Annotated in this window: 37 protein-coding genes and 2 pseudogenes; 11 read left to right on the top strand and 28 right to left on the bottom strand. The window is 40.8% G+C overall.

Annotation, left to right across the window (positions count from 1 at the left end):
* The first annotated feature begins 440 nt into the window (after positions 1–440).
* On the top strand, positions 441–1,313 hold the full coding sequence (locus tag QX565_RS03070; protein ID WP_002562212.1) for a DUF8429 coiled-coil domain-containing protein: 873 nt from the start codon (positions 441–443) through the stop codon (positions 1,311–1,313).
* Positions 1,314–1,646: 333 nt separating this feature from the next.
* On the opposite strand, the gene QX565_RS03065 is transcribed toward QX565_RS03070, so the two are convergent.
* From QX565_RS03065 to QX565_RS03045, 5 genes are all read right to left on the bottom strand, one after another.
* Complete coding sequence (locus QX565_RS03065; protein WP_122202224.1) at positions 1,647–2,072, bottom strand: hypothetical protein; 426 nt, start codon at positions 2,070–2,072, stop codon at positions 1,647–1,649.
* A 267-nt stretch (positions 2,073–2,339) separates the two neighbouring features.
* Positions 2,340–6,080 carry a LamG-like jellyroll fold domain-containing protein gene (locus tag QX565_RS03060; RefSeq protein ID WP_122202225.1) on the bottom strand — a complete coding sequence of 1,247 codons (3,741 nt, stop codon included), beginning with the start codon at positions 6,078–6,080 and terminating at the stop codon, positions 2,340–2,342.
* 120 nt (positions 6,081–6,200) lie between these two features.
* Entirely contained in the window at positions 6,201–8,129 is a 1,929-nt protein-coding gene (locus tag QX565_RS03055) for a hypothetical protein (RefSeq protein WP_122202226.1), read from the bottom strand.
* A gap of 12 nt (positions 8,130–8,141) precedes the next feature.
* Positions 8,142–9,893 carry a SusD/RagB family nutrient-binding outer membrane lipoprotein gene (locus tag QX565_RS03050; protein ID WP_122202227.1) on the bottom strand — a complete coding sequence of 584 codons (1,752 nt, stop codon included), beginning with the start codon at positions 9,891–9,893 and terminating at the stop codon, positions 8,142–8,144.
* A gap of 33 nt (positions 9,894–9,926) precedes the next feature.
* Positions 9,927–13,397 (bottom strand): SusC/RagA family TonB-linked outer membrane protein, encoded by a 3,471-nt coding sequence (locus QX565_RS03045; protein ID WP_122202228.1) that lies wholly within the window; start codon positions 13,395–13,397, stop codon positions 9,927–9,929.
* Between the two features lie 550 nt (positions 13,398–13,947).
* Between QX565_RS03045 and QX565_RS03040 the strand changes: the two genes are divergently transcribed.
* From QX565_RS03040 to QX565_RS03025, 4 genes are all read left to right on the top strand, one after another.
* Complete coding sequence (locus QX565_RS03040; protein ID WP_002562222.1) at positions 13,948–15,417, top strand: TolC family protein; 1,470 nt, start codon at positions 13,948–13,950, stop codon at positions 15,415–15,417.
* Positions 15,418–15,614: 197 nt separating this feature from the next.
* Positions 15,615–16,607 (top strand): HlyD family secretion protein, encoded by a 993-nt coding sequence (locus QX565_RS03035; protein WP_007487285.1) that lies wholly within the window; start codon positions 15,615–15,617, stop codon positions 16,605–16,607.
* A gap of 353 nt (positions 16,608–16,960) precedes the next feature.
* Complete coding sequence (locus QX565_RS03030) at positions 16,961–18,142, top strand: ABC transporter permease (RefSeq protein ID WP_002562224.1); 1,182 nt, start codon at positions 16,961–16,963, stop codon at positions 18,140–18,142.
* Positions 18,142–19,401 (top strand): ABC transporter permease, encoded by a 1,260-nt coding sequence (locus tag QX565_RS03025; protein WP_289291200.1) that lies wholly within the window; start codon positions 18,142–18,144, stop codon positions 19,399–19,401. The genes QX565_RS03030 and QX565_RS03025 overlap by 1 nt, the downstream gene beginning before the upstream one ends.
* A 187-nt stretch (positions 19,402–19,588) precedes the next feature.
* On the opposite strand, the gene QX565_RS03020 is transcribed toward QX565_RS03025, so the two are convergent.
* The 4 genes and pseudogenes from QX565_RS03020 to istA form a co-directional block, all read right to left on the bottom strand.
* Entirely contained in the window at positions 19,589–20,656 is a 1,068-nt protein-coding gene (locus QX565_RS03020) for an SGNH/GDSL hydrolase family protein (RefSeq protein WP_195351157.1), read from the bottom strand.
* A gap of 302 nt (positions 20,657–20,958) precedes the next feature.
* Positions 20,959–21,384, bottom strand: coding sequence for an alpha-L-rhamnosidase C-terminal domain-containing protein (locus QX565_RS03015; protein ID WP_025867474.1), 426 nt, complete (start codon positions 21,382–21,384; stop codon positions 20,959–20,961).
* A 154-nt stretch (positions 21,385–21,538) separates the two neighbouring features.
* A pseudogene (istB, locus tag QX565_RS03010) lies at positions 21,539–22,323 on the bottom strand (IS21-like element helper ATPase IstB).
* Positions 22,310–23,893, bottom strand: a complete 1,584-nt coding sequence (gene istA / locus QX565_RS03005; RefSeq protein ID WP_289291197.1) for an IS21 family transposase — start codon at positions 23,891–23,893, stop codon at positions 22,310–22,312. The pseudogene istB and the gene istA overlap by 14 nt, the downstream one beginning before the upstream one ends.
* 176 nt (positions 23,894–24,069) lie before the next feature.
* On the opposite strand from istA, the pseudogene QX565_RS03000 reads away from it, so the two are divergent.
* The 4 genes and pseudogenes from QX565_RS03000 to QX565_RS02985 form a co-directional block, all read left to right on the top strand.
* A pseudogene (locus QX565_RS03000) lies at positions 24,070–25,659 on the top strand (hybrid sensor histidine kinase/response regulator transcription factor); the annotation flags it as partial.
* Positions 25,660–26,039: 380 nt separating this feature from the next.
* Positions 26,040–26,405: a BlaI/MecI/CopY family transcriptional regulator gene (locus tag QX565_RS02995; RefSeq protein WP_122202257.1), complete on the top strand. Its 366-nt coding sequence runs from the start codon at positions 26,040–26,042 to the stop codon at positions 26,403–26,405.
* 18 nt (positions 26,406–26,423) lie between these two features.
* Positions 26,424–28,235, top strand: coding sequence for a M56 family metallopeptidase (locus tag QX565_RS02990; protein WP_122202258.1), 1,812 nt, complete (start codon positions 26,424–26,426; stop codon positions 28,233–28,235).
* A gap of 140 nt (positions 28,236–28,375) precedes the next feature.
* Complete coding sequence (locus tag QX565_RS02985) at positions 28,376–30,262, top strand: TlpA family protein disulfide reductase (protein ID WP_289291193.1); 1,887 nt, start codon at positions 28,376–28,378, stop codon at positions 30,260–30,262.
* Between the two features lie 198 nt (positions 30,263–30,460).
* On the opposite strand, the gene QX565_RS02980 is transcribed toward QX565_RS02985, so the two are convergent.
* From QX565_RS02980 to QX565_RS02940, 9 genes are all read right to left on the bottom strand, one after another.
* On the bottom strand, positions 30,461–31,567 hold the full coding sequence (locus QX565_RS02980) for an Mrp/NBP35 family ATP-binding protein (RefSeq protein WP_025867469.1): 1,107 nt from the start codon (positions 31,565–31,567) through the stop codon (positions 30,461–30,463).
* 137 nt (positions 31,568–31,704) lie between these two features.
* Entirely contained in the window at positions 31,705–32,463 is a 759-nt protein-coding gene (gene trmB, locus QX565_RS02975; protein WP_288508079.1) for a tRNA (guanosine(46)-N7)-methyltransferase TrmB, read from the bottom strand.
* A gap of 671 nt (positions 32,464–33,134) precedes the next feature.
* Positions 33,135–33,737 (bottom strand): DUF975 family protein, encoded by a 603-nt coding sequence (locus tag QX565_RS02970; RefSeq protein WP_002562264.1) that lies wholly within the window; start codon positions 33,735–33,737, stop codon positions 33,135–33,137.
* A 27-nt stretch (positions 33,738–33,764) separates the two neighbouring features.
* A complete protein-coding gene (locus QX565_RS02965; RefSeq protein ID WP_288508093.1) occupies positions 33,765–34,796 on the bottom strand; it encodes a branched-chain amino acid aminotransferase in 1,032 nt (343 codons plus the stop codon).
* 38 nt (positions 34,797–34,834) lie between these two features.
* Entirely contained in the window at positions 34,835–35,044 is a 210-nt protein-coding gene (gene xseB / locus QX565_RS02960) for an exodeoxyribonuclease VII small subunit (RefSeq protein ID WP_002562266.1), read from the bottom strand.
* A 4-nt stretch (positions 35,045–35,048) separates the two neighbouring features.
* Entirely contained in the window at positions 35,049–36,329 is a 1,281-nt protein-coding gene (gene xseA, locus QX565_RS02955; RefSeq protein ID WP_289291189.1) for an exodeoxyribonuclease VII large subunit, read from the bottom strand.
* Complete coding sequence (locus QX565_RS02950) at positions 36,326–37,678, bottom strand: S8 family peptidase (RefSeq protein ID WP_002562268.1); 1,353 nt, start codon at positions 37,676–37,678, stop codon at positions 36,326–36,328. The genes xseA and QX565_RS02950 overlap by 4 nt, the downstream gene beginning before the upstream one ends.
* 19 nt (positions 37,679–37,697) lie before the next feature.
* Positions 37,698–38,783 carry a tRNA 2-thiouridine(34) synthase MnmA gene (gene mnmA / locus QX565_RS02945; protein WP_002562269.1) on the bottom strand — a complete coding sequence of 362 codons (1,086 nt, stop codon included), beginning with the start codon at positions 38,781–38,783 and terminating at the stop codon, positions 37,698–37,700.
* A gap of 111 nt (positions 38,784–38,894) precedes the next feature.
* Positions 38,895–39,677 carry a class I SAM-dependent methyltransferase gene (locus QX565_RS02940; RefSeq protein ID WP_288508085.1) on the bottom strand — a complete coding sequence of 261 codons (783 nt, stop codon included), beginning with the start codon at positions 39,675–39,677 and terminating at the stop codon, positions 38,895–38,897.
* Between the two features lie 127 nt (positions 39,678–39,804).
* Between QX565_RS02940 and QX565_RS02935 the strand changes: the two genes are divergently transcribed.
* Complete coding sequence (locus QX565_RS02935; RefSeq protein WP_195571678.1) at positions 39,805–40,683, top strand: exodeoxyribonuclease X C-terminal domain-containing protein; 879 nt, start codon at positions 39,805–39,807, stop codon at positions 40,681–40,683.
* On the opposite strand, the gene QX565_RS02930 is transcribed toward QX565_RS02935, so the two are convergent.
* The 7 genes from QX565_RS02930 to QX565_RS02900 form a co-directional block, all read right to left on the bottom strand.
* Positions 40,658–41,662 (bottom strand): metallophosphoesterase family protein, encoded by a 1,005-nt coding sequence (locus QX565_RS02930; protein ID WP_195350438.1) that lies wholly within the window; start codon positions 41,660–41,662, stop codon positions 40,658–40,660. The genes QX565_RS02935 and QX565_RS02930 overlap by 26 nt on opposite strands.
* A 41-nt stretch (positions 41,663–41,703) precedes the next feature.
* Positions 41,704–42,192: a 2-C-methyl-D-erythritol 2,4-cyclodiphosphate synthase gene (gene ispF / locus QX565_RS02925; protein ID WP_002562273.1), complete on the bottom strand. Its 489-nt coding sequence runs from the start codon at positions 42,190–42,192 to the stop codon at positions 41,704–41,706.
* A gap of 199 nt (positions 42,193–42,391) precedes the next feature.
* Entirely contained in the window at positions 42,392–43,585 is a 1,194-nt protein-coding gene (gene porV, locus QX565_RS02920) for a type IX secretion system outer membrane channel protein PorV (protein WP_221649743.1), read from the bottom strand.
* Between the two features lie 45 nt (positions 43,586–43,630).
* Entirely contained in the window at positions 43,631–47,377 is a 3,747-nt protein-coding gene (gene porU / locus QX565_RS02915; protein WP_289291184.1) for a type IX secretion system sortase PorU, read from the bottom strand.
* Between the two features lie 84 nt (positions 47,378–47,461).
* A complete protein-coding gene (locus tag QX565_RS02910) occupies positions 47,462–48,076 on the bottom strand; it encodes a fumarylacetoacetate hydrolase family protein (protein WP_002562276.1) in 615 nt (204 codons plus the stop codon).
* Entirely contained in the window at positions 48,076–48,738 is a 663-nt protein-coding gene (locus QX565_RS02905; protein WP_025867468.1) for a redox-sensing transcriptional repressor Rex, read from the bottom strand. The genes QX565_RS02910 and QX565_RS02905 overlap by 1 nt, the downstream gene beginning before the upstream one ends.
* A 101-nt stretch (positions 48,739–48,839) precedes the next feature.
* Positions 48,840–51,452 carry a DUF5686 and carboxypeptidase regulatory-like domain-containing protein gene (locus QX565_RS02900; RefSeq protein ID WP_289291181.1) on the bottom strand — a complete coding sequence of 871 codons (2,613 nt, stop codon included), beginning with the start codon at positions 51,450–51,452 and terminating at the stop codon, positions 48,840–48,842.
* A gap of 339 nt (positions 51,453–51,791) precedes the next feature.
* On the opposite strand from QX565_RS02900, the gene QX565_RS02895 reads away from it, so the two are divergent.
* Complete coding sequence (locus tag QX565_RS02895; protein WP_002562279.1) at positions 51,792–52,139, top strand: translation initiation factor; 348 nt, start codon at positions 51,792–51,794, stop codon at positions 52,137–52,139.
* 117 nt (positions 52,140–52,256) lie between these two features.
* On the opposite strand, the gene tsf is transcribed toward QX565_RS02895, so the two are convergent.
* The 3 genes from tsf to rpsI form a co-directional block, all read right to left on the bottom strand.
* A complete protein-coding gene (gene tsf / locus QX565_RS02890) occupies positions 52,257–53,081 on the bottom strand; it encodes a translation elongation factor Ts (protein WP_195350428.1) in 825 nt (274 codons plus the stop codon).
* A gap of 142 nt (positions 53,082–53,223) precedes the next feature.
* The gene (gene rpsB / locus QX565_RS02885) at positions 53,224–54,060 is read right to left on the bottom strand and encodes a 30S ribosomal protein S2 (protein WP_002562281.1); all 837 of its coding nucleotides are present in this window, start codon (positions 54,058–54,060) and stop codon (positions 53,224–53,226) included.
* Between the two features lie 121 nt (positions 54,061–54,181).
* Positions 54,182–54,352: 30S ribosomal protein S9 (gene rpsI / locus QX565_RS02880; RefSeq protein WP_289291209.1), on the bottom strand; the 171-nt coding region annotated here is incomplete at its 5' end.

Genomic DNA, 54,352 nt, shown 5'->3' with positions numbered 1-54,352 from the left:
TACTTCGTCTGCTACTTCATTGAAAGCAAGTACATTTGCACATGTAGCACCTACGTTACCTGCGCCTACTACGGTTACTTTTGACATAATACTTATATTTTAAAAAGTTGATAATTAGTTCTATCTTTTTGCGACGGCAAAAGTACAACGATAATCGTTATTAAAGAAATATTTCCGTAATAATTTTAGTTAAAGAGACAACTCCTGCCAATATGTAGTTGTACTAATACTTCTCTTCTATTAAATCGGCAGTTGTACTTCATCCGAGTGCCAATCGTACTCCGTCCGAATAACAGCTACATTTCATCCGATTATTAACTTACGTGTTCAGGAAAAGAAAACTTAAACAAGCTCTTAAAAGAAAAAACTACGTGAAACGCTGTGTTACTATGTAGTGAAATGATTAAATTTGCAGCGAATTATCATCTAACTAAAGAAACATGAATAAAAAGACCCTGCTCATTATCGCCGTATCGGTATTGGTGATTGCTCTTGTCGGCATCACGTATCTACTGTTCACCGAAAAGCAGAATAATCGCGAACTGGTTGAAGAATTTGCTCTTGAGAAAGAAGATCTGGAAAACGAATATACCCGTTTTGCCCAGCAATATGATGAACTGAAACTTACAGTATCCAATGATTCACTGTCCGTCTTATTAGAGCAGGAGCAAATCAAGACCCAACGTCTTCTTGAAGAATTGCGTACAGTTAAAAGTAGTAATGCCACTGAAATTCGCCGTCTGAAAAAAGAATTGAGTTCATTGCGTAAAATTATGATCGGTTATATCAATCAGATTGACTCTCTCAATAAACTAACTAATCAACAAAAGCAAGTGATCGCTGAAGTAACACAGAAATATAACGCTGCTTCACGCCAGATAAACAATCTATCAGAAGAGAAGAAGAATCTGAATAAGAAAGTAACTCTGGCTGCTCAACTGGATGCTACCAATATTTGGGTAGAACCCAAAAACAAACGTGACAAGAAAGTGAAAAAGGTAAAAGATGTAGTAAAGTTTACTATCGGTTTTACCATTGTCAAGAACATTACTGCAGAAACAGGTGAACGTACATTGTATATCAATATCTACAAACCCAATAATGAAGTGCTGACAAAGAACGCTGCCAATACGTTTGAATATGAAAATCGTTCACTCCCCTACTCTATCAAAAAGTATATTGAATATAATGGAGAAGAACAACCCATCACCGTTTTTTGGAATGTAGAAGAGTATCTCTCTGCTGGCACATACCGCGTAGATATTTTTGCAGATGGTACTATGATTGGTTCACAACGGTTCACCCTCGAATAAGTGCTTTTCCATACGTCAAAGGTATGACAAACAATTGAAGTATTTATTCAAAAAGTGGTTTTGTAAAGAAAATACCAATATATTTGACGTCCCATTACAATATATGTTACTGCAAATAACAATATATGTAATGGGATGTTGTATATAATGACAAATGTGATCCGTATATTTATATGCCCGGCTGGCCCAGATATATTTAAAAAATCTCTCATATCAGTGGATAAAAGATCTTTTTCCAAGAAAAGTTTTTTTAGTCAGCTCCAAGATAATTCCGTAATTAATTACCAAAACTTTCCGAACAGCCCGTTTATTCAAATAAGTATCTTACAATAATCAGTATTTGCCGAAATATGCTTTTAGAGGAAGATGAGTACTAGGGGTACATTCTACGATTAATATTGGATCTATTTCATCTTCTGGAATTATCAATGAAATTACATTGGTATTTCCTATACCGTCTCTGTAAGCTCGAATTGAAAGTATACCACCTGAATATACATCGACTTCTGCTGTGCGTTCAATTAAATTCTGACCAGTCAACAGCAATATTCCTTGACCATAATCCGTACACAATGGTTTTCCATCTAATTCTATAATCAACATCCCATTCCAGTTGGGATTAGATACATAGATTTTCATGTTTTTTATGACTCTATTTTCCGTAATAAGGTTTTGAGGCCAATCTTTATTCAATTGGCCCCATAGGTTGGATGTACATAAAAAGACAAAAAGTAATAATATAACTTTTGTGATTTTCATAAACGTAAGTTTTAAAGGATGATACAATCGTGTTTATATAAAACATTTGAAGAGGTAATGTTACCAATCAATAGTCCTATTGAATTTAAATCGACCAATAAAAAAATAAGGAAACTACTATATTATCAAAATAGTAATATGTAAAAAAAGGAAAGAGCCTGGTATAACACCAGGCTCTTATACTCGTTAGAAATATTAATTCGTCCAACTCAACAGAGATGTTTTCAGTCTCTATTTATTACAAATAATATTTAATCTTATAGCAAATCAATTCTTAAGAACTTTGATTGTACGAACCTCTTTACCTTCTTTCATTACTTTAATTAAGTAAATTCCATTAGTTCCAAGAGTAATACGCATGTTTTGACCTGCATAAATAGCCTCTGCCTTCTGGGTAACAAGCATTCCGGAAACATTATACACAGCAACCTGATAGTTACCATCTTCAGCAAATTCTACAAAGAGAACATCATCTACGGTATAAGTATGCAGCTCACCCGCTTCTTTTTCTTCAATTCCCGTAGGATCAATAACGGAGAATACCGGATAATCCTTAGAATCTAATCCAAGTGTGTTTTCAAGTGTCAAAGTTACAGTATAATCACCTTTCTCTGCATAAGTAAGCTTAGCAGAACCAACAATATCATTACCGGTAGCGTCACTGATTATAGCACGTTTAGTTTTCCACGTAGGCAAAGTTTCAATCTTATATGCAGATCCGGGAATAAACGGAGTACCGGAAATATAAAGAGGATTCTGAGGAGTTTGAGTTCCTGAGCCTTCCAATTCTCCTGCAACAATTTTAAATACACAAGCCTTCGCTTCAGGTTTAGTACCCTTCGCTACAAAGAAGTTACTTTCATCTGTATCTGTATCAAAATCCCAATAAGCCAATACATTTTCCGGAAGATTATCAGCATTAAGCCCAGCTTTAGAAGCCTGAATGTCTTCTTCACTCATAACTCCGTTCCAAACCTGCAATTCGTCCACTATACCGTTATTGAAAGTAGGATTCGATCCACGACCGCCACCTAAGCCCATCCAATAGGTGGAAGGAAGAGCAAAACGTATAGAGCACCAATCTTCGGTTGTTCCTTTTGCATTAGCAAACTCCCATGTGGACTCCTGCAAAATACCGTTAAGATAGAATTTAGAACGGAATTTACTATCCTCGTTGTATTCAAATGTCAATACAATGTGATTCCATCCATTAGGTGTAACTATAGTTTCAGGGAATACATATTTAAGTTCAGCAGAACCACCGGCAGTTGAACTACGGAAAGTATATGAATCCAATTTACCTTCAGAGTTAATATTAGACCAGAACCACCCCCAGTTATTAACAGGCCAAGTAGCTGTACGGTCTTCAATACTAAAGAATGCCGTACTACCTGGTAAAGAAGTAAATCTTACCCATGCAGAAACAGAGAATGACTGGTAAGAACCTATTCCTAAGGGTTGAACCGGGCCACCTACCCAACCTTCATCAATTTCTACACCACGTGATGCAGCACCATTCGCTTTTCTACCTGTATAGCCAAGAGTCAATTTATCACCGACTTCGATTTTAACAGATGATTCTCCTGCTTCCTCACTACCAACTGTCAAGCTTTGGATTTGAGGCAAAGCACCTACATCCCAACCTGTAATCTGTACGTAATAATTAAAACGACGGGTACCGTTTGACTCGATTACCTCAAGATCATATCCGCCAAGTTCTTCAATACCATTTGCTACAGAAAATTTAACAGTTTCACTTGCTTGGGCCACAACATTACCATCACTATTATAAAGTTTCCAGTCAGCAGCCGCATGACGAGGATCTACATAAGAGATTTCAAAATCTTCACCTGGTTTAATTGTAGTTTTATTAATCTGGATATCATCCATAGTAGTATAGTCACCCATATCCATATAGTCACTCCATGCTATCTCAGAGTCAGTTTTAGTATCAACCGATACAGCCGACACACCAAGACGTATACGTTGTACTCCCTGCATGTCAGTAGGAATAGAATAATACATACCTGCCCAAGAAGTAGTAATACCCATAAATACAGGTTCACCACCTTCTTGTTGTGCATACAACTTAAACATAGAAGCGTTTACATCGATATTATAAACAGGAGAACCGGTTTCTTTATTGTTAGCCATATTGAAAATCACTTTAGCATCAACCCCTTTATAGTGATTACCAAGTACTTTCGCTACAGTAATTTCAGGTTTGGAAGGAACAGTAACTGCACCACGGGTAATGGAAAACTCTCCAAGATAAAGTTCCAGATTTTCAGCATTCGTAAAATGAAGACCAATCATCGCGATCTCTTTATTATTAAGTGCTATAAGAGTACCGCTAACTTTAAATGTCTTTTCAACCCAAACCTCATCATCGGCTTTGTCAGAAACAGAAATTACTTTAAGATTACTTTCTCGCAAAATTTCTGTTTCATTACCTTTAGCAGATAAAATCAAGTTAACATCAGTCTGTCCATTCACAAGTTTGTAACGAACAGTAATTACATCATTAGTTTTCAACCCAAACTCTGTTTTGAAAAGATGCAGATATTCATTAGCACTCGATCCGAAGATACGAAGACAAGAACCACCTACATAAGCATCATCCCACGTAAACTGGGCATCTAATCCATTGGCCACAGTCTCTTTACCCATGAATGAAGAAGCAAACCAATAACGCCACGTAGGAAGATAATCTTGTACACCTATATTATACCATTCATTGTTATTCTGACGTTCGCCTTTCCAATTGAAAAAACGACCATTACCAAGATTAAAGAATGTTACAAACGGTTCTTCAGAAAGATCCCATTTCAAAGAGCTGCGTGCAGACATAAATGCTGACATACCAAACCACTTTTCATCGGGGAAGTGACTACGTGAATTATAAACCTCGATTTCTTTCACCGGATTACGATTACCGTTAGTAAAAAACATATCAAGAATCTCTTGGTATGTAGCCTGTTTAGCCATGTCCGAACTACCTTTTTTAGAACGTCCAGCCCAAAGCATATTGTAATCGTGAGCTCCCCACAGACCAATAGACATCGGATACTGGGTAAGAGTAGTCCAAGTAGAAGGATCTCCTCCCTGCATATTGAATCCGGCATAAATATCCAACGGATTACGACCGGGAGCAACAGTTTCAATATTGGAAAGAGAATTTAATACTCTTGAACTCCACCAATTGTAATTAAAGAAAAGAGATGTACGTATATGTTCACCATCTCCAAATGTTTCTTTATTATGATTACCAATACCTGTATCGAAACTTATACCACCATTATCATTGGTTCCGTCATACCAGAAGTTTTCTGCCAATTGATTACCATGCTCAACAAGATATTTATGAATAAATTCATGTTGGGTACGAAGAAGGGGTAAAGCACTGGCCATACCATAGAACTCTGAATTATAGCCAAGCCCATCCACTCCATGATAATAAAGAAATTTAGCCAATTTTTCATTATCAAGAGCAACTTGATTATTTAAAGCTTGTCCCCAAGCACCGTCATTTGCACTAATACCTGCATTAGGAATACTTGCAACACCAGATACACCTACACCATTTTTATGGGCAACATCCGCAAAACCACCAGGTACCCAACCATGAGGTGAAGTCCAGTTACCATAATGAGTTACATAAGACCATGTACTAAATACTTCTGAATCAAATACACCGTTTGGACGTGCATTCACATTCCCTCCGGTAGCAGTACCTACAGGAACCCAAAAAACAAGTTTTTTGTCATTAGCCTCAGTTAAAGATTCATTAATCTGAGTTGCAGAATTACGAAAACGCTCTTTAGGTTTCACACGAGAAATGTAGAAGTTTTCATCTTCAAATAAAGGAGTACCGGGAGTCCAATCATTCACATAGCCAGCTAAACCTGCGCTATTAGGCCAAAACATGTACTCTTCTTTCAGTTGCTGCGCATTGGCAGAAAAAGAAAGTGCCACAATTCCGGAAATTAAAAGTAAATTTCTTTTCATGGGAATAGTTTTTAAGTTAAAAAATAATTAATTTAAACAAATTGGAAGTAATTTCAAATATTTGTTCATATTGAAGCAGGAGGCTCAAAATATCTAAGTTTCAAACCTCCTACCAATGTGTTATCGAACTCCTAATACATTTTCTGCTTTAAGCGTAAATGTTTTATTATCAACTTCAAATGAAAGATCAAACGAAATCAATGCATCTGTATCGCGAGAAGCAATAGTCACACTTCCTGAAGTCGCACTTACTTTTGCCCCATCAATTTCAATATCTGTTTGGTGATCACTGACAGAATAAGTTCCATCATAGTTATCATCTTTACCCACACCGGCCAATGTAATCATAATAAGTTCATAGCCGGATTCAGGAGTAATCAATATCACAAGATCATCTTTGTCAGAATACACAACGGTATTTTCATAATCTGTATTAGAAGAAGTATACAACATATTCTCCTGTAAACCAATCACTTTAACAGAAGCTGCATCAGATCTAACACCATTTACTTCCACCCTTACCGTAGTTGTACCTTCAGCAATAGCAGTAATTATACCTCTACTTCCTTCTACTGGGGTCGCAGTAAGTATGGATGGATCAAATGATTTCCAAATCACATCATAAGGATTAGTCCCACCTGAAACTGTAGTAACATTAACACCCCACTCAACAGACTGACCGACAAACAGAGTACGATTATTAGTAGATTCCCACAATACACTCTTGATGGATTCAGTAATAGTAACAGGTATTTCGAGTGTCTTGTCACTGGATGTCAATACAAGCTTTGTTGCACCCACCTTAAGTCCTTTCAGAGTTATCATATTTCCATCATATTTGCCTACTTCTACAACCGTAGGATCTTCCGCTATCACTTTTGGTTTATGGTAAGCATAAGAAGTAGAAGGAACAACTCCTGTAGTCAACATAAGTACATCACCCATAGACATAGAAACCGAAGAACGATCTACTGTAATTTCATCTACAGGATAACGGGTTTTATAATTCTGAACTGTAAAAGTTGCCACCAGTACCGTATCCGGAGTAATACAATGAAATTCCGCTTCCCCTTCATCAATCCCCGAACGTACAGTCAACACGGCATCAAATCCTTGGTTCTCAACAAATTCTTCCTCCATTCTTGTAACTACTACTGAACTACCTGATATAACTTCCCAACGATATGCCTTATAAGCAGCTTCAATATCCTCCTTAGCCCCGCTTTCAATATTCATGGCCACACGTATCGTAGCTTCCGAATTTATATCCATATTCGTTTCATTAGTATAAGCAAACCATTGTGGCAGTACACTTTTATCTGGTCTTGTATCAAGATAAGGCATATCAGCATATTTTTCACCATAGAAAGTAGCATAAATCACCGGCATTAATAGAACACTGCAACTTGCACTCTGAGCGGTGGCCTGTTCCCCTATCGAAACAGTAATTTTACCTTCACCGGCACTACGTGGGGCAGCATAATGAATCGCCACAAGTCCCGCTTCTTTATCTATTGTCATCGGAATTTTGTACTCTTCAAGCCCTTCAATTGTATATTGAGGTGTAAAATCTTCAAGAAGTTCTTTAGGTGAAACTGCAAATAACACAGAATCATGAGTAATATCATAACTACGTTTGGAGGAAATTACAATCCCCTCTTCATTTACAGGAGTAATACCTTTAGGAAGATTGGTAGTAACAGTCACAGAAGTAAGAGCATATTTACCATTTACAAGCTCCGCTTTAAGTTTAGTCTCTTTCCCTTGCGCACCTAACACACAAACGATTGCCGTATCGCCAAGTATTTTTGCGACTTTTTCATCCAATACAGACCATGCAACCGATGTATTGATGCGATCACCACTCAAATTAGTAACTAATGCCGATATTTTTATCGTATCACCCACTCTCAAAATAATATCCGTTGGATTAAGGGTTATATATACCTCAGTTGCACCGTCAAGCGTATCGTCTTCATTACATCCGACGAAAATCCCCATACATAGGATGGCTATCAAAAAGAATATTATGTTTCTATATAGTTTCATCTGATATATTTATTAAAAGTTTACTGGAATTACTATCTGACAATCATTATCTTCACTCGTTTCCCCACGCTGTTCAGTCGGCACATCCCAAAATACTCGCGTACCACCGTTATTAGGACCACCAAGGGCTTCCACAAGTGAAGCTATCTCAAGAGTGTTATTAGAGGTTTCTACCAAAGGAATCCGACGTAGTTGAAGTTCAGTATCCACCCCCGGCATATTGTTAAGAAAAACAGGGAACAAACGCGGATATCCCGTACGACGGAATGTAGTCCATGCCTCTGCACTCATCGGGAAATTAGCAATATACTTCTGAGTAATGATTTTTTCCAGTTTCAGCTCATCAGAATCTGCATCATTCCATTTTACATCCACTTTCACACGCCCTTTAATATTATGAATTTCATTAAGCGGGTCCTTATAATCTACATCCTTAACCTCTGTCCGATTGATATATTCATTAATTGTATTCTGATCAGTAACTCCATTCTCTTCTAAAGCAAGACGAATACCGGCTTCATAAAAATCTTTAGCAGTACCTCCCATATTCCATCCTCTTAGAGCACCTTCGGCACGTAGTAACAAACATTCTGTACGCTTGAAAAAAGACTGATGCATATATTTAAATTCGTCGGTTAATGTAGCAAAAGGACCATAACCACCTTTATCTTTTCCCGTAGTATTATTATTTCTCATATTAATACCGGGACGCATCCCATATACGTCAATAGGAGCCGCCACACCTGAATTTTTGTCTTTAATAGGATATGCATTCGTATCAAACCAACGTGTCAATAGTGGATTTCCAAAGTGTTTAAGAATATTTTCCAATGACGCACCCAGACGAAGATCATGCCATTCATTACAAATCCTCCATAAGCAACATGAAATCTCACTGGTTGGATAGTATGCTATATCTTTATCATCGTTTAGGGTTAAGACACCTATCTCATCGGCTACTGCTTCTTCAGCTTTTTGTTGGGCTTTACCAACATCATACTTCACTATATTCATAGCCATACGAAGTTTGATACTATTAGCAAACTTCACCCAACGTCGCCAATCACCATAAGAAATTGTCTTATTAGGATCTTCTATCTTTTCTAATTCAGCTTTTGATGGCTGTCGTTCTTTAAGGATAGTGATAGCCTCATCAAGATCTTTAAAAATAATATCATAAATATCAACTCCCTTTTCATAAGTCAACGGTGGAATACGATTTACATTACGCCAATCAGTAAAAGGAGCAGCCCCATAGAAGTCAACAATCTCATGTGCGGAATACGCTTGAATTATCAACCCGACAGCACGCCATTCAGGTTTTCCAAGTTCAGTAGCATGAAAAATAGCATTAACGGACTGTGTAAAAATCTGATTATCCATAGGACCACCAAGGTAGTCATTGGGATATGTATAAAGAGTAGGTAGCGGACCACCAAAAGTAAAAGTACCTTTCGAAGTAGTCCAATATCCGGCATAGTTGTCAATACTATTGGCACGATAATATTGATACTTATGAGGAGCCCAACTACCATTAGGTTCATGAGAATAATTAATCATAAAAGGAATAGCACCACGAAGTTCTTTTTCAAGAACAGTAATATCAGTAGCTCCCGCACCTGCTTCATTGCTATTATCCATATCTTCTTGCTTGCCTATCATCCAAGGATATTCTTCCTGAAACTGGTCACCACAACTGATAAGCATACCTGTTGACAGTAAAGACCCGGCAAAGAAACCAATTGAATATATTATTTTTTTCATTTTTGTATTTTATTTTTAAGAAGACATACTTATTTAAAAGTTGAATTTTAGTGTCAATGCATAACTGCGTGTAGTTGGCAATGAATAACAATCAATACCAGAATAACCATTAGCAGCTGATACAGAGATATCTGGATCAATTGGCGAATCTTTATAAATAAAGAATGCATTCTTTATAGAAAACTGTGCAGTCAATCCCGTATTCTTACCAAGTAAGTTTGAAAAGTTATAACTTAAAGAAATATCACGCATACGCAAATTGGTAGCATTGTAAACATGATCTTCCATAGGATAAGCACCAATAGTAGTATAATAGTTCTCAACAGGAACCTTATTACCAGAACCATCAGGAAGCTCTTTTAAAACATATTCTTTTCCGTTTTGCGTAACACGCTCACCTTTCAAACGATCGTGAGCCGAGCGTTCGGAAAGACCGAACAAATCAAGATCAGGTTCTGTAAGAGACATAACCTTTCCACCAATACGTCCGTCAATAAGGAAATACAAATTAAAGTTCTTCCAAGAGAAAGTATTGTTCCATCCAAGAGTAACAGGAGAAGTGGTATTACCTACATAAGTCTCATATTTACCAGACTCCATCACAGGTACAGCGTTCTCATAATCACCTGCACCGTTTATTTTTATATGTCCGTTTTCGTCACGAGCAAAGGAGTTTACATAAATATCTCCATAACGTCCTCCTTCAATATACTTAATCTTAAATGCATTGGTTCCCATTTCTACAATATAAGGTACTCCACTTTCTGTTTTATAAGTTTCCAAAATACGATTGTCGTTCCAAGCAAAATTAAAACCTGTTTGCCAACGCCAATCATGATTAATATTCCAACGGTAACCTGCAGAAAACTCAAGACCATAATTACGAATCTTACCAGTATTCACAGGTTTAGATTCACCATTGGCTGTACTAACGTAAAGAAATTGATTACGAAGTGTAGAATTATAATAAGTAATATCAAAATTGAATTTATTATCAAATAACCATACATCAAGACCTGTTTCAAACGAAGTTGTAGTTTCAGGTTTAGGATCATCAAATAATGGCGGACGAGTATTTACAGTACCATTACCGAAATTATAACTTTGGCGGGAAAAAAGAGTGTTGGGTATAGGATTACCCACAACAGACCAACTTCCACGCCATTTTAACTGATTAAGCCAATCTAAATGAGGTAAAAATTTATCCAAAAGCACATTAACACCAGCTGAATAGTAATCGAAAGACTTGTATCCAGACCCTTGAGTAAACTGTTGAAATGATTGTGCCCACTCTAAACGATAACTACCGTCAAAATATACTTTATCAAACAGTCCAATAGAAGCTGTTGCAAAAACAGCTGTACTCCAATCGGAATAATTCCAACTATCATTAGCGGATGTCGCACTACCATTTGGATTATTGGGACGACTATACTTACTATTTTGAGGAACAAATGCATTGGGTATACCACAAGTATCAATATTAGTAGTAATAGATGTATTACGACTATAATGTCGAGTAAAACTAGTACCCACTGCTACATTAACATCTACTTTATCATCCAGACGTTCGTTATAAGAAACCATATGATCGTTATAAATATCACTTGTACGTGAGTCACTTGAATAATATTTACCACCTACATAATCAAAGCCTACACGATTCATCCCTGCATATTCTTCATTCAGATTATTTTGAAGTACATAGTCTACACTAAACCGTGTCTGATATTTTATATTCTTCCAGATAATAGCATCTAGAGTGATGTTCCCCATTATACGATCACGTTTCTGTACGTCATTATACATATTAGCTACCCAATATGGATTATTTAAATATTGATCATACCAATACCAAGTCTGGACAGGTTGTCCTGCTAACTTAGGATTTCCTTTTTCCGGATCGCTTACTATATTATCCGCTCTTGTTCCAATATGTTTATAATTATGCTTAAAATAGCGCATATCAATATCAGCAGGAGTACGATACAATGGATAAAGTGTACTCAAAGCCTTACCGACTACCGGAGCATTATTTGTTTTTTGGTGTATCCAGTTAAGACTTGTACTGATATTGACACGTTTATCAAACAAAGAGAATGCCTCCTTGAGCATCACATTGTTACGACGGAAATCATTATTAGGAATAAGTCCTGTTTGATACGTATTATTATAAGAGAAATATGTACGGGAATTTTCCGTACCACCACTAAGTGTTATACCGTTATTAAGTGTTACGCCTAAATTAAAAAAGTCTTTTATAGAATTACGGGCAGACTTCATTAGATATGGAGCAGACGCCACATCATCTGCCGAACGTGTACCGATTTCAGGTCCCCATGCCGACCACTGATTATTATCACTAATACCAAAAAGCTGCTGAGTATGAGGATACATAGCGATTGTCTCAACAGATGTACTACTGGAAACATCTACTTTTACAGTACCGGAAGCACCAGATTTAGTGGTGATAACAATTACACCATTATTAGCAGCACTACCATAAAGTGCAGCAGCATTCGGTCCTTTAAGAATAGTCATATTTTCAATGTCCTCAGGATTAATAGTAGACAGTAAATCATCGCCACTACGTCCACCACCATAAGCTATTCCATCAGTGACTTGGGACCCCATACCATCTTGCATAGGCACACCATCAATAACAATTAATGGCTGATTGGTTCCAAGAATGGAAGTGGAACCGCGGAGTACTATTTTAGAAGCTCCACCACCTGCACCTGCATTATTAGGAGTAATAGTAAGCCCCGCACTCTTTCCCTGAAGTGAATTAATGAAGTTCGTTTCTTTAATACGGGTCACTTCATCATTTTTAATAGTTTGCGCTGCATAGGTAAGAGTTTTAGCCTCGCGGGTGATTCCCATAGCTGTCACAACCACCTCATTCAAAACCTGAGTATCTTCTTTCAGAACAACATTAAAAGAACTAATACCAGCTATTGGTAATACAGCCTTTTGATAACCTATGTAACTAAACTCAAGTACAGCCTTATCATCTGGAACTTCTATGGAATAATTACCGTCAATATCAGTTATAGTTCCCGTAGCAGTTCCTTTCACTAATACACTTACCCCAATCAATGGCTCTCCATAATTATCAGAAACCAGCCCCTTAATAATACGCTTATTCTGTTGAACTTCTTCTTTTACAGCCTTAGTACCTTTAGAAGAATAAAGCACCAGATAATCATTCTTTACCGTAAATGTTGCATTAGTGTTTTCCAGTAAATCCGCCATAACAGAAGATAATTTCTGATAATTCACTTTCACTGAAACAATTTGGTCAGGGTTCACATCTTTAGTATTGTATACAATACGTAGTGAAGTTTGACGACCGATCTCATTCAATACTTTACTTAAAGGAACATTCGTAAAATCCAAACTTATTGTTACATCATTTTGTGCTGTAGCATACGTAAAGAATGGAACAAAAAGAAATAGGGAAAACAACAAGAGTTCAATCTTGTACTTTAGATTTTTTTTCATTGGGCATTTTTTAACGTTAACAAAATACTTATTACCTTAATCGTAGATGTACATTTTGTACTAAATACAAATTTTCTTCCATTAACTTTTTTCATTCATGTTCTTCATTATTCAATATAAAACAATATATATTAATTTTAATTCTCATTTTAAGGTTATATATTAATATTACAATCCAAAAACAAATGATACTAAACAAAAAAAGTATTTTATTATATTATTTATACCCAAATCTGATTATTGAAAAATAAATGTAGCAAACTAAGTAAAGTAAATCCTTTGATGAGTAAGATCAACACACAAAAGATAGTATCTATCATTAGTTCCGTAATTCCGTCTTATTATCCTATAAAAGAAGTATCCTTATTATTATACTCAAAAAAACTTAAATCATTTTGCCAATTCATAGAAAGCCTCTACTTTTGCTTCGTTGTTTATGCAATTATTATTCTACTAATCGCAAGAGAAAAACAGGAAATCTTCATAAACAAAGTAGTTGAATTTTATGTTGTAAAAAAAGAAGTATCACCTTTATAATACGCAAGATGCAATGAAAAAATTATTCATTCTGACAATTCTGCTAAACATTTTCTTTTCAACAAAAGCACAGAGTATACTCAACTTAGATAGTTGCCGTGCATTGGCTTTGGCTAATAATAAAGAGTTACTCATCAGTAATGAGAAAATAAATGCTGCACATTACCAGCGAAAAGCTGCTTTTACCAATTATCTTCCCAATATCTCGGCAACGGGAGCCTACATGAGAAATCAAAAAGAGTTTTCGCTATTAAATGATGCTCAAAAGGGTGCGTTATCAGGGTTAGGAACCAGTATAGGAGGTCCTTTACAACAAGCAGGACAAGCCGTTTTAGGACAACTCCCCCCTGAATTAGCACAAAAGCTCGCCCCGGTCATCACACAAATGGGAAACGAAATGATCCCTGCTCTCAACGGAGCAGGAGAATCTTTGGTAGATGCCTTTCGCACTGACACCCGAAATGTATATGCAGGTGCCATTACCTTGACACAACCCCTCTATATGGGAGGTAAAATCCGTGCTTACAACAAAATCACTAAATATGCTGAAGAGCTGGCGCGCCAGCAACACCATTCTGGCTTACAAGAAGTTATTTTAAGTACAGATCAGGCTTACTGGCAAGTGGTTTCACTGGTAAATAAGAAGAAATTGGCAGAAGGATATCTGGAGCTTCTTCAGAAATTAGATAGCGATGTAGAGAAGATGATTGCCGAAGGGGTAGCAACTAAAGCCGATGGATTATCTGTACGTGTGAAAGTAAACGAAGCCGAAATGACACTGACTAAAGTAGAGGACGGACTCAGTCTTTCAAGAATGTTGCTTTGTCAACTATGTGGTCTTGATTTAACTACTCCTATCATGCTAGCTGATGAAAATATAGAAGATTTGCCGCTGTTAAAATCAAATGCACAATTTGACATGACCACTGCCTATGCCAATCGTCCGGAGATACGTAGCCTGGAACTTGCAACTCAAATATATAAGCAGAAAATAAACGTAACCCGTGCCGAACATCTGCCCTCGGTAGCATTAATGGGAAACTACATGGTTACTAACCCTTCTGTCTTCAACGGCTTTGAAAATAAATTCAAAGGAATGTGGAATGTAGGTGTTATGGTACAATTACCTATCTGGCACTGGGGAGAGGGAATGTATAAAGTAAAAGCGGCAAAAGCAGAATCCCGCATCGCACAATATCAGTTGGAGGATGCGAAAGAAAAAATAGAGTTACAGGTTAACCAAGCTGCCTTTAAAGTAAACGAGGCCACCAAGAAACTGGTAATGGCTGAAAAGAATCAAGAGAAGGCAGACGAAAATCTGCGCTATGCCCGTTTGGGATTTCAAGAGGGTGTTATAGCTACCAGCAATGTACTCGAAGCTCAGACCGCCTGGCTATCTGCCCAATCAGAGAAAATAGACGCTCAGATAGATGTAAAACTGACGGAGATATATCTACAGAAGTCATTAGGAACACTTAAATAGTGGACAGTTGACAATTGACAATTGACAGTTAGCTGCGCTGTCAACTATTAATTTGCGATTGTCAATTGTAAACTGTAAATTAAATAACTGTAAACTATAAACTGTAAATTAAATAAGTAAATAACAATAGTTGAAAACGAGTTGTTTTGCACACCTGCATAGCAACTGTCAATTGTCAATTAAATAACTAAATAACAATGGCATCACAAAAATCACAGAACAGCAATATGCTGCTTGCATTTCTTACTCTGTTGGGAGTTATTGCATTGGTTGCAGTCGTTGGTTTCTTCATGCTCCGCAAAGGACCGGAGATTATCCAAGGGCAGGCAGAGGTAGATGAATATCGTGTATCGAGTAAAGTCCCGGGACGTATCCTTGAATTTCGTGTAAAGGAAGGACAAACCGTACAAGCGGGAGATACCCTCGCTATTCTTGAAGCACCGGACATTGCTGCAAAAATGGAGCAGGCACGTGCCGCAGAAGCTGCTGCACAGGCACAAAATGAAAAAGCAATCAAAGGAGCACGCCAGGAACAAATACAGGCTGCATACGAAATGTGGCAGAAGGCTCAGGCAGGTGTTGATATTGCCGAGAAATCATACAAACGGGTTAAAAACCTGTTTGAACAAGGAGTTATGCCAGCACAGAAATTAGATGAAGTGACTGCACAACGTAATGCGGCTATTGCTACAGAGAAAGCAGCAAAAGCCCAATACACAATGGCGAAGAACGGTGCCGAACGTGAAGATAAAATGGCTGCTGCCGCTCTTGTAGAACGTGCTAAGGGAGCTGTGGCAGAAGTAGAGTCTTACGTTAAAGAGACTTTCCTCATTGCACAAGCGGCTGGAGAGGTTTCCGAAATATTCCCTAAAGTAGGTGAGTTAGTCGGTACCGGAGCGCCCATCATGAACATTGCCATTCTGAAAGATATGTGGGTAACCTTCAACGTACGCGAAGACCTGTTGAAGAACCTCACTATGGGAGCAGAATTTGAGGCCATTGTTCCTGCACTGGACAACAAAGCCATCAAACTAAAGGTAGATTATATGAAAGACCTGGGTACTTATGCAGCCTGGAAAGCAACTAAGACAACCGGTCAGTTTGACTTGAAGACCTTTGAAGTACGTGCCCGCCCCATGGAAATTGTAGAAGGGTTGCGCCCGGGCATGTCGGTGATTATTAAGAAATAATTGAATAATGTGCCAATTGGATAATGTGCCAATATGCCAATTGGCTGCGCTATGATACTGTGCAATAAGGCAAGGAAGGTGTACTGCTGTCGCGTAATATATTGGTAAGTAGTACTTCAAATTTAGTTCGTACTATGACAGCGTTTTATTGAAACGCAAATAATCGCAGATTTTCGCAGATTAAATAGCTGCGCTATACTTGAGCGATGATATGTTTTGCGTGAATCTGCGAGTTTCTGCGTTTCAATAATAGCATCATATAATGATGAACGATTACTTATATTATTTAATTGGCATATTGGTATATTGGCATATTATCCAATTGACACATTATTAATTAGAACACTATTCATATGAAAGAAAGAGAAAAGAAATACATAGCCTTGTGGCTGGTCATGAAGCGCGAATGTCGCCGCCTCGTGTCACGTCCGCTTTATCTCTTTTGCATGGTTATTGCACCTCTGTTCTGCTACATATTCTTTACTACACTTATGGATTCGGGGCTGCCTACCAACCTGCCTGTAGGTGCGGTAGATATGGACCAGTCAGCCACCTCCCGAAATCTGATCCGTAATCTGGATGCTTTCGGACAGACGGCAGTAGTAGCACATTACGGAAGCGTGGCCGATGCCCGTATTGCCGTGCAGGAAGGAAAGATTTATGGCTTCTTCTATATCCCCAAAGGACTATCGGCAGATGCGCAAAGCCAGCGTCAGCCCAAGATTTCATTCTATACCAACAATTCCTACCTCATAGCCGGTTCATTACTCTTCAAAGATATGAAGATGATGAGCGAACTGGCGGCCGGAGCTGCCGGCCGTTCGGTACTTTATGCCAAAGGAGCTACCGAAGACCAGGCAATGGCTCTGTTGCAACCCATTGTGATTGATACACATCCGCTGAACAATCCCTGGCTGAACTACTCCGTTTATCTGTGTAACACGCTGGTACCCGGCGTACTCATGCTGATGATATTCATGATCACCGTCTACTCCATCGGTACGGAAATAAAAGACCGCACCGCCCGTGAATGGCTTCGCATGAGTAACAACTCCATATACATTGCATTGGCGGGTAAGTTACTGCCCCACACGGTGATATTCTTCATTATGGGTATCTTCTATAATGTGTACCTGTATGGTTTTCTGCATTTCCCGTGCAACAGCGGCATCCTGCCCATGATACTGGCTACCCTTTGTCTGGTGCTTGCTTCCCAATGTTGTGGGGTGGTGATGATAGGTACACTGCCAACACTGCGTCTCGGATTGAGTTTTGCTTCCTTATGGGGAGTTATCTCGTTCTCCATTTCCGGCTTCTCATTCCCGGTAATGGCAATGCACCCGATTCTTCAGGCATTAAGCAACCTGTTTCCGCTGCGCCATTATTTCCTGATCTATGTAGACCAGGCACTCAACGGTTACAGTATGGCCTATTCGTGGCCCAACTATATGGCATTACTGATATTCATGATGCTCCCCTTCCTGGTGGTTCACCGCCTGAAAGAAGCATTGATATACTATAAATACGTACCCTAATGAAAGATATAACATTCAAAGAGAAAGTGAAACAAGGCATCAACGACCTGTTTTACATTTGGCTGCGAGAGTTCCGTACTACTTTCCGTGACCAGGGGGTACTTATCTTCTTTGTACTCGTACCACTGGTATACCCGCTCATCTACGGATTCATTTATACGAACGAAGTGGTACGCGAAGTTCCCGCCGTTGTCGTGGATGCTTCGCGAAGCTCACTAAGCCGTGAGTATCTGCGGAAAGTAGACGCTACTCCGGATATCAATATTGTGGCCTACTGTGCCGATATGGAAGAGGCTCAACAGATGTTGAAAGACCGGTTGGCTTATGGTATCATCTATATCCCTTCGGAATTCAGCCAGGATATTGCACGGGGCAAACAAACACAAGTCAGCATCTATTGTGACATGAGCGGATTGCTCTATTACAAGAGTATGCTGCTTGCCAATACAGCCGTGTCTCTGGATATGAACCGGGACATCAAGATAGAACGCGCGGGCAACACCACTGCCCGGCAGGACGAAATCACCGGTTATCCGATAGAGTACGAAGATGTTGCCTTGTTCAATCCCACCAATGGTTTTGCCGCTTTCCTGATCCCGGCCGTATTGATTCTGCTGATACAACAGACATTATTGCTTGGTATCGGTCTCTCGGCAGGAACTGCCCGGGAGAACAACCGTTTCAAAGATCTTGTACCCATCAACCGCCACTATAACGGAACATTGCGTATCGTTATGGGGAAGGGATTGAGTTACTACATGGTTTATTCGTTGGTATCAGTATATGTACTCTGCGTAGTTCCGCGCATATTCAGTCTGAATCAAATCGGGCAACCCGGTACCCTGGCACTGTTCATGCTGCCCTATCTGGCGGCCTGTATCTTCTTTGCCATGACCGCTTCCATAGCTATCCGCAACCGGGAGACGTGTATGTTGCTTTTCGTATTCACCTCCGTTCCCCTGTTGTTCATTTCGGGAATATCCTGGCCGGGAGCCGCCATCCCTCCGTTCTGGAAGTACTTCTCCTATATTTTCCCGTCAACGTTCGGCATTAATGGGTTTGTATGCATCAACAATATGGGAGGTACGCTTAGCGAAGTAGCATTTGAATACAAAGCCTTGTGGCTGCAAACCGGATTCTATTTCCTTACCACTTGCCTCGTATATCGCTGGCAGATTTTGATGAGCCGCAAACACGCGATCGAGCGGTATAAAGAGCTGAAAGAAAGGGAGAAGGGAGAATTGAGAAGGGAGAAGTAAGGAAAGAGTTCGCCATCAATAGAGAGGGTATCAAAAGTAAAACTCGTTATCAACCAAACACAGATGATCGCTGATTGACGCAAAGATTCAATTAAATCTGCGTCAATCAGCGATCATCTGCGTTTCTAAAAGTTGCATATTGAAGCTTTATCCGGCTTTCAACGCACCTTCTTCAAAAGCAATGGTGCTACCGGATACATTTCTTAATCACCGGACAGACCAATTCGGCATAACGCATCATCCCCAGGTCGGTAAAATGAACGCCGTCCACGGTAGCCTCTCCATCATGCCCTAACATATCTTTTGATGAGATCATATAGATATTCTTCTCTCCCCGCTTTTTGAGCGACTGAAAAACGGCATTCACCGTTTCGTTCTTCCGTGCCACTTCCTCGGCAATACGCTGATCGAAACGGGTATGAGTAAAGATCGGATCTTCCAGAAAGATAACCGGAGTATCGGGATGCCTACTGCGGATGATTGTATAAAACTTATCGGCACGTTCCTTCATTTGTTGCACATTGGCATTGGGCACAAAATCGAGCACATACACGGAAGCATCTACGCCAGCCATTACCTCCGCTATTTCCAGATCGAGCAAAGCATTTCCGCTAAATCCTAAATTTATACATTCACGGTTCAGCCAACGGGAGATAATATTGGTATGCGCCATTCCCGGACGACTCGCACAACCTCCCTGCAAGATGCTGGTACCATAAAACACTACCGGTTTCTCACGTATCGGAAGATTAACTTCCGGTTGGGAGATCTCTGCCAATGAATCGACCCCGATGGAAAGTGAAGTCACGCCATCGTAAAGTGGAAGATACAGCATATATTCCCGTTCCTCCGGTTTCATATGGGAGATGATCTTCGCCTCGTTTACCTTACCGGACGGACGTCCGCTGTTGACAAATACCCACTTGCCATCCTGAAGGCAATAAAGATCGAGCCCTTTGATACCCGTCGGGGTCATGTGGTTCATGTTCCGGTTGAGAAGTACTTCCCACTTCGCGGCAATGGTGGTGGAATTGGAGCGGAAGCGCAGTGCCAGCCCGGCACTGTTTTGCCCCAATGCCCATACAGGCTTGCGAGAGATGCTCCTTAGAGAATCGGGTAACCTCTCATAGCGGGTTGCCGAATTTTGTGTTGCCTTACCCAACAATGGAAAGGCGGAAGCATCATGGTACACAAGCTGGCTTCTTAACGCCAACGTACAAAATAGCAAAGCTACTGCAAGGATGTAATTTTTCATATGTTACTGAAATTAAGACTCCCCAAAGGTAAGAAATAAAATTCATTAAGTAAAGAGAGAGGTTGGGAAAAGGCAAAGCGTTTGATTATTATTTTACACAAAACATTTCCCCGAAGCCGCACGTCATGCCCGGCTCCAGGGAGAGGGTACCTCGGCTCCGAGGAGAAGATCCTTCGGCTCCGGGGAGGAAGCTGCTCGGCTCCGGGGAGGAAAACGAGCTATACAATTGCTGATTATCAGCACATTACAAACACATCATTTAGCATTCCGAAACGCACACAGATAGTAATATTATACTACATTCACTCAATCATCGCCTGACGCACCTCCCCGTGCTGCAGGAAGCACATCATTGCTGAAAAGTGATAGGTTCCTGCCTCCAATGCGAAAGTAACCGTATCCTTTTGTTGAGACTCTAAACGTACTCCCTTTGCCTCTTTCCATCCGATACCTCCTTCTTTTACAGAAGCCAGACGGACATTCGGTAACTTCAAAAGAGCCGTGGTATTGGCAGGTATCACCACTTCGATATCCAGTTTACCATCCCGCACTTCCCAGTTGGAAACGATGGTACCATACATAGAGTTGTAGTGTGAGCGTACCTGTTTCGGTCCCTTTTCATTGATCCAAGGGGCTATGATGAACTCCTTGAATCCTGCTTCCGGACGCTGAATACCACCCAATGCCTCAATAAACCAAGTACCAATATACAGATAAGAGCTGTGCAAAGCAGACCCTCTGCATTCCCAATCTTCAAAGAAAGTACCGTTTGGAAAATCCAGTGTAAGATGCCCCCTAAAACCAAAAAGATTCTACCCCCTGAAAATATTCAATAATGCCCCCTCAAAAAGTCTTGACCGATGGGGTTATTATTATTTTAGTTTATTTCCCTCTGTATGCCGCCATCTTCCGGACACTTTCTCCGTTTAACTCAATTCGGTGAGCCGTATGTATAATACGATCCATTATGGCATCTGCCACGGTAGGATCCCCGATTGCGTCATACCAATTATCCGTCGGCAGTTGCGAGGTAATGATGATAGACTTGCGTCCATGCCGGTCCTCTATTATATCAAGCAGGATGGGACGTTCCTTGGCGTCAAGGTTCACAAGGAATAGATCATCCAATATGAGCAGTGTGCTCCGTTCGATTCTCTTGAGTTCCGCTTCCAATGTGCCTTTTAATTTTGCCACTTTAAGCGTACCCATAAGTTTCGGGGCATTCGCATAATATGTCCGTATACCCTTCTTGCAGGCTTCATACCCCATGGCTGTGGCAAGGAAGCTCTTTCCGGTACCGGATGAACCGGTGATGAAGAGGTTCTGTCCCTGGCGAATGAACTCCAGCGAAGCAAGCCGCTCCATTTGGTTACGGTCAAGGCCACGCGGGATTGTATAGTCTATCTGTTCGAGGCAGGCCTTGTAGCGGAACGAAGCTCCGCGTATAAGACGTTGGATGGCCGCATTGGCGCGGTAGTCCCATTTCCTGGCAAGTAACATGTGTAGGAAAGAGTCGATTGTCATTGTTTCGGCCATGGTGGAGGCCAGGCTTTCAGTGAAGGCGGCTGCCATGCCATGTAACTTCATACGGTTCATCAGCTCGATTGTCAACGTATTGCGGTCTTTTTCGACTGCTATTGGGGGGGGGTAAGATTATTTGTTTCCATTGTTGTTCTTATTTAAATGTTTTGATTTTGCGAAGTAGGCTGCTCCGCGGATGTTTTTGTGGGTAGATGTTACTGGGACTTCATCATCAATGTCTTCTTCTTTTGACAGGAAGTCTGCATCATCCCCACGCTCAAGGATTTGCCTTATTTCCTGATATCCGTATTGGCGCAGTTGCGTGGCGCATGCGCTTGCTGCCACCAACCGTTCCAGTCCGAAGGTCTTCTCCAGTGCCATGATTCCTTTGCATGAACGGAATGCCGCGGGAGGATACTTCTTGAGTTCCGCCACCTTTCGCAGATACAGCAACAGGACGTTATCCGTCTGACCGGCTCGTTCGTAAATCTGTTCCAGGTCCTTTTCGTAACTTCCATGGCGTCCAGGCAATCCGTGGGCATCCTTAGTCGTATAGGCATAGGGCGTGTCATCACGCTGATGTGTGGTCACCAGACGCAGGCCATGATATATATCCAGCGTGTCGGCATCATATACAATCTCGACACGTTTGCCTATATACTCTTTTGGTACACTGTAATGGTGAAGCCGGAAGGTGACGTAGCTGTTCCGCATTACCGTTGCGGAGCGTCGTTCTTTCATCTGATGACGTATGACGGGAAGTGGGCGGAGGCAGTCGGATTCAATCTGTTCAAACTGTTCCCGTCTGGACAGGGGACGTCCACTCATCCTGCGCCCGTTGAAGGCCGAGAGCGATTCGGAGATGGCCGCATTCAGAGATTCCAGCGAGTTGAATACAAGCCCCTCGATATCAGCATAGACAGAGCGGTAAAGCAGTTTCACGGCATTTTCCACCAAGGCCTTGTCTTTTGGATGACGTACCCGTGCGGGATATACGGTACATCCATAGTGTTCGGCAAATGCTGTAAACTCCTCGTTGATTACAGGCTCGTTGCGGTCGCTACGGGTCACGGCGGCCTTGAGGTTGTCAGGTACTATCGCCATCGGAACCCCGCCGTAAAAATGAAGAGCGTTCTCACACGCCCTGATCAGGTCCTGCCTTGACTGAGACCAGACCGCCTCGCAGTAGGTATAGTGGCTGCATGGAAGTATGGCCACGAACACTTCAACGCTGCGGCATTCGCCGTTTTCACTGTCAACTACCTCTAGTTTATCGCCAGCAAAGTCGATGTACATCTGGTCTCCGGCATAATGCTCGACATGCCCTACAACATGCGTTACCATGCGGTAGCGCATGAGATAGTTGCCGAAACTGGCATGTCTGTATCCGTTAGGATGTGTTTCGCGGTACTCTTCGTACAGGCTTTTCACTGTTACACCCCGGCGGCTAAGTCGGGCGGCATACTCAGGAAGAAGTGCCTCAAGCTCAAGTTGGCGTTGTGACGGAACCCTGTTGCGGCCAACACCCTCGGAGAACATCTCCTGGATGCGGGCGGAAGGCATGGCTGCCAGTTCCTTTATCGGTATGCCACACTCTTGAAACAGGCGCACATATCTGCGCGCCGTGTTGCGGGACAGCTCAAAGCTCCTGCTTATCTGCTTTATCCCCATCCCCAATGCATAACACTGGAGAATGTTTGCTATCTTTGTTGTCATAGTAGAAATGATTTTATCCCACCGGTCAAGACGGGTATCAAATCTACGAAAAAAATCCCCTGACGGACATTGTCTGACAGGGGCATTTTTATATTGGAATCAATGGGCAGGATTATTTGGGCACAAGGGGATAGAATCGCTTGGTTTTAGGGGGCATCTTACACTGGATTTTCCAGTATGAGGGTAAATTGCGTTTCTTCACCAACATCACACATGAATTCTGTACTCCGTTAACTCTTATTTACGGACCGTGTGAACGTATCTTACATCATGAAAACAGTGATGTATTCATCAAAAAGTACGCTCAAATTATTAAATCAAATACAGAACGACTCAACAGTCTGATTCAGGAAGTGATAGATTTCCGCCGTATGGAAACAGGAAATCAGACATGCCATATACAGGAATTAAATATCAGCGAATTATCACAGGAAATTATCGAATCATTCAGCGAATTGGCTGAGCAAAATAATATCCTTCTCCAAACTGATGTTAGCCCCAATATTATATGGAGAAGTGATAACAGTTGTTTTACGAAAATACTGAATAACCTCATTTCCAATGCGTTTAAATATACTCCGGAAAAAGGAACTATTTTAATATCCGTAAAAGTAATAAACGCAAAACTGGAAGTTAAAGTATACAATACAGGCAAAGGTATCAGTAAAGAAAATATCCCTCTAATATTCAACCGTTACAGTGTATTGGATAATATCAAAGAAAATAGTATCAAGGGATTATCTTCCAGAAACGGATTAGGACTTGCTATCTGCCATAGTATGGTAGAATTGCTTCAAGGTATAATAAAAGTAGAAAGTGAGGTAAATCAGTATGCCCAGTTCACCGTAACATTACCTCAGCTGGAAATTACAGAGAATTCTTCCCAAAAGCAGGAAGATGTTCCGAAACTAATTCAAAAAAATAGTATGAACAGGCAAGAGCTCGAAAACGCAACTGCCGGAGATAAATGTGCACAACCGGAAGCAACTATTCTGATTATTGATGATAACAAAGAATTGTTGTGGATGCTGAAAGATATATTATCTGATGAATACGCCATTCTTACAGCAGAAAACGGAGAAGAAGGATTAGCTCTGCTAAAACAAGAAACTCCTGACCTGATCATTACAGATATTATGATGCCTAAAGTTGACGGAATCACCCTGACTAAACAAATAAAGAGTAATAAGCACACAGTGCATATTCCTCTGGTTATTCTGTCGGCTAAGAACACAACAGATGAGAAAATAGAAGGTATTGAGTCAGGGGCTGATGCCTATATACCCAAGCCCTTCAACACCCAATATCTGGTAACAGTGATCAGGCAGCTTATCAAAAAACAAAGAGAGTTAGAACAATATTATAACTCTTCGGCCAGTGCCTTTGACTTTGGAGGCGGACAGTTATTGCAGAAAGAAGACAAAGAATATCTGCAAACAGCAAGAGAACTGATAAATAAGAATATGGATAATACACTATTCGGCCCCGAAGAATTGGCAGCCGCCATGCAAACGAGTAGCCGCAACCTATATCGCAAATTCAAAAACCTGAATCAACCGTCTCCAAAAGACTTTATAAAAGAGCAACGAATGACTTATGCAGCCAAGTTACTACTGACTACTACCCTTACAATACAGGAAGTCATGTACAAGACTGCATTCACGAACCGTTCTCATTTTTACAAAGAATTTGCTAAACGCTACAATCAGACACCCAGAGAATACAGAGAAGTAAACAAACAAAGAGATACCTCTCTGTCTGATTAAAGAAGTAATTTATGCGAATCTGTAGTTGGATAGTTGGTTCAAATCTGTTCAGAAATGAATAAGTTCACCACAGAGGACACGGAGGGCGCAGAGATATTATTTTCTCTGATGAAACGCGGATGAACGCAGATTAAAAAACTGTAGTTCTTTATTTTATCGTTATTTCCCTTTGCGAGAATTTGCGTTCATCTGCGTTTCAATAAAGATTTAAACTCTGTGTCCTCTGCGACCTCTGTGGTGAAATACCGTACAATAATGAACACCGCCCGGCATGCTTCTCAATGGCTTCTTTACTGAGTTTACATTATTTAACCCACTGACTATTGTTTAATTACGAATATTTCGTAGATTTGCAATATAATCGTAATTAAACATACTCCATGGAAAAGCTGACTATACAAGAAGAAGAAGTGATGATCTACATCTGGGAATTGGAAAACTGTTTTGTGAAAGAGATAGTAGCCAAGTTTGAAGCACCGGTTCCCCCTTATACGACCGTAGCATCCATAGTAAAGAATCTTGAACGAAAAGGATACGTCACGCCCCGCCGGGTAGGTAACACCTATCAATACACTCCTGCCATACGGGAAAGTGAGTATAAACGCAGTTTCATGAGCGGAGTAGTACGTAATTACTTCGAAAACTCTTACAAAGAGATGGTTTCCTTTTTTGCCAAAGACCAGAAAATCTCGACCAGCGACTTGAAAGAGATCATCGACATGATTGAAAAAGGTAAAGAAGAATAACGAATAAACAGTAAAATCATGACTCCGGAACTTGCCTATTTTCTAAAGATAAACGTAGGAATTATAGTATTCTATATATTTTACCGGTTATTCTTTTATAAAGATACATTTTTTCATTGGCGCCGGACAGCATTGCTTTGTTTTTTGGGAGTCTCTCTGTTTTATCCAATGCTCAACCTTCAGGAATGGGTAAAGGCACATGAGCCAATGGTGGTAATAGCCGATTTATATGCAACAACACTACTCCCTGAAGTGGTATTTGAAGAAACAATAACCCCAACTCATACAAACTGGCAGGAATTTGCCACCAATTCCCTAAGTATCATCTATTTTTGCGGAGTGATATTACTATTTATCCGTTTTATAATGCAACTGACCAGTATTATCCTCTTACGAATTCAGTGCAAAGTAACAGAGATACAAGGTGTACGTGTACAGATATTAAACAAAGCAAGTGGCCCCTTTTCCTTTTTCCATTGGATATTTGTCCATCCTGAATCTCATACTCAGGAAGAACTTGCCGAAATTCTTACTCATGAGCAGACCCATGCCCACCAGTTACATTCGGCAGATATAATGTTCAGTGAACTGATATGTATCGCCTGCTGGTTTAATCCTTTTATCTGGCTCATGAAGCGCGAAATACGAAATAATCTGGAATACATGGCCGATCAACGCGTCCTGCAAACCGGATACGACTATAAAGTATACCAGTACCATCTGTTGGGACTGGCTCATAACAAGGCTGCAGCAACTCTCTATAATAGTTTCAATGTTTTACCACTCAAAAACCGAATTAAAATGATGAACAAGAAAAGAACAAAAGAAATAGGAAGAACTAAATATTTGCTATTTCTTCCATTGGCTGCCTTGCTACTAATAATCAGTAATATCGAAGCAGTAGCCCGAACCACGAAAAATTTTGCACGGGAAGTAATACAAACTGTTGAAAAGTCAACAGAACAAGTAACAAAGGCTACCGGACAAATACCAGAACAGGCCACAGTAGAAGAAGTTACTATCCCGAAAGAAATTCCTGCCGATATAGACATAACCGACAAAGATCCTTCTGCCATCATGCAAAAAGTGAATACCGAAGATGATGATGATATTTTTGATGTTGTAGAAGAGATGCCCGTTTTTCCTGGCGGACAAACAGGTCTGATGGAGTTTATTGCTAAAAATTTGCGCTATCCTGTAAAGGCTCAAAAAGAAGGTATACAAGGACGTGTCATAGCACGTTTCATTGTAGAAAAAGACGGATCGGTTAGCAATCTGGCAGTAGCACGACGCTCTGCTAGTTCCGAACTAGACGCAGAAGCCATACGTGTATTGTCAACAATGCCTAAATGGACTCCGGGTAAACAAAGAGGAAAAGAGGTACGTGTAAAATATACAGTTCCCATCGCTTTCAGACTGAGCGGACCGGAAGTAGAAGAAATAAAAGACAGTAAACTGATGGAAGTGGTAGTTGTAGGATATGCTCCCAAAGATGACATCATAACCCCGGAAGTTGTTCTTGAAAGTGCAGAAATAATGCCCAAATATCCGGGTGGAGCCAGTGGACTAATGAGTTATCTGGCAAGAAATATCAAATATCCATTTGATGCCCAACAGAGCAAAACGCAGGGACGTGTTGTTATCCAGATGATAGTCAACAAAGACGGTCATGTTATCAGTCCGAAAGTAATACAAAGTGTCTCTCCTTCACTGGATGCCGAAGCTATACGTGTAGTAATGGGTATGCCACGTTGGGAACCCGGTAAAAACGATGGCCAAACGGTAGCTGTGCAATATACACTTCCTATCACCTTCAAACTTCAACAATAACTCTCTTTTAATACATTCATTGAAAAGAAAGAAGTAATCGCCTTTTATCATAGTGGTTACCTCTTTCTTTTTTACCAAAAAAGTAGTAAATAATAACTATATTATTCTTACTTTTGTAGATAACCATAAATAACAACACCATGAAACCATTCGTACTTATCACTTGTTTTCTGCTAAGTCTGACAACATTTACACAAGCTCAAGAAAGAATCATAGAACAACCTCCCTTCACCGCCTGGAGTTCTACAAGCATTGAAATAGATAAAGTAGCATTGAGTGACACAGCAACCATACTACATATCAAAGCTTTTTATCGTCCTAAAAACTGGATAAAAATTGCTTCCGGTAGCTTTCTGAAAGGAAGTGACGGCGAATTATATCCTCTGCGCCACGGTATCGGTATCACTCCCGATCAAAAGTTTTGGATGCCGGAATCCGGACAAGCCGAATTTAAACTTGTCTTTCCACCCCTGCCAAAAGATATTACCTCTATCGATTTCTCCGAAGGAGATACAGAAGGCGCTTTCAAAATCTGGGGAATACAATTGGATGGTAAGTTGCCTAAGCTAAAACTACCAGCTGAAGCTACAGAACGAACCAAGAAGCTTACTACCCTACCTACACCCAAAATAGAAAAAGGCAAAGCTCTCTTAGAAGGGCAAATACTTGATTTTGAACCGGGAATGTCTTCAAACTTCACTATCTACCTTAGAGGCGCTGTTAACCTGGAACAAAAAGTAGACATAAAAGTAAATGATAATGGACAATTCTCCAGCGAAATACCAGTCATTACAACAACACCCGCTACTCTTTATACCGGAATAGAAGCAATTGATTTTTTATTAGCACCCGGAGAAAAGACAAATCTCTTCATCAACCAACGTGAGATTTGCCGTCGGCAATCCAAGCTGCATAAAGACAAAAAATCCAATGAAGCAAACGTCTACTACGGAGGATATCTTGCCGGACCCTCCGGAGAAATTGCTAAACTGAATTTTAAAACCAATATAGATGATGACTATCCTCAGTTCATCAAAGACCTGAAAGACAAAAATGCAGAAGAAGTAAAAGCGTATATCCTGAATAAACATAAAGAGAAACTCCGGCAGATTGATGTTCTTAAAGCAACAAAAGCCTGCAAAGAGATGCTTTGTTGTGCTGTAGACGCATCGGCTGCATCACTTCTCACGTTCGTTCCCGGAATTATACAACGTGTACATATCACGAACTACAAGCTGAAGGACGAACAAGTGAATGAATATATAAAGAGTAATCCGGTCAATCTTCCGGATGATTTTCTGAATGTATTACGGGATTTTTCGTCTCTTAATACCACACGGGCCATGTATGTTCCACTCTATATGCGTCTCACCGGAAGCTCCATGTTTAGGACGGCATTCAGCAAAGCATTAGGAACGGACAAAGGGATTTATTTTGAACTTTCTACGGTAGCCGATGCACTGAACGGAATTAACGACTTTACACCTGTCACAGAAGAACAGTTGGCAAAAATATCTGCTTTATCAACTCCCGTCTATCTGGAAGCAGTGAAAGAGAAAAACGATGAATTACTGGCAAAAATAGAAAAGAACAAAAAGAAAACCGGATTTACCATAAATGAGGCCGGTGAGGTAAGTAACGAAGATTTGTTCGCTTCTATTATTTCCAAGTATCGTGGGCATACCTTATTAGTGGATTTCTGGGCAACCTGGTGCGGACCATGCCGCATGGCAAACAAAGCTATGATCCCCATGAAGGAAGAATTAAAAGACAGGGATATCGTTTATATTTATCTGACCGGAGAAACTTCTCCAAAAGGTACATGGGAAAACATGATACCCGATATTCATGGAGAACACTTCCGGGTAACAGCGGATCAATGGAGCTATCTGATGAAGTCATTCAATATCAGAGGAGTGCCTACCTATCTGCTCGTTGACCGTGAAGGAAACATCACTTATAAAACAACCGGATTCCCCGGAGTAGATAAAATGAAGAGTGAACTACTGAAAGTACTCAATAAATAAGAATAAATACAACTCACCACAGAGTTTCACAGAGTACTAATTATCTGATGAAACGCAGATTAACACAAATGAACGCAGATTAAAAAGACTGTAATTCTTTATCTTATATGGTTTCCCTTTGCGAAAATCTGCGTTCATCTGCGTTTCAATAAAGATTTAAAACTCTGTGGTAAAACAGATTTCAACTACTGATTCGCATTACTTATGCATTTCTACAATCTGTGTAGGTGCCTGTTCTACATTCCGCCGATCTACCTGGCGGACCACAGCAGCAGCCAATGATAAGAAAGCACGACCGGTAATTGTATTCTCATCCAATGCAGCAGGAGTTCCCTTATCACCGCTTTCACAAATACTTTGAACTATAGGAATCTGTCCCAGCAAAGGCACATTCATCTCTTCTGCCAGTTTCTTGGCACCTTCACGCCCAAAGATGTAATATTTGTTTTCGGGCAATTCGGCAGGAGTAAACCAAGCCATATTTTCGACCAACCCCAAGATAGGTACATTCACTTTTTCATTGGTGAACATATTAATACCCTTACGGGCATCTGCCAATGCCACAGCCTGTGGAGTGCTCACAACAACTGCACCAGTCAAGGCCAATGTTTGTACTACAGTCAGATGGATGTCACTGGTTCCGGGGGGCAAGTCAATCAGGAAATAGTCCAGTTCGCCCCAATCGGCATCACCAATAAGCTGTTTCAGTGCATTACTTGCCATACCACCACGCCATAAAGTAGCTTGATCGGGATCGACAAAGAAACCAATGGAAAGAAGTTTCACCCCATATTTCTCAACGGGAATAATCATATCACGCCCTCCAATTTTTTCGGCATAAGGACGGGCATCTTCTACCTGAAACATTTTTGGCATAGAGGGCCCAAAGATATCAGCATCAAGCAATCCAACTTTATAGCCAAGTTTGGCAAGCGCCACAGCAAGGTTTGCCGCTACGGTAGACTTACCGACCCCTCCCTTTCCGGAAGAAACGCCAATAATATTTTTCACTTGCGGCAATAGTTTTCCTACTTCCGGACGTGCGGCCTGAATGGTTCTTACACTAATATTACCTACAATTTCCACCTCTTTACTTACGTGAGTAAGAATAGCTGCTTCGGCAGCTTTAACCACCGACTTCATAAAAGGATCGGTAGGCTTTTCAAAAAGAAGGGAAAAAGAAACTTTCATCCCTTCAATGCGGATATCATCCTCCACCATACCGGCTTCAACAAGATTCTTACCGGTACCGGGATAACGCACTGTTGCCAGCGCATCGAGTATTAACTTTGGATAAAGAGTCATTTTATTTACGATTTGACGATTTACAATTTGACGATTGAAATTACTTAGATTTACCATAAGACGATTGGGATTACCTATGACTACAGGAAGAAAGATTCTTCAATCGTAAATCGTCAATCGTCTAATCGTAAATCTGATTATTTACTTGTTTGTAACCCGCTCCTCTTACTACGGTTATAGCTACGATACGAGTCGAGTTCTATTTCAACATCCGGCTCTTGCAATTCACCTTGCTGCGGAAGCAGAAATTTTATATACTTAATATTTAAACCACGGTCAAGCCATTGTTGTTCATAATAAGTCTTGATTCCCAGAATATCATCTACGAGGCCGGAATGATAAAGATCTTCGGTGATAAACTCTACCGGAAACTTATTCTCTTCGATCATATATCGGGTATAGGTGAACATGAAGTTACTATCCGTCTTTAAATGAATGATTCCATCTGGTTTGAGAAAGCGGCGATAACGCTCCATAAAATGAGTAGAAGTTAGTCGCTTGGTAGCCTTCTTCATTTGCGGATCAGAAAAGGTAAGCCATATTTCACTCACTTCACCCGAGCCAAAAAAGCGGTCTATTATTTCAATATTCGTACGCAGGAAAGCCACATTCTTCATACCTGTTTTCAAGGCTTCGGTAGCTCCGGTCCACATACGTGATCCTTTGATATCTACACCAATAAAATTCTTATCCGGAAACATCTGTCCCAATCCTACGGTATACTCTCCCCTACCACAACCCAGTTCGAGCACTATCGGATGATCATTACCAAAAAATATTTCATTCCACTTGCCCTTCATTTCAAAAGGCACATTGTCCGCCACAGAGTAAGGATACTCAAACACATGCGGATAACTTGCCATATCGGCAAACTTCTCTAATTTTCCTTTTCCCATATAATCAATCTGGTTTGTCTGCAAAGTTACTTACTTTCGACGGAAACGGCAATCAGGTAGGAAGAATATTTCATAGAGGTCAAATAGTCACTCAAGACATTTATATATAAAACCTGCTTCTTTCTTAAATTAGTACCTTTTCATAGGAAGTAAAGTTACGGACAATTAAAGGTAAACTATAATCAAAAGTTTCAGTTGTAAGATTAAAACTTTAAGTTTTACAACCAAAAGTTCCGATTATAGAATCAGAAGTTTTGGTTATAGATTATAAAAGAGAGAATAGTAGTTTTTTTCCTGATAAAAGGTAGTTCATATCGCCTTGTTTTGAACAAATATATGCAATTAAGCTGAGTCCGGTTTTCAACTACTGATTCGCATTAATAATAAGAGACTTCATTTTATAGTCCCTAAAAGATAGATAAGTATGAAAGTAATATGGCTAATTTTAATTATATTGATTTGTACAGGATGTACCAACAATAGAAAAATCCAGCAAACTGGTTTGGAAAATAATCTGATATCTTATTCTGATATTATGAAACAGAATGACTATCATACTATTTTTAATGAATCTATGAAGAGAGGCATAAAAAAACGCAGATTATCGCAAAAATAAATGGAGTACAGATTTCTCCGCACTCCATTTATCCATATTATATAAGAGTTTTATCTTAAGCTTCAATAATAACCTCTTCTTCTACAACTGTCTGCGCTTTCAAATCTTCATAGAAAGCAGCATGAGCAGATTGTACATAAGGTTGTAGGAAAAGGAATCCGATACCAAAAGTAAAAAGACACAAAATAGCCCAACCGATAAAGCTAAGATCAAGCAAGAACAATTTCATCTTGTTACCATCCATCATAGCCATACTTTTTTCGATAGCAGCATTATTAGCCAACTCCGGTTGATCTTTCAGAATAAAGTCCGTCATTGCATACGAATAGTTCTTAATAATACCAGGAATGACGAGCAACAGCGTCCATAAAAATGTATAAATAGCCTGAAGCAATTTAGTACCAACAATACGGCCGAAATCATTGAATCCATCAAACAGACCTCCGATGTTCATTTCACCACCTCTCATTACGCTCAGCATCACAATAGAGTATCCATACATCATAGGCAATGCAACCAATATAGTTCCAACAACCGGAATGTAAGAAGCAGCACCCGATACAGCACCAAATACGAGAGTAGTTACTGCTCCCATCACCCATTTGTCAGTAAGAGCAACACGTGCTTCTGCACGCAATTCTGAATTTTGTTTCAACATAATATATAAGATTTAATTAAATAAATGTCATTCTACAATAGTTACCCATCCGTGTGTATCCGGTTCGTCGCCATATTGGATAGCACGTAGTTTATGGTACAATTTTGTACAGATCGGGCCTGGTTTACCATCCTTAGAGATAATATATGAATGATCATTTTCCGGATCATCAATACGCTGTATCGGGCTGATCACGGCAGCAGTACCACAAGCACCGGCCTCTTCAAGAGTTGCCAGTTCTTCTTCGGGCACCGGACGGCGCTCTACTTTCAATCCCATGTCTTCTGCCAGCTGCATAAGACTCTTGTTGGTGATGGAAGGAAGAATAGATGTTGATAATGGGGTAATATAAGTATTATTTTTAATACCAAAGAAATTGGCTGCACCACACTCGTCCATATACTTCTTCTCTTTTGCATCGAGATAGAACTCAGCCGAATATCCAGCTTCGTGAGCTTCCATACTTGCACGCAGACTGGCAGCATAATTACCACCTACTTTATAAGTACCTGTTCCCAGCGGAGCTGCACGATCATATTTGCGTGTGATTACGTAAGGAGTAGTTGCAAACCCACCCTTGAAGTAAGGACCTACCGGCGTTACGAAGATTACAAAGAGATATTCGTTAGCAGGACGTACACCTACCTGCGCACCGGTACCAATGAGTAGCGGGCGGATATAAAGAGAAGCTCCTGTTTCATAAGGCGGAATGAAACGTTCGTTCAGTTTTACAGCTTTCAGAACAGCCTCTTTGAAACGGTCGGTCGGAAGTTCCGGCATAAGGATTCCTCTACAAGTAGATTGTAAACGTGCCGCGTTCTCTTCAAGACGGAAAATACGAACTTTACCATCTTTACCACGGAAAGCTTTCAAGCCCTCAAATGCCTCCTGACCATAGTGCAGACAAGTGGCAGCCATGTGCAGGTTAAGGATTTCGCTACTGCTTATTTCCAATTCGCCCCATGCACCATCGCGATAATTAATTCTCACGTTGTAATCTGTCTTCATATAGCCGAATGACAGATTAGACCAATCTATTTCTTTCATATTAGTATGTATATTAGTTAAATTCTGCTATCAGACAACAAAAATAACTTTTATTCTTTAGATTGTAGCTTTTCATGCAACAATTTTTCGACTTCCCGATCAGCTTTTGTCAGTTTCTCCGTACAAAATGCAATTATTTCATTGGCCTCCTTTATTTTTTCTGCCAACACATCTATTTCAAGTTCATTATTGTCAATCTGACGAACAATCTTTTCCAGGCGCTCCATAGCCTGAGAATAGGTTTCTTTTTTTACAGACATAATTTTATTTACGATTAGACGATTTACAATTAGATGATTGAAGTAACTCTGAATTTACGATTGAAGTTAGTTCTCCGTGATGCAAGCGAGTGATGATTTCGTCACCGAGAGATACCAGGGAAGCATCGGTGACGGGTTTACCTTCTTTCAGAGTGATACTATAGCCACGGGCAAGGAGTTTATCGGGAGAGGCATCAGTGATACGCTGCTGAAACAGTTCCAGGCGATGGCGCTGACGAGCCAGTAAAGCAGCAGAGACTTGCATTAAATCTTTACTTGCTGTCAACAGGCGAAAACGTGCATCTGACAACCGATGAACCACTAATGCGGGAATACGCGCCTGGCAAGACAAGAGTCTTCCGGATTCACGTTCAAGAAAAGCAGAAGCACCTTCGCGAAGACGGGTAGACAGATATTCCAGTTGGTCCGCAGCTTCATCCATACGGTTTATTAGTAATTCGGCAGCGGCAGTCGGTGTCTTCACCCGGGTATGCGCCACAGAATCAAGCACCGTGTCATCACGTTCATGCCCAATACCGGTAATTATGGGTAATGGAAATTGTGCACAGGCAGCTGCCAGCAGATAAGTATCAAAACCGGATAAATCGGACGTCGCTCCTCCGCCACGAATGATAACAACAACATCAAAGTCGCCTAGCCGGGCATTCACACGGTCGAGTGCAGACAGAACGGATTCTTCTACCTGATTACCCTGCATCATAGCTGGAAACAATTCCGTATAAAAGAAAAAGCCACGGGAATTGTGCTGCAACTGATGGCAAAAATCTCCGTAACCGGCAGCAGTAGCCGAAGAGATAACAGCTATACGCTGCGGCAACAGAGGCATTTCAAGTTCTTTATTTAAGGTCAGTACTCCCTCTTCTTCCAGCTGCTGCAATATCTCGCGACGGCGGCGTGCCATATCGCCCAGCGTGTAAGTTGGGTCAATATCCAGCACAGTCAGGCTATAGCCATATAGCTCATGAAACTGAACAGTCACCTTCACCAATACTTTGATACCGGAACCGAACATCTGTCCGGTTGCTTCTTCAAAATAAGGTTTCAGCAACCGAAATATATTGCTCCAGATCATCCCCCGCGCTTTGGCAATAAGATTATTGCTACGAGGATCTTTCTGTATAAACTCCAGATAACAATGTCCCGTACTGTTGGACCGCACATCACTCAGCTCCGCCTGTATCCAGTATTCATCGGGCAAGCATTGTTCCAGGCTCCGTCGCACCAACGCATTGAGATCAAAGAGAGTCAGCGCTTCCTGTTTCATTTTGCAGACTGATAAGCTTTCCACATATCAGGAATCCCGTATCCATAAATATTGTCGGGATATTTGGCACGATCTCCCGAACGGCGAACCAGTTCAATGATCTCCTTTGCCGTCAGATTGGGAAGTGCCTGCCACAAGCAAGTCACCATACCACACATGATAGGTGAAGAGAACGAAGTACCGTTGGCTCTTCTCAATACACCATCCGTCCCCATTACGTCCGAACCTAAACCTACTGCCATTACATCAGGTTTTACACGGCCATCGGCTGTATTTCCGATAGAAGAGAAGGGAGCCAGTTCACCTTTTTTACTAATAGCACCTACCGTAAGTACATTGTCTGCATCTCCCGGAGGAGTCGTTTTTTTCCAAGGTCCCGAACCGGCATTCCCGGCACTGCACACTACAATCATACCCTTATCTGCTGCCTTTGCAGCCTGGCGAGACATCAAAGCGAAGTGGCCGTCCAGATCACGATAACGATAATCTTTTGATTTATCATCAAAAGCATAATATCCCAATGAAGTATTTACCACATCTACTCCCACACTATCGGCAAATTCAATGGCAGCCGCCCAGTAATCCTGTTCCACTAAATGTTCGGAATATTCATCCTCGCTACGTAAGAGCCAGAAAGAAGCCTCAGGAGCCGTACCAATCATCACATGAGGCTGATTCATACCAATGCATGAAAGTACACACATGCCATGACTGCTCTCGGCATAAATGTCAGCTTGGGGATTTACAAAATCTTTTGTACCCAGAATGTTGATATTCTTCATCGCATCTATACTGTCAGCATTATGAAAACCTGCATCAATCACAGCAATCGTCATCCCTTGTCCTTTAAATCCTGCTTTATGCAGCTTGTCGCCATTGCTTATCCGGATCTGGCGGAGTGCCGGTCCATAGGCTTCTTTTATCCACAAAGGGGTATTTACCAATGAATCGCGTTCGGTAGCCATCGTAGGATTCTTTGGATCGGGCGCAATCCATACCTTTTCGGTAGCACGGACAAAAGGAAGTTTGGCTATCTTATCTATCAATGTCGTATCGTTGCAGGACACAGTAACAAAGTTGTCCCATTTTCCCATAGTGACAATATTCACACCTTTCTTACGAATAGCATCCACATACTTACGGCACACCGGTAAGTCGGTAGAGTCTATTGCCAACCGCTGTTTCTGACGGCGTTCAATAGCTTTCTTTGAAAGAAACTCTTCCGGACGATCTAATGAATAAGTGGTGACAGCCTTATCTCTGAGACTGATGCGATACTTCAATGTGTCCTGTTGCGCCGATACTCCGGTAGTAGCAAGAAGCAGAGCGCCCAAAATTAATTTTCTCATACTTTATATTCGGTTTCTATTAAAAATCTTTGTTTTCTTCAATCACAAGGCCAATCCCCCGCTGTGAAGCTATAAATGCACCACCTATCACCCGACGGCCATCATAAAACACTGCCGACTGCCCGGGAGTAATAGCCGAGGCCTCTGCAAGGAACTTCACGAACAGCCGTCCATCTTCCAATCGCTTCACCCGGCAGGGTATCGGGCGGCTGCGATAACGAATACGTACCGCCAGATTCTGGCATGATAATACTTCCTGCTCATCAATCAGGTGATCCTGATCGGCGAGCATATATCCGACATGTAACTGTTCAACATCCCCCAGCATTACAGTGTTCTTCTGTGGATTGATTTTCAGCACGTATGCGGGTTTACCCAAAGCAATCTCAAGTCCTTTCCGCTGCCCGATTGTATAATAAGGAAACCCTTTATGCTGTCCCAACTTCACTCCTTCCGAATTGACAAACCATCCCGGACCAATCTCCGTATCCAGTTCGGGATACTGCTCGCGCAGGAAATCACGATAATCTCCTCTGATAAAACAGACTTCCATGCTTTCGCCTTCTTTTGATTTGGCTTCATACCCTTTTTCACGCAGATAATCCCGTACTTTCAGCTTGGTATAGTTTCCCAAAGGGAAAATGCACCGCCTCAATACCTCCTGACCCAGACGCCAAAGGAAATAGGACTGGTCTTTTTTATCATCATCTCCCGCTACGATGTATATATTCCCATTACGTTCTTCCAACCGGGAGTAATGTCCGGTAGCAATCCAATTACAATTCAGGCGATCCGCCCACTCCGTCAATACACGAAACTTAAACAACGGATTGCACATCACGCAGGGATTTGGGGTTCGCCCCTGACGATATTCATCAATGAAATTCTTTACGATTGTATCTTTGAAAGGTATCCGTTCGTCGGCTACATAGTGTTCAATGCCCATTCGCGCAGCCAGTTCTCTGGCATCCTGCGGTTCATCTCCCCACACACGCATGGTTACACCTACTATTTCGTATCCTTGTTCTTGTAGCATCAGGCAGGTGGCTGTGCTATCTATACCGCCACTCATGCCTACTAATACCCGCTTATTTGGTTCTTTCATGCAAAGTCTGATTATTGTATGCATGCAAATGTACAGTATTCCGCTCAGATAGCCATACGGAGCAGAAAAAAAGTGAAACAACTGCCATATAAACCAGATATCCGGTGAATATCACGCAGAGGCATCAAGTATATAAAAGCAGGATGTTGTAAAATAGTTCCTTACATAGGGTATGTTTGCAATAAAAGGAGAAAGCACACAAGGGCGTAACCGAAATTTCACTTCATAATGTGGATTAATAAACCAGAACTTACGTTGGCGAATGGAATACCCTGTTTTACGAGCCAGACGCTCGAACATTTCAATGGTGGTACGACAGGATTTAATGTCAAGCAACTCAGCAATGCAGACTTCACTCTCCCCACAGATTTTCAACACACTGCGATAAAGAGGACGCGGTAATAAATGCAGAAATGGCCAGTGAGAAGCTACTTTACTATGGCAGATCTGTTGATGCCCTCCGAAGGGCATTTGCCAGGCAGGAAAACCAATAAATACAACTCCGCTGGGAGCCAGAAACTGCCGGATATGCTGCAACATTGATTTTTTATCACCAATATGCTCAATTACATCATGAATCAGGATAACGTCATACTTCTCTTTTTCAGGAGTCATATCAAAAACATTCACAGCCTTGAACTGTGCTGCACAACCCGATTCAGCAAAAAACTCACGGGCTTGCAGAATACGTGTTTCAGCCAGGTCAATGCCTGTTACAGAACACTGTCGCTCGGCAAAGGGCAAAAGATTCCCCCCGTCGCCACAACCTATCTCAAGAATACGGGTAGATGAAGTGATAGGAAAAAACTCTTCCAGGTAGGGAAGAAAATACTTTCGGCTACTAACAGCCAGTTCATCAAAGTAGCGTTTGCGATTGGTATGTCTGTCCTGCATCGTTATTTTGTATTCTATATTTTGACTACAAATCTATCCATTTCTCTGAAGTATTACAAAATAATCCTGGCATAATTTGATTATTCGGGAAAAAACACTATATTTGAAAATAAGAAATCTCATAAATATGGCTAATCCAAGACTGCCGGGAATACCCGAAACTGAAGAAATCCTCTTGTACGCCAAACTAAATGAGTACAATCGGGGAAGAACATCTTTCAAAGAAGCAGGTGCTTATCTCATAGTGCTACCACATCCGGGATATAATAGTTATTCGCTGTGGATTTACTCGCCGGAACCCCAAAAACAATCCATCTTATTCATACACGATCTTTCGACAGATATCTATGAAGCATTACGAATTGCCAGTACTATATTTTACTTCTCAAGACGCTGCCTGCTCATTGTGGAATATAATAAGAAAAGAATGTTGAGTAATGGAGATGATATTGTCTCTTTCGGAAAATACCGTGGGCACTATTTACACGAAATACTTAAAATAGATCCCGTATATATGAGCTGGATAGCTTATAAATATACCCCAAGAATCCCTAAACAAGAACGCTTTGTGGAAATTGCCAAAGTGTACCACTCCATACACCTGGACCTCATGCTACGGAAAGCAAAACAAAATCAGGAAACAGGACGTTTTCTGGGTAACATAGGTGATAAAGTAGCAGATCTGACCTTAAAAGTCATAAAGGTAAAAGTAGAGGATGACCCATATAAAACCCGGATAAACGGTACAACCGTACAGTTTTATATACGGCAGATTGTAACACTAACCGATACTTCCGGAAATCTAGTAGTTATCCGGTTCACGGCTAAAAGCCCAAGTGGAGAATCCTGCCGGATACCCGCCACGGAACATGCATATCAAACAGATGAAATAATACACATAAGTTCAGCGCGCGTGGCACGTATCTACAAAATACGTGGCTCGAAGTATACCCGCCTGAGCCACGTAAAATTACAGGAAGTTAGCGCTTACGCCAGTCGTCTTTAACAAAGCTGGCCGGATAGGATACTTTATCTATAACCTCTCCTTTCAAACGAATCCAGGAGGTGAAAGTACGGGTACCTTCATTCAGTTCGATCACCCGCGCTCCGTTAGGTAAGTGATTGTATACGGTGTTTCCTCCGGTATAACGCCCGTAGGCCAAAAGGATGCCTTTCCACATTACCGCATAATCATTGTCATGATCGTGTCCAACGAAAGTAGCCATAATATCACCCGATTCTTTCATCGCAGTAAACATACCCGAATTTATTTTCGGTGCGCAGGCCCTTTCCATACGTGTACCACGCAATATCGCATTTTCATCCTCGGCAGCTTCGTTGTATTCGGGCAGGGGGATGTGAAAGAAAGCAACGGCAGGCAACGGTTGACCATTATTAGCCGCTGTATAGGCGGCACTCTGATTGCGGTACCAGGCTATCTGATCAAACGTAAACCAATTGTAACCATCAACATCCTTCATTGGAGAATAAGAATGAGAATCCATGCAATAAAGCAAAGCAGCTTCCTTTGCATCAGAAGATGACTTTACAGCCAACACATAATCCGGTGATGAAACATTACCACGGTCGGGAAGAAGATTGTAGGGAACCTCACGAATTAAATCATAAAGTTGATCACGGGTCATCTTTTGCTCATCATCGTGGTTACCAAAAGTCACCACAAAAGGAATCTTACGGTTGGAAACCTGTTCTAATACCTTATGCATGCCACTGTCTGCAGGAGCAGCATAAATAACATCGCCGGTAAATACAACCAGATCGGGATGCTCGGTATCCAACACTTCATTGATGCGTTCGAGAGCAACATCTGAAGCCGGATTACCATATTTAAAGTGTACATCGGTAAATTGTACGATCTTAAACTTACCATCCTTGTTAAACTTAAGTTTTGTGTTTTGGGCAAAGCCAGATGTAGCACCCCAAAGGGAGAAAAGCAGCACAAACAGTACTTTTAATTTAATCATGATACTAATAATTTAAAGGTTAGAATATGTGTTTGGGTAGTTTATTTACAATCCGTTTTTTCAATCAATACAGTGGCATAGGCCGATATACCTTCTTCGCGACCTGTAAAGCCCAACTTCTCTGTTGTTGTAGCTTTAATAGAAACGTCATCCACATCTATATCCATCACTTCTGCGAGTTTCGTCTGCATAACAGAAATATGTGCTTTCAGTTTCGGACGTTCTGCACAGATAGTAGCATCGATATTTCCTACTCTATACCCCTTGGTTGCAATCAATTCAACAGTTCTCTTTAATAATATCTTACTGTCAACATTCTTAAACTCTCCGGCTGTATCGGGAAAGTGATAACCAATATCACGCATATTGGCAGCTCCCAGTAAAGCGTCACAAATTGCATGTATCAGAACGTCTGCATCAGAGTGCCCTAATAATCCTTTTTCATGTTCCAGGAGAATACCTCCTAACCATAATTCACGTCCTTCTACCAACTGATGAACGTCAAACCCAAAGCCTACACGTATCTTCATCTTTATATCTTTTTCTTTAAAATCAGTAAAAAATTAATTTCAGCCCGAAGCTATCCATTTTTCTCCGGATTACATCGAAGTTGGATGACTTTTTTAGGATTATTCACGTAGCAGAAGTAAGAAAAGCTACTAAAAAAGAAGAGGACGTGTCAGTAAAATCTTTGACACATCCTCTTGTTCTATTTGTATTATTCCGAAGTTATCTCCGACGACCAAATAAATCTCTGATACCGTCAAGATCAAAACCTAATGTGAAACGCAGTGTCTGGTCAAGCGGATTGCTTTGCGCAGTAGACACCAGGTAAGCAGCATCAAGAGAGAATACACTCATCTTAAATCCGGCACCAAAAGAGAAGTACTTACGATTACCCTTGTTTTCATGTTCATAGTGATAACCACCACGAACGGAGAATTGGTTATGATAAGTATATTCTACTCCTAAAGACCATTGAATCTCTTGCAACTCTTCCTTGAAACCGCCGGGAGCATCACTGAAGGATTTAAAAATACCTTTGATTGGAGAGATATCATTATAGCCCTCTGTTTGTAACCACTGGGTATACTCTGCCTGGGTCATATCTTCACCGAACTTTTCTTTATATTGCTCAAAAGTCGGACGCGTAGGTACCATCAGTTTATTTATATCAAGACTGAAAGCTATCGTATTATAATCGTCTATCGGAGCCAACAACGAACCACCTAAACGAAAATTAGTAGGCAGAAACTGGCTGGAATTACCTCCATCATAAGAGATTTTCGTACCAATATTAGAAAGGTTTAACCCGAAAGACAACATACACTCACGCTGCGCAAGCATGATATAATTTGTATAATAGAAAGCGATATCAGCAGCAAATGCAGAACCGGGAGAGACCTCCTCATCCTGTTTATAAGCCAAATCAGAGTAGATATAGCGCAAAGCAACAGCAGCAGAAAAACGCTCGGATAGCATACGCGAATAAGCCACATCTACTGCCATTTCATAAGGACTGATGCTATAGGTAGAACCTGTTGTAGCATCCCCTCCCATAGGCACTTCACCCAAAGAGAAATAGCGTAACGAACCACTGATCGCTTGGTAATCACCAATGCGATAATATCCGGCCAGATAAGCCAAGTCAATATCATTAACCAATTTACGCAACCAGGGAGTATAGGAGATAGATACACCTGCGCGCCCAATCGTAAACGGATACTTTGCCGGATTCCAGTATTGTGAGTTGTTATCCGGGTCGGTAGCAGCACCTACGTCTCCCATACCACCACCACGTGAGTCGGGAGCAATGCCGAGTGAATTGACACCTGTATTGATAGGATTGAACTGATCTTTCTGTGCCCACAAACTGACAGAGAAAGCAAAAAACAGTAGAAATGATATAAATATTTTCTTCATAACCAATCTTATGGATGTGTACATATAAACCGGATTTTCACTGATTTATTGTGCCAGAATGACTATTTTCTCGGTTTTCGTACTCTCCTTACTATCACCGGAAGTAATAGAAGCACGGTAAAGATAAATACCCGGTGACAGACGCTGACCGGCGTTACTACATAGATCCCAGTCTACATAATAATAACCACCGGAAGATATTCCCTGTTCATTGTGTACCCATAACTCCCGACCTGCAAAGTCACATACAGCTATACGTACATTCAGCTCTGAACCAGGGCGGTCATGCGAAAGAATAAATGTAGTACTTTCACGAGCCGGACTCTTGCTGCAAGTTATAGAGAACAATCCGGGGCGCAACCCTTTCACAACTTCAAATTCCAAAGATTTCACAGAAGAATTATTCATGATATCCCAGGCACGGAAAGTAAGAGTATGCTTACCCTCAGACAGGGCCGGAATTGAAAATGCAGCTGTCCCCTTGGTATAACTACCTGCAACCGGAGTATAATAATCATTCAAAGAATAGGTAAGTTTACCATCAATACAAAGAGAAAGATCATGTCCAATACCGTTTCCTACAGTATTGATTCCATCTTCATCCTCCAATTCCGCTACAAAATAAGGTGTTTCATTCACTAAGCCTCCCCATGGAAAATCAGGAGTATTCAGATATACCATTATATCAGGCCCTTCACCAGAGGTAGGAATATCATCGGCTGTTCCTCCTACGAGAAAACGATCAAAAACACCACCAGCTTCCCGCTTATCGGCATCACAAGCATAGAGATTCAACAACCCCTGCTCATTGGAATAATTAATATCTAACGGCACAGGGAAAGTCAGTTCAAAGCGACCATTACGTACAGAATCCATTCCGGAGAAAAGAATCTTGTTATGATCAGTATAAGTCACAGCTCCCTTATTTAACGTATTAAGGGTACTAATAGTCTCCTTGCTATCATAAACCAAGGGGTGAACCGTTCCTGTAAAATCATCAGCAGGCTTACCATCAGGAGTAAGAATATGTCCTTTCACCGTCACTTTAGCACCAGCTCTCATAAAAGGCAATTCATCAGACGGAGGACCATCGAACTCATCCACTACCACTTTATAATCAGGATAAGTAGGCATTATGGCAGGATCCCCCATCAGATTGAAATTCAATCTATTTCCCCCATCACTACTTGCTGCCAACTTTGCTAATCGAACTATATCTCCCAACCGCAATCGTTTACCATCCTGTAGAGTAAATAACTTATCCACAAAGTTATTATTCAAGATTTTGTTTGGATCATCATATACTACTCTTGCAGCCGAAACCATCGCAATAGCTCCCCCTTTCTTATTCAACAGAGCTAATTCACCAGCTGAAGTAGCCTCCGCATCAAAACGAGTAAACTCACATGATGCGGTAAACCATATAGATAAACGAGGAGATGATAGATTTACAACATCAGCAGAAGTCAATAAATTTTCTGATGACCAGGAAGTTGTACCACTATGCCCTGTATAATTAACGAGCAACAAGCCCTGATCTAACAATTGCAATAACCGCTTATTTGCCTGAGGATAACTATAGCCTGTAGCTGAAGATTCTCTCTTATAAGCATCTGCAAGGATACGTTCTCCGCGCATACCAGAAAGGGTCTTATTTACTCTATCGGCAAGATCACTAGCCTGTTCCATAAAGCCTATATCATCATCATTCCCTGCCGCATCATCTCCAACAAAGCAAGTCATCCGCTTCCAAGGACCTGCATTCTTATTATATATATAATCAATTGTCTTATCAACCACAGCTTTGGCTTCATCAACCACACGAACAGGAAAACGACCTACACCAATATCAGGAATACCACTGGTCAGCGAACTCACTTCACCTTTTACAAAACCAAAATAATCGTCAGTCATATAAGACTGTGTCTCATCCACCGAGTTTGGAAACTGGAAAGAAAGCAGGAAATCAGAAGGTTTATAATTCCTCCAACTTGCTGTAATCATGCGATTATCATAACTACAATCTCCAAAAAGTAATAGATACTTAATTCGATCTTCGGCAGAAGTCGCTTTATCATACAGCATCTTCATAAAACGACGATAAGCCGTAGCATCCGGAGTTCCGGATGAAAATTCATTGTATACTTGTGAAGCTTTCACTACCTCTACAGTAAGCCCATCCTTGTCACGATGTGCCTCTGCCAAACGTTCGGCTTGCTGAACAAAAGCAGTTCTGTCCGGCACAATAATCACCATGTCAATACCCTTCAATGCATGAAGGTTCTGATTAGAAACATCTCCCATACTCTCTACTCCACCAAAAGAAGCCGAAGTATTAACTGCCACAAATTCACGCAGGATATTACTAGCTGGAATAGTAAAGGTATAAGTGTCTCCACTCAAAGTTCCTTTGATCTGTTTATATTCTGAAGGCGAAGTAACATCCCATACAACAGTAGAAGAATTTGCACCGGAAATAACAAATGTACTTGCTTGCCCCTGAGATTGTAAAGCACGAAACGCAAGAGCCCCTCCATTCATCTGTAGCCGTTGTTTATAATTCAAGATAATATAATTCAATCGTCCTGAAATACCGGAAGCACGATTATGAGTAAGCTTTACAGTAACAGATTCCGACTTATCACCTGTCCAGAGTTGATCTAATGTACCTTCACCCGCCTTTATATAATGAGCATTAACGCTATTCGAATTAATTCCAGGAATAACTTGTGTACCAATATTTTGTCCATCAATAGCAACTGTCATTGTAGTGTTACCGGAAGAGCCTGCTCCCAAAGACCTTGCCGTAAAAACAACCCGGATACGGCCACTTTCATCGGTGATATTGGGAAGAGTAAAAGAATAACTTTGTGAATTACCTACCACATAGTCATAAGAATCATATAACTCCCGCCCTGAAGCCGCCCATGAATAAGCATCTGTCTCATGCAAAGCATATGCATCGAAAGTCTCAATAATATTAGAACTGCTACCGGTACCATCTTCCACAGGAAACTCGGCCGGCTTTTCATCACTCTCCGTCAGGAAGTAATAAGCATTATCCGAATAGAAATTCTTTATACGGACAAAAGTATCACCGGTTTTCTTCCAATGAAGGGTACCACGGGCATAAAACAAGACTCCATCGCCTCCACGATATAAAGGCACCTCGGGAAGATCATCAGCGGGGTGCTCTGAGAATTTCTCCGAAAGCAGATACCCCCCATAACCATAGATCCGCACCTTATCCGGATTAAAGAATCCCATTTTCCTTAATTCAGCCTGCGTAATACGATAAACTCCGGTATCAGAGACACGTATTTTCACAAATCGTCCGGAAGAAAGAACTGAATTTTCAGTAGTTGCTAATGTGGCTGCTCTTGTTGCTGCAAGGGTAGTAGCAGAAATCGGTGTACTAATAACAGAAAGCTTAAAAGAATTAATGCGTTGATAAATTCCCTTCCGGTAAACTACCGGAACGAACCGTACATTTAAAGAAGCTTTATCAGCAGATGTAACTACAGAAACCTCAGCCTGAGGATAATCGGGCAAAGTTACCCCTTTCGCTATTAGCTCAACGACAGCTTCGGGAGTCAGATCTACAAACTCCGGAAACTCAATCTTTACATCATAGTTATTTAAATAGAAATCGTCAGACAAAGGAATGCTTTCAGAAATTTCCGGAAGAGTTTGGACAGCAGGTAACTTCTGCCAGTCCAGCGTAATAAAACGATCCTGAGCTGAAACCGGAAATACGATAAACAATATGAGAATGTAAAGTACCCTGTACATAATAAGCATAGATTAATTTGCTAATGTGCCGGTTACCATGCAAATGTTATCACGCAGCCAACATTCTATTGGCAAACAGGCATATTACCTTATATAAAAATCGAGTAGCTTATCTCCTTCAAGGTATCCTTGCAGGTGCTGACCTACACTAACGGGACCTACTCCTGCGGGAGTACCCGTAAATAACAGGTCGCCAATTTTCAATGTCACAAAACGGCTCACATACGCAATAATATCATCCACATGAAATAACATGTCTGCCGTACATCCACTCTGCACCTCTTGTCCGTCAATTGTCAGGTTAAAATGTAACTGCTGAATATCAGCAAAGCGTTCAACCGGGACAAATGTGCCAATAGCTGCCGAGCTATCGAATCCCTTACAGAGTTCCCAAGGTCCGCCGAATTCACGAAAACGGCGTTGCAGATCACGAGCAGTAAAATCAATTCCAACGGTCACTGCATCATAGTAACGATGCGCAAAACGTGGGGCGATATTCTTACCTAAGCGGTTAATGCGTACTACCAATTCTGTTTCATAATGCACCTCGTCCGAAAAGTCGGGGATAAAGAATGGCTTACCGTCTTTCAGTATCGCCGAATCGGGCTTCATGAAGATAACCGGCTCTTGATTTATTAACGTATGTCCCAGCTCTTTATTGTGCTGAGTATAGTTCATTCCTACAGCGATAATCTTCATTATTTGATTTCGTTAAAATTCAATCGGTTAAACATAACAGCCAAATGGGCATAAAGGGAAGTATTCTGTACTACGATATTTTCAGGAACACGGATACGGAACGGTGTAAAGTTCCAAACAGCTTTAATGCCTCCCGCCACCATTACATCAGTAATACATTGCGCTATCTCAATAGGAACAGTAAGCACACCAATATGTACGTCATATTCCTGCATCTTCTTTGCAAATTCATCCGAATGAAAAATAGGAATACCATTCAGACTGGTACCTACCAAAGCAGGATTCACATCGAAAGCAGCCACTATTTCCAGACCAAAGTGTTTCAAGCCTGAGTCCTGCAACAATGCTCCACCCAAACTACCAACACCAAAAAGAAAAGCTTTATGAATATCTGTAAAGCCAAGAAAGTGCTCCAGAACAGCAATTAAGGTATCTACCTCATAGCCCACACGCGTACGCCCGGAAATATTAACGTAAGACAAGTCTTTCGCAATCTGTGAAGCATCTACATTGATTTCCTTGGATATCTGTGTAGAAGAAACGTAACGTTCCCCTCTCTGCTTCAGCAACTTAACATTAGACAAGTACCACGGTAGTCTGCGCAAAGTAGGTTCCGGCACCCTCATATTATCTTTATGCTGTATCTGACGATCCATTGTCACTTCTTTCATGCTTTAAGATTAGAGATTGGCAAATTTACATTATTTTTTCTGAAATACAACAGAGATGTCATAGAAGCTTAACATTATTTCTACATAGCAACTTAATACTCCCTGAACATTGCCAAAGGAATACTTACAGATACTCCAACCGAATGAAACTTCAGGCAATCAAAACCTACAAAAACTCCCGCCCGTAGTATTTCAGAAAGTCCCACAGAATAACCTATTTCCGTATAAGATTTCCGGCCATATACAACTACCGAACGGAGATGCAACGCTTCATCAAACCTCTTCTTTCTCAGAAAAGGAAGTTGCTTCAACAACAGATAAGGAGTATACCAGGAAAGATTGGCCTGCGCCCAACGGGTGTTATTAGAATAAGCGTAGTTATCAAGCAAAGCGAAGCCCGTATCAAACGTTCGTTCCGTAAACGGCAGACTTGTTGTTGCAAAATGTTTAAAATCGGGAAATTGCATCTTGTCAACATCCCCAAAAGCACCTGCATTCACATACCAATTAAAATTATTAAACATGCCGAATTCAACCTTTTGCCGCGCCGAAAACTCAGTCAGATGATAAGAAGGGGATGGTTTCATTCCATCCAAAGGAAATGCACGGTCATAACGGAGTGTAAAGGTTGGAAAGCGAGACTCCTCATAAACTTTTCTTCCACGTATCATTCGGTAATAATGTGCCGGTGTATATTCCAACACAAACGAAGCTTTTAATAATTCATTCTCTGGCATCGGTACAAAAGAACTATTGGCGGGAATATTAGGTTCTGCTTTTCGCTTAAACCAGCTCCTCGATATATGATTCTCCAGCATTTTGCGTTGCTGCCAGGTAAGTGATGCAGAAAAAAGCAACCCATTGGTCAACTCTATTTCATGCCCAATAAACAAGAAACGCTTATCATACAACTTCACATCATTGCGCCCAAAGAAAGAGGAAGCAACAGAGTTTATTAACCTGGATTCTCCGCTTTCTCCATTATAATCGGAAGAAAGTACACCACCCGACAATAAAAATTGTCCATTACGCCGCGGAGCATAATTCAATGTTATTTTCCCTTCTCCTACCAGCGATTTACGGGCAGTAGTATAATAGATGGATGGAGATAGCCGAAGAGTTGCAGTCTCCGATAATTTAATTCCCCCTTCCAAACGCGCTCCTAACCAGAATCCATCCACAAAATTATATTCAGGAATGTATGAAGGCAATCCATATAAACTTAACCAAGCCTTTTTGTTCTTAGTCCGGTATGTATCTTCTACAAAAAAAGCCTGCAAAACCTTTCTTGTGATAGAACGTCCTTTTACACTATCTTTCCGAAGTGAATCTTTCGGAGCTATCAATTTTTCTTTATTAATATAACTTTGGATCTCTTCCGGTTTTAAAGGAACACTACGAACTGCCGCCCAGTAGAGAGAATCTTTTTTATCTGCCAATGAGTCAGTTGCTACATTCCAACGGTCGGCAAGTGATCTCCGCTCATACTTATGCTCAGATTTTAACGTATCGGACGTTACAATTGATTTCTCCATCAGCTTGGATAACTTATAAGCCTCGCTCATTGTCAAATCTTCTTTTGCAGAGAGTTCTTTTATCTGCTTCTGTACCTTTTCCTGTTTCTTCGTGATTTTTGGATCAGCTACCGTAGCCTTAGATGTCTTTTGTTCCTGTATCCCAGATCCGCCAACAGTTTCTACACGTTCATAATGTACCGAAGCTAAATAAGACGCTTCCGCCTTGAGCCCCATCATATCAATTGTGCATTCCATACTGGTAGAAGTAGCTAAAAAAGCAGAAGGCTGCACTTCTTTACAAGTCACTTTTACCATGGCTTTTAATCCGCTCATACGAACCGAAAGACTGGCTGCAGAAACACACCAGAGATCTTCAACAATATACAGATCGCCCGCCACTAATTGCGGATTATCTTTCTTAGGAATCACCTTGATTTTATTTATCATATGACCACCTTCGGCATAAAAGCCTTCCATTTTGAAACGGTAATAAGAAAAGGCACCTTTACTCAATGGAGATACCTTATCAAAAATGGTAGGATTATAAAGATTGACAGTTGCCAGCCCCATGCTTATCTTAATCTCTTCCGGAAAAGTATTACTATAAGCTTTCACCGTATCTTTCCAAGTATTGGGAGCTTTGAACGTAACTTTACGCTGTTCTTCCAGCAAGAAAAGTTTCCCCAACATTTTCTTCGACTCCGTTCTTACCTCCTTGGATAGTTTTAATACAGCAGGAATACTTTTCACTTTCCCTGTACCCTTCAAATAGGTTTCAGCAGTAAAACCAGTTACTTGAGTCCGATAATAGGGCGCATTGGCTATCGCTCTTCGCATAACGGCATACGCAGGATCTTCCGCTCCTTTCACCACACTTACCTCATTCAGAGAATAGATACGTTCAGCAAGTACAACATTCTTCTCTAATCCACCGGCAGGCATCTGTATAGAAAGACTCTGACCTGTATATCCCAGCGAAGAAATCTCACAAGTATAATGTCCAGGTTTAAGTTCTGTTTGAAAGCACCCATTATCATCTGTAGTAAATCCCCATCTCAATTCCTTCAAATAAAGAGATGCATAAGGCACCGGTTCTCCTTTCTCATTTGCAATTCTCCCTTTAAACACTTGTGCTATAGAAGGTAAAGTTAAGAAACAGAATATTATAAACCATAAATATCTTTTCATTCCAGTTTTGTTTTACTAAGTAATCGTTCTAAATTATATGATACTATTACTGAAACGCAGATTATCGCAGATTCACGCAAAGAATATCATCGCTCAAGTATAGCGCAGCCATTTAATCTGCGATCATTTGCGTTTCAATAAAAAGCTGTCATAGTTACTACTTATCATAATATATGTATTAGACGACAAAAAGCACAAAAGATTGCAAGGATCAATACAAAATATTACTTTTGCCCAAAAGCAAAGATAAGCTGCCCCTCGACATAAAAAATGAATGAGTTCATTTTATTCTACTCCCGGTTTGCATTATCTTTGACCTTATATAAAAGAATAAATGATATGAAGAATAATGACTGGAAAGAACGATTGAATGTGGTTTATTCTACAAACCCGGATTTCAATTATGAAATGGATGACGATGAGGAACAGGTAACACTTGCCCCCGCCCAGCAAAACCTACGCGTACAACTGGACCGTAAAAACCGGGGTGGAAAGGTAGTAACACTCATCACCGGTTTTGTCGGTACCGACAATGACCTGAAAGAATTGGGAAAGCAACTAAAAACCAAATGCGGTGTAGGAGGAGCAGCAAAAGATGGAGAAATCATGATACAAGGCGATTTCAAACAAAAAATACTTGAACTCCTAAAAAAAGAAGGTTATACAAGAACCAAACCCATAGGTTAGTGGTGCTTCCCGCACGGGGAGGTGCGACAGGCGATGAATAATATATAATGCAAAACAAGAAAACGGCCGCTATGGAACTATTTCCGAGCGGCCGTTTTTATATTTTTTATTACTGAATTATTCAGCTCTTAAAGTAAAGCGTTTGAATGCAGTAACAGTCAGATCTTTATCTACTGACTTCAGGTATTCAGCAACAGTCATTTTACCATCCTGAATGTATTCTTGCTTCAACAAGCAAACCTCTTTGTAGAACTTGCTGATACGACCCATAGCGATCTTTTCAATCATGTTCTCAGGTTTACCTTCCTGACGAGCTTTGTCAGCTGCAATTTCTTTTTCTTTTTCCAATACATCAGCAGGTACACCAGCTTCGTCCACTGCAATCGGGTTCATTGCAGCAACCTGCATAGCAACCTCGTGACCAACCTTCGGATCTACTTCTTTGCTCAAAGCAACCATTGTACAAAGGAAGTTCTTACCCTGGTGGTTGTAAGTAGCAATAGCAGAACCTTCCAGAGTCATGTAACCATCCAGTTCCATTTTTTCTCCAGTGATACCACTTCTGTCTGTTACAGCCTGAGCAATAGTAACGTCACCCATTGGCAAAGCCTGTACTTCTTCCAGAGTCTTGCACTTGTTAGCTACAGCAGCATCCAGAATATCCTGAGTTAATTTAATAAAATCTTCATTTTTAGCAACGAAGTCAGTTTCGCATTTCAAAGCAATGATAGCCCCAAAACCATCAGCAACTTTCACGAGTACACAACCTTCTGAAGCTTCGCGGTCAGAACGTTTTGCAGCAACTGCCTGTCCTTTTTCACGGATAATTTTCATAGCGCCATCAAAGTCACCATTAGCTTCTGTCAACGCATTTTTGCAATCCATCATACCAGCTCCGGTCATTTTGCGCAGCTTGGTTATATCAGCCATTGTTACAGCCATAATATTTTCCTATTTTAAGTTCGTTTATAAAAAAAGTAGTCAAGTATTAAGTAGTTAAGTAGTCAAGTAGAATGTTGGCTACAAAAAGTAGAAGTATTGCTACTTACTACTTAACTACTTACTACTGACTACTTACAATATATTAAGCCTCTTCGTCTTCCTTAATGAAAGCAGCAGCTTTAGCTGCATTGATTGCTTCTTCGTCGGACTTATCGAGTCTAGCCTTAGTTGATTTTTTCTTGCCTTTGTTAGCAGGAGCTTCACCAGCTGCTTCCATATCAATTTTCTCAGCTTTTCTTTCTTCCAAACCTTCCTGCATAGCAGCGCAGCAAGCTTCAAGAATTACTTCGATTGATTTAGTAGCATCATCATTTGCCGGAATTACGAAATCTACATTTGAAGGATCTGAGTTAGTATCAACAATACCAAATACAGGAATACCCAAACGGTTAGCTTCGCGAACAGCGATGTTTTCTTTCATTACGTCAATTACGAACAGAGCAGAAGGCAAACGAGTCAGGTCAGCGATAGAACCCAATGTTTTGTCCAACTTAGCACGCTGACGAGAGATCTGAAGGATTTCTCTTTTAGAAAGATTAGAGTAAGTACCATCGTTAGTCAACTTATCGATAGTAGCCATCTTTTTCACAGCCTTACGGATAGTAGGGAAGTTAGTCAACATACCACCCGGCCAGCGTTCGATAACATAAGGCATATTTACAGATGCAGCTTTATCAGCTACAACTTGTTTAGCTTGTTTTTTAGTAGCAACAAAAAGGACTTTCTTGCCTGATTTTGCAATTTGTTTCAAAGCTTCAGCAGCTTCGTCTACTTTTGCAACAGTTTTGTGGAGGTCAATGATGTGAATACCATTGCGTTCCATGAAAATATAAGGAGCCATTGCGGGGTTCCACTTTCTTTTAAGGTGTCCGAAGTGGCAACCGGCTTCCAGTAATGTATCAAAATTTGTTCTTGACATCTTGTTTTTTCTTTAAATCGTTTACTTTCTTTTTTGTTTTTTCTAAACCAACCGCCGGGTAGTCTATGAGCAGAGTCCCAGTAGTTTAGATACTAAACATATTCCTCGGTCAGGCAGCCCATTAACGCTTGCTGAACTGGAATCTTCTACGAGCTTTCGGCTGTCCCGGTTTCTTACGCTCAACAGAACGCGGGTCACGAGTCATAAAGCCTTCTGCACGAAGAGCAGCTTTATCTTCAGCATTCATCTTAACCAGTGCACGAGCAATAGCTAAACGCAATGCTTGAGACTG

It is taken from the genome of Bacteroides sp. 41_26 (assembly GCF_949740115.1).
GTDB lineage: Bacteria > Bacteroidota > Bacteroidia > Bacteroidales > Bacteroidaceae > Bacteroides > Bacteroides nordii.
Note: the sequence above shows the minus strand (reverse complement) of the source record. Positions and strands in the feature narration are given on the sequence as shown.

Coding starts and splice junctions, on each gene's coding strand:
- QX565_RS02910 (WP_002562276.1), bottom strand. CDS start 48,076: ATGAAGATTATCGCTGTAGGAATGAACTATACTCAGCACAATAAAGAG.
- QX565_RS02990 (WP_122202258.1), top strand. CDS start 26,424: ATGACTCCGGAACTTGCCTATTTTCTAAAGATAAACGTAGGAATTATA.
- QX565_RS02995 (WP_122202257.1), top strand. CDS start 26,040: ATGGAAAAGCTGACTATACAAGAAGAAGAAGTGATGATCTACATCTGG.
- rpsB (WP_002562281.1), bottom strand. CDS start 54,060: ATGTCAAGAACAAATTTTGATACATTACTGGAAGCCGGTTGCCACTTC.
- mnmA (WP_002562269.1), bottom strand. CDS start 38,783: ATGAAAGAACCAAATAAGCGGGTATTAGTAGGCATGAGTGGCGGTATA.
- QX565_RS02970 (WP_002562264.1), bottom strand. CDS start 33,737: ATGTTGAAACAAAATTCAGAATTGCGTGCAGAAGCACGTGTTGCTCTT.
- QX565_RS02930 (WP_195350438.1), bottom strand. CDS start 41,662: ATGATTAAATTAAAAGTACTGTTTGTGCTGCTTTTCTCCCTTTGGGGT.
- QX565_RS03035 (WP_007487285.1), top strand. CDS start 15,615: ATGGCATCACAAAAATCACAGAACAGCAATATGCTGCTTGCATTTCTT.
- xseB (WP_002562266.1), bottom strand. CDS start 35,044: ATGTCTGTAAAAAAAGAAACCTATTCTCAGGCTATGGAGCGCCTGGAA.
- QX565_RS03050 (WP_122202227.1), bottom strand. CDS start 9,893: ATGAAAAAAATAATATATTCAATTGGTTTCTTTGCCGGGTCTTTACTG.
- QX565_RS03030 (WP_002562224.1), top strand. CDS start 16,961: ATGAAAGAAAGAGAAAAGAAATACATAGCCTTGTGGCTGGTCATGAAG.
- QX565_RS02950 (WP_002562268.1), bottom strand. CDS start 37,678: ATGAGAAAATTAATTTTGGGCGCTCTGCTTCTTGCTACTACCGGAGTA.
- QX565_RS02980 (WP_025867469.1), bottom strand. CDS start 31,567: ATGACTCTTTATCCAAAGTTAATACTCGATGCGCTGGCAACAGTGCGT.
- istA (WP_289291197.1), bottom strand. CDS start 23,893: ATGACAACAAAGATAGCAAACATTCTCCAGTGTTATGCATTGGGGATG.
- QX565_RS02935 (WP_195571678.1), top strand. CDS start 39,805: ATGGCTAATCCAAGACTGCCGGGAATACCCGAAACTGAAGAAATCCTC.
- QX565_RS03070 (WP_002562212.1), top strand. CDS start 441: ATGAATAAAAAGACCCTGCTCATTATCGCCGTATCGGTATTGGTGATT.
- QX565_RS03040 (WP_002562222.1), top strand. CDS start 13,948: ATGAAAAAATTATTCATTCTGACAATTCTGCTAAACATTTTCTTTTCA.
- QX565_RS03045 (WP_122202228.1), bottom strand. CDS start 13,397: ATGAAAAAAAATCTAAAGTACAAGATTGAACTCTTGTTGTTTTCCCTA.
- QX565_RS03065 (WP_122202224.1), bottom strand. CDS start 2,072: ATGAAAATCACAAAAGTTATATTATTACTTTTTGTCTTTTTATGTACA.
- tsf (WP_195350428.1), bottom strand. CDS start 53,081: ATGGCTGTAACAATGGCTGATATAACCAAGCTGCGCAAAATGACCGGA.
- QX565_RS02895 (WP_002562279.1), top strand. CDS start 51,792: ATGAAGAATAATGACTGGAAAGAACGATTGAATGTGGTTTATTCTACA.
- trmB (WP_288508079.1), bottom strand. CDS start 32,463: ATGGGAAAAGGAAAATTAGAGAAGTTTGCCGATATGGCAAGTTATCCG.
- QX565_RS03025 (WP_289291200.1), top strand. CDS start 18,142: ATGAAAGATATAACATTCAAAGAGAAAGTGAAACAAGGCATCAACGAC.
- QX565_RS03060 (WP_122202225.1), bottom strand. CDS start 6,080: ATGAAAAGAAATTTACTTTTAATTTCCGGAATTGTGGCACTTTCTTTT.
- QX565_RS02985 (WP_289291193.1), top strand. CDS start 28,376: ATGAAACCATTCGTACTTATCACTTGTTTTCTGCTAAGTCTGACAACA.
- QX565_RS03055 (WP_122202226.1), bottom strand. CDS start 8,129: ATGAAACTATATAGAAACATAATATTCTTTTTGATAGCCATCCTATGT.
- QX565_RS03020 (WP_195351157.1), bottom strand. CDS start 20,656: ATGAAAAATTACATCCTTGCAGTAGCTTTGCTATTTTGTACGTTGGCG.
- porU (WP_289291184.1), bottom strand. CDS start 47,377: ATGTACAGGGTACTTTACATTCTCATATTGTTTATCGTATTTCCGGTT.
- QX565_RS02940 (WP_288508085.1), bottom strand. CDS start 39,677: ATGCAGGACAGACATACCAATCGCAAACGCTACTTTGATGAACTGGCT.
- QX565_RS02900 (WP_289291181.1), bottom strand. CDS start 51,452: ATGAAAAGATATTTATGGTTTATAATATTCTGTTTCTTAACTTTACCT.
- ispF (WP_002562273.1), bottom strand. CDS start 42,192: ATGAAGATACGTGTAGGCTTTGGGTTTGACGTTCATCAGTTGGTAGAA.
- porV (WP_221649743.1), bottom strand. CDS start 43,585: ATGAAGAAAATATTTATATCATTTCTACTGTTTTTTGCTTTCTCTGTC.
- xseA (WP_289291189.1), bottom strand. CDS start 36,329: ATGAAACAGGAAGCGCTGACTCTCTTTGATCTCAATGCGTTGGTGCGA.